The sequence below is a fragment of the Devosia sp. LjRoot16 genome, from assembly GCF_964252795.1.
In the GTDB taxonomy this organism is placed as follows: Bacteria; Pseudomonadota; Alphaproteobacteria; order Rhizobiales; family Devosiaceae; genus Devosia_A.
The window spans coordinates 280,864-336,047 of record NZ_CAXUPH020000004.1 but is presented as its reverse complement, the minus strand read 5'-3'; the positions used below and the strand labels follow the sequence as shown (position 1 = coordinate 336,047).

The 55,184-nt window shown below is 65.7% G+C and carries 57 protein-coding genes (2 of these 57 only partly in view); 35 read left to right on the top strand and 22 right to left on the bottom strand.

Annotation, left to right across the window (positions count from 1 at the left end; all coding sequences use genetic code 11):
* Window positions 1–271: the beginning of an ABC transporter substrate-binding protein gene (locus tag ACSQ23_RS19590; RefSeq protein WP_055885147.1), read on the bottom strand. 731 nt of this gene lie to the left of the window's left edge; 271 of the gene's 1,002 nt are visible here — the first part of the coding sequence; the start codon lies at window positions 269–271; its stop codon lies off the left edge, out of view.
* A gap of 229 nt (window positions 272–500) precedes the next feature.
* Here ACSQ23_RS19590 and ACSQ23_RS19585 point away from each other — a divergent pair, with 229 nt between their 5' ends.
* The 11 genes from ACSQ23_RS19585 to ACSQ23_RS19535 all read left to right on the top strand — a co-directional run bounded on the left by ACSQ23_RS19585 (window position 501) and on the right by ACSQ23_RS19535 (window position 13,326).
* Window positions 501–890, top strand: coding sequence for a RidA family protein (locus tag ACSQ23_RS19585; RefSeq protein WP_436091598.1), 390 nt, complete (start codon window positions 501–503; stop codon window positions 888–890).
* Between the two features lie 90 nt (window positions 891–980).
* Window positions 981–1,775, top strand: a complete 795-nt coding sequence (locus ACSQ23_RS19580; RefSeq protein WP_436091597.1) for a creatininase family protein — start codon at window positions 981–983, stop codon at window positions 1,773–1,775.
* Window positions 1,776–1,890: 115 nt separating this feature from the next.
* A complete protein-coding gene (locus ACSQ23_RS19575) occupies window positions 1,891–3,393 on the top strand; it encodes an aromatic amino acid lyase (RefSeq protein WP_436091596.1) in 1,503 nt (500 codons plus the stop codon).
* Between the two features lie 93 nt (window positions 3,394–3,486).
* Window positions 3,487–4,395, top strand: coding sequence for a glycine betaine ABC transporter substrate-binding protein OsmF (gene osmF / locus ACSQ23_RS19570; RefSeq protein WP_055997095.1), 909 nt, complete (start codon window positions 3,487–3,489; stop codon window positions 4,393–4,395).
* Between the two features lie 193 nt (window positions 4,396–4,588).
* A complete protein-coding gene (locus ACSQ23_RS19565; protein WP_436091595.1) occupies window positions 4,589–5,776 on the top strand; it encodes an ABC transporter permease in 1,188 nt (395 codons plus the stop codon).
* Window positions 5,769–6,707: an ABC transporter ATP-binding protein gene (locus ACSQ23_RS19560; protein WP_055885164.1), complete on the top strand. Its 939-nt coding sequence runs from the start codon at window positions 5,769–5,771 to the stop codon at window positions 6,705–6,707. Before ACSQ23_RS19565 ends, ACSQ23_RS19560 begins: the two co-directional genes overlap by 8 nt.
* Window positions 6,704–7,453 carry an ABC transporter permease gene (locus tag ACSQ23_RS19555; RefSeq protein ID WP_055885167.1) on the top strand — a complete coding sequence of 250 codons (750 nt, stop codon included), beginning with the start codon at window positions 6,704–6,706 and terminating at the stop codon, window positions 7,451–7,453. Before ACSQ23_RS19560 ends, ACSQ23_RS19555 begins: the two co-directional genes overlap by 4 nt.
* A gap of 8 nt (window positions 7,454–7,461) precedes the next feature.
* Window positions 7,462–8,805 (top strand): dihydroorotase, encoded by a 1,344-nt coding sequence (locus tag ACSQ23_RS19550; protein WP_055885170.1) that lies wholly within the window; start codon window positions 7,462–7,464, stop codon window positions 8,803–8,805.
* A 157-nt stretch (window positions 8,806–8,962) separates the two neighbouring features.
* On the top strand, window positions 8,963–10,204 hold the full coding sequence (locus ACSQ23_RS19545) for a Zn-dependent hydrolase (RefSeq protein ID WP_436091594.1): 1,242 nt from the start codon (window positions 8,963–8,965) through the stop codon (window positions 10,202–10,204).
* Between the two features lie 151 nt (window positions 10,205–10,355).
* The gene (locus ACSQ23_RS19540) at window positions 10,356–11,483 is read left to right on the top strand and encodes a DUF917 domain-containing protein (protein ID WP_436091593.1); all 1,128 of its coding nucleotides are present in this window, start codon (window positions 10,356–10,358) and stop codon (window positions 11,481–11,483) included.
* 178 nt (window positions 11,484–11,661) lie between these two features.
* Window positions 11,662–13,326, top strand: a complete 1,665-nt coding sequence (locus ACSQ23_RS19535; protein ID WP_436091592.1) for a urocanate hydratase — start codon at window positions 11,662–11,664, stop codon at window positions 13,324–13,326.
* A gap of 217 nt (window positions 13,327–13,543) precedes the next feature.
* Here the strand turns inward: ACSQ23_RS19535 and ACSQ23_RS19530 are convergent, their stop codons facing one another.
* The 6 genes from ACSQ23_RS19530 to ACSQ23_RS19505 form a co-directional block, all read right to left on the bottom strand.
* Window positions 13,544–15,388 (bottom strand): extracellular solute-binding protein, encoded by a 1,845-nt coding sequence (locus ACSQ23_RS19530; protein WP_436091591.1) that lies wholly within the window; start codon window positions 15,386–15,388, stop codon window positions 13,544–13,546.
* 67 nt (window positions 15,389–15,455) lie between these two features.
* Window positions 15,456–17,075 carry an ABC transporter ATP-binding protein gene (locus ACSQ23_RS19525; protein ID WP_436091590.1) on the bottom strand — a complete coding sequence of 540 codons (1,620 nt, stop codon included), beginning with the start codon at window positions 17,073–17,075 and terminating at the stop codon, window positions 15,456–15,458.
* A complete protein-coding gene (locus ACSQ23_RS19520) occupies window positions 17,072–18,250 on the bottom strand; it encodes an ABC transporter permease (protein ID WP_436091589.1) in 1,179 nt (392 codons plus the stop codon). Before ACSQ23_RS19520 ends, ACSQ23_RS19525 begins: the two co-directional genes overlap by 4 nt.
* Window positions 18,250–19,362: a microcin C ABC transporter permease YejB gene (locus tag ACSQ23_RS19515; RefSeq protein ID WP_436091588.1), complete on the bottom strand. Its 1,113-nt coding sequence runs from the start codon at window positions 19,360–19,362 to the stop codon at window positions 18,250–18,252. The genes ACSQ23_RS19520 and ACSQ23_RS19515 overlap by 1 nt, the downstream gene beginning before the upstream one ends.
* Window positions 19,363–19,447: 85 nt before the next feature.
* On the bottom strand, window positions 19,448–20,302 hold the full coding sequence (locus tag ACSQ23_RS19510) for a sugar phosphate isomerase/epimerase family protein (RefSeq protein WP_436091587.1): 855 nt from the start codon (window positions 20,300–20,302) through the stop codon (window positions 19,448–19,450).
* Window positions 20,302–21,159: an NAD-dependent epimerase/dehydratase family protein gene (locus ACSQ23_RS19505; RefSeq protein ID WP_055885196.1), complete on the bottom strand. Its 858-nt coding sequence runs from the start codon at window positions 21,157–21,159 to the stop codon at window positions 20,302–20,304. Before ACSQ23_RS19505 ends, ACSQ23_RS19510 begins: the two co-directional genes overlap by 1 nt.
* A gap of 316 nt (window positions 21,160–21,475) precedes the next feature.
* Between ACSQ23_RS19505 and ACSQ23_RS19500 the strand changes: the two genes are divergently transcribed.
* The 7 genes from ACSQ23_RS19500 to ACSQ23_RS19470 all read left to right on the top strand — a co-directional run bounded on the left by ACSQ23_RS19500 (window position 21,476) and on the right by ACSQ23_RS19470 (window position 26,254).
* Window positions 21,476–21,886, top strand: coding sequence for a hypothetical protein (locus ACSQ23_RS19500; protein ID WP_436091586.1), 411 nt, complete (start codon window positions 21,476–21,478; stop codon window positions 21,884–21,886).
* A gap of 335 nt (window positions 21,887–22,221) precedes the next feature.
* Window positions 22,222–22,464 carry a hypothetical protein gene (locus ACSQ23_RS19495; protein WP_436091585.1) on the top strand — a complete coding sequence of 81 codons (243 nt, stop codon included), beginning with the start codon at window positions 22,222–22,224 and terminating at the stop codon, window positions 22,462–22,464.
* A gap of 104 nt (window positions 22,465–22,568) precedes the next feature.
* Window positions 22,569–22,937: a hypothetical protein gene (locus ACSQ23_RS19490; RefSeq protein ID WP_055885205.1), complete on the top strand. Its 369-nt coding sequence runs from the start codon at window positions 22,569–22,571 to the stop codon at window positions 22,935–22,937.
* 172 nt (window positions 22,938–23,109) lie between these two features.
* The gene (locus ACSQ23_RS19485) at window positions 23,110–23,721 is read left to right on the top strand and encodes a hypothetical protein (RefSeq protein ID WP_055997129.1); all 612 of its coding nucleotides are present in this window, start codon (window positions 23,110–23,112) and stop codon (window positions 23,719–23,721) included.
* Between the two features lie 181 nt (window positions 23,722–23,902).
* Entirely contained in the window at window positions 23,903–24,244 is a 342-nt protein-coding gene (locus ACSQ23_RS19480; RefSeq protein ID WP_055885210.1) for an SH3 domain-containing protein, read from the top strand.
* 164 nt (window positions 24,245–24,408) lie between these two features.
* On the top strand, window positions 24,409–25,404 hold the full coding sequence (locus tag ACSQ23_RS19475) for an asparaginase (RefSeq protein ID WP_436091584.1): 996 nt from the start codon (window positions 24,409–24,411) through the stop codon (window positions 25,402–25,404).
* 58 nt (window positions 25,405–25,462) lie between these two features.
* The gene (locus ACSQ23_RS19470) at window positions 25,463–26,254 is read left to right on the top strand and encodes a hypothetical protein (RefSeq protein ID WP_436091583.1); all 792 of its coding nucleotides are present in this window, start codon (window positions 25,463–25,465) and stop codon (window positions 26,252–26,254) included.
* Window positions 26,255–26,376: 122 nt separating this feature from the next.
* Here ACSQ23_RS19470 and ACSQ23_RS19465 read toward each other — a convergent pair whose 3' ends face one another.
* Together ACSQ23_RS19465 and ACSQ23_RS19460 are read right to left on the bottom strand one after the other, a co-directional pair.
* A complete protein-coding gene (locus ACSQ23_RS19465; RefSeq protein WP_436091582.1) occupies window positions 26,377–27,075 on the bottom strand; it encodes a hypothetical protein in 699 nt (232 codons plus the stop codon).
* Between the two features lie 86 nt (window positions 27,076–27,161).
* Window positions 27,162–28,496, bottom strand: a complete 1,335-nt coding sequence (locus ACSQ23_RS19460) for a TIGR03808 family TAT-translocated repetitive protein (RefSeq protein WP_436091581.1) — start codon at window positions 28,494–28,496, stop codon at window positions 27,162–27,164.
* A gap of 235 nt (window positions 28,497–28,731) precedes the next feature.
* Here ACSQ23_RS19460 and ACSQ23_RS19455 point away from each other — a divergent pair, with 235 nt between their 5' ends.
* Together ACSQ23_RS19455 and ACSQ23_RS19450 are read left to right on the top strand one after the other, a co-directional pair.
* A complete protein-coding gene (locus ACSQ23_RS19455) occupies window positions 28,732–30,249 on the top strand; it encodes a helicase HerA-like domain-containing protein (RefSeq protein WP_055885223.1) in 1,518 nt (505 codons plus the stop codon).
* Window positions 30,239–30,805, top strand: a complete 567-nt coding sequence (locus tag ACSQ23_RS19450; RefSeq protein ID WP_055885226.1) for a hypothetical protein — start codon at window positions 30,239–30,241, stop codon at window positions 30,803–30,805. The genes ACSQ23_RS19455 and ACSQ23_RS19450 overlap by 11 nt, the downstream gene beginning before the upstream one ends.
* Before the next feature lie 91 nt (window positions 30,806–30,896).
* On the opposite strand, the gene ACSQ23_RS19445 is transcribed toward ACSQ23_RS19450, so the two are convergent.
* Window positions 30,897–31,208, bottom strand: coding sequence for a winged helix-turn-helix transcriptional regulator (locus ACSQ23_RS19445; protein WP_436091580.1), 312 nt, complete (start codon window positions 31,206–31,208; stop codon window positions 30,897–30,899).
* A 151-nt stretch (window positions 31,209–31,359) separates the two neighbouring features.
* Between ACSQ23_RS19445 and ACSQ23_RS19440 the strand changes: the two genes are divergently transcribed.
* Window positions 31,360–32,346 carry an NADPH:quinone reductase gene (locus tag ACSQ23_RS19440; protein WP_436091579.1) on the top strand — a complete coding sequence of 329 codons (987 nt, stop codon included), beginning with the start codon at window positions 31,360–31,362 and terminating at the stop codon, window positions 32,344–32,346.
* A gap of 62 nt (window positions 32,347–32,408) precedes the next feature.
* On the opposite strand, the gene ACSQ23_RS19435 is transcribed toward ACSQ23_RS19440, so the two are convergent.
* The 4 genes from ACSQ23_RS19435 to msrB form a co-directional block, all read right to left on the bottom strand.
* Window positions 32,409–32,915, bottom strand: a complete 507-nt coding sequence (locus tag ACSQ23_RS19435; RefSeq protein WP_156387440.1) for a response regulator — start codon at window positions 32,913–32,915, stop codon at window positions 32,409–32,411.
* A gap of 158 nt (window positions 32,916–33,073) precedes the next feature.
* Complete coding sequence (locus ACSQ23_RS19430; RefSeq protein ID WP_055885237.1) at window positions 33,074–33,682, bottom strand: superoxide dismutase; 609 nt, start codon at window positions 33,680–33,682, stop codon at window positions 33,074–33,076.
* A gap of 103 nt (window positions 33,683–33,785) precedes the next feature.
* A complete protein-coding gene (locus ACSQ23_RS19425; protein ID WP_436091578.1) occupies window positions 33,786–35,858 on the bottom strand; it encodes a S9 family peptidase in 2,073 nt (690 codons plus the stop codon).
* Window positions 35,859–36,125: 267 nt separating this feature from the next.
* Window positions 36,126–36,527, bottom strand: coding sequence for a peptide-methionine (R)-S-oxide reductase MsrB (gene msrB / locus ACSQ23_RS19420; RefSeq protein ID WP_055997155.1), 402 nt, complete (start codon window positions 36,525–36,527; stop codon window positions 36,126–36,128).
* A 168-nt stretch (window positions 36,528–36,695) separates the two neighbouring features.
* Between msrB and mbhE the strand changes: the two genes are divergently transcribed.
* The 8 genes from mbhE (at window position 36,696) to ACSQ23_RS19380 (ending at window position 43,113) form a co-directional block, all read left to right on the top strand.
* A complete protein-coding gene (gene mbhE / locus ACSQ23_RS19415; protein ID WP_436091577.1) occupies window positions 36,696–39,074 on the top strand; it encodes a hydrogen gas-evolving membrane-bound hydrogenase subunit E in 2,379 nt (792 codons plus the stop codon).
* Entirely contained in the window at window positions 39,071–39,493 is a 423-nt protein-coding gene (locus tag ACSQ23_RS19410; protein ID WP_055885252.1) for an MnhB domain-containing protein, read from the top strand. Before mbhE ends, ACSQ23_RS19410 begins: the two co-directional genes overlap by 4 nt.
* Window positions 39,493–39,870, top strand: a complete 378-nt coding sequence (locus tag ACSQ23_RS19405; protein WP_055885255.1) for a Na+/H+ antiporter subunit C — start codon at window positions 39,493–39,495, stop codon at window positions 39,868–39,870. The genes ACSQ23_RS19410 and ACSQ23_RS19405 overlap by 1 nt, the downstream gene beginning before the upstream one ends.
* Window positions 39,870–41,438: a proton-conducting transporter transmembrane domain-containing protein gene (locus ACSQ23_RS19400; RefSeq protein WP_436091576.1), complete on the top strand. Its 1,569-nt coding sequence runs from the start codon at window positions 39,870–39,872 to the stop codon at window positions 41,436–41,438. Before ACSQ23_RS19405 ends, ACSQ23_RS19400 begins: the two co-directional genes overlap by 1 nt.
* A complete protein-coding gene (locus ACSQ23_RS19395; RefSeq protein WP_055997164.1) occupies window positions 41,435–41,914 on the top strand; it encodes a Na+/H+ antiporter subunit E in 480 nt (159 codons plus the stop codon). Before ACSQ23_RS19400 ends, ACSQ23_RS19395 begins: the two co-directional genes overlap by 4 nt.
* Window positions 41,911–42,213, top strand: coding sequence for a monovalent cation/H+ antiporter complex subunit F (locus tag ACSQ23_RS19390; RefSeq protein ID WP_055997167.1), 303 nt, complete (start codon window positions 41,911–41,913; stop codon window positions 42,211–42,213). Before ACSQ23_RS19395 ends, ACSQ23_RS19390 begins: the two co-directional genes overlap by 4 nt.
* Window positions 42,210–42,536 (top strand): monovalent cation/H(+) antiporter subunit G, encoded by a 327-nt coding sequence (mnhG, locus tag ACSQ23_RS19385; protein WP_055885267.1) that lies wholly within the window; start codon window positions 42,210–42,212, stop codon window positions 42,534–42,536. The genes ACSQ23_RS19390 and mnhG overlap by 4 nt, the downstream gene beginning before the upstream one ends.
* Before the next feature lie 154 nt (window positions 42,537–42,690).
* Window positions 42,691–43,113 (top strand): MucR family transcriptional regulator, encoded by a 423-nt coding sequence (locus tag ACSQ23_RS19380; RefSeq protein ID WP_055885270.1) that lies wholly within the window; start codon window positions 42,691–42,693, stop codon window positions 43,111–43,113.
* Between the two features lie 102 nt (window positions 43,114–43,215).
* Here ACSQ23_RS19380 and ACSQ23_RS19375 read toward each other — a convergent pair whose 3' ends face one another.
* From ACSQ23_RS19375 to ACSQ23_RS19365, 3 genes are all read right to left on the bottom strand, one after another.
* Window positions 43,216–43,710, bottom strand: coding sequence for a hypothetical protein (locus tag ACSQ23_RS19375; RefSeq protein WP_055997170.1), 495 nt, complete (start codon window positions 43,708–43,710; stop codon window positions 43,216–43,218).
* A 98-nt stretch (window positions 43,711–43,808) separates the two neighbouring features.
* The gene (locus ACSQ23_RS19370) at window positions 43,809–44,465 is read right to left on the bottom strand and encodes a glutathione S-transferase family protein (RefSeq protein ID WP_436091575.1); all 657 of its coding nucleotides are present in this window, start codon (window positions 44,463–44,465) and stop codon (window positions 43,809–43,811) included.
* 98 nt (window positions 44,466–44,563) lie between these two features.
* Entirely contained in the window at window positions 44,564–45,238 is a 675-nt protein-coding gene (locus tag ACSQ23_RS19365; RefSeq protein WP_436091574.1) for a class I SAM-dependent methyltransferase, read from the bottom strand.
* A 134-nt stretch (window positions 45,239–45,372) separates the two neighbouring features.
* Here ACSQ23_RS19365 and ACSQ23_RS19360 point away from each other — a divergent pair, with 134 nt between their 5' ends.
* On the top strand, window positions 45,373–45,816 hold the full coding sequence (locus tag ACSQ23_RS19360) for an Rrf2 family transcriptional regulator (protein ID WP_055997181.1): 444 nt from the start codon (window positions 45,373–45,375) through the stop codon (window positions 45,814–45,816).
* 2 nt (window positions 45,817–45,818) lie between these two features.
* Here ACSQ23_RS19360 and ACSQ23_RS19355 read toward each other — a convergent pair whose 3' ends face one another.
* The 4 genes from ACSQ23_RS19355 to ACSQ23_RS19340 form a co-directional block, all read right to left on the bottom strand.
* Window positions 45,819–46,769, bottom strand: a complete 951-nt coding sequence (locus ACSQ23_RS19355) for a GNAT family N-acetyltransferase (protein ID WP_436091573.1) — start codon at window positions 46,767–46,769, stop codon at window positions 45,819–45,821.
* A 6-nt stretch (window positions 46,770–46,775) separates the two neighbouring features.
* Entirely contained in the window at window positions 46,776–47,195 is a 420-nt protein-coding gene (locus ACSQ23_RS19350) for a SufE family protein (protein WP_055997191.1), read from the bottom strand.
* A 36-nt stretch (window positions 47,196–47,231) separates the two neighbouring features.
* Window positions 47,232–48,131 (bottom strand): alpha/beta hydrolase, encoded by a 900-nt coding sequence (locus ACSQ23_RS19345; RefSeq protein ID WP_436091572.1) that lies wholly within the window; start codon window positions 48,129–48,131, stop codon window positions 47,232–47,234.
* 132 nt (window positions 48,132–48,263) lie between these two features.
* Window positions 48,264–48,560, bottom strand: a complete 297-nt coding sequence (locus tag ACSQ23_RS19340) for a hypothetical protein (RefSeq protein WP_436091571.1) — start codon at window positions 48,558–48,560, stop codon at window positions 48,264–48,266.
* Window positions 48,561–48,982: 422 nt separating this feature from the next.
* On the opposite strand from ACSQ23_RS19340, the gene ACSQ23_RS19335 reads away from it, so the two are divergent.
* Genes ACSQ23_RS19335 through ACSQ23_RS19320 form a run of 4 tightly spaced genes read left to right on the top strand, consistent with a single transcriptional unit; the run spans window position 48,983 to window position 53,170 of the window.
* Window positions 48,983–50,779, top strand: coding sequence for a PAS domain-containing sensor histidine kinase (locus ACSQ23_RS19335; protein WP_436091570.1), 1,797 nt, complete (start codon window positions 48,983–48,985; stop codon window positions 50,777–50,779).
* The gene (locus ACSQ23_RS19330) at window positions 50,776–52,179 is read left to right on the top strand and encodes a peptidoglycan-binding domain-containing protein (protein WP_162247924.1); all 1,404 of its coding nucleotides are present in this window, start codon (window positions 50,776–50,778) and stop codon (window positions 52,177–52,179) included. Before ACSQ23_RS19335 ends, ACSQ23_RS19330 begins: the two co-directional genes overlap by 4 nt.
* 53 nt (window positions 52,180–52,232) lie before the next feature.
* Window positions 52,233–52,805, top strand: a complete 573-nt coding sequence (locus ACSQ23_RS19325; protein WP_436091569.1) for a shikimate kinase — start codon at window positions 52,233–52,235, stop codon at window positions 52,803–52,805.
* Window positions 52,806–52,837: 32 nt separating this feature from the next.
* Window positions 52,838–53,170 (top strand): DUF1491 family protein, encoded by a 333-nt coding sequence (locus ACSQ23_RS19320; RefSeq protein ID WP_055885299.1) that lies wholly within the window; start codon window positions 52,838–52,840, stop codon window positions 53,168–53,170.
* A gap of 150 nt (window positions 53,171–53,320) precedes the next feature.
* On the opposite strand, the gene ACSQ23_RS19315 is transcribed toward ACSQ23_RS19320, so the two are convergent.
* Window positions 53,321–54,463 (bottom strand): DUF2336 domain-containing protein, encoded by a 1,143-nt coding sequence (locus ACSQ23_RS19315; protein WP_055885303.1) that lies wholly within the window; start codon window positions 54,461–54,463, stop codon window positions 53,321–53,323.
* A gap of 494 nt (window positions 54,464–54,957) precedes the next feature.
* Here ACSQ23_RS19315 and ACSQ23_RS19310 point away from each other — a divergent pair, with 494 nt between their 5' ends.
* Window positions 54,958–55,184, top strand: the 5' portion of a protein-coding gene (locus tag ACSQ23_RS19310; protein ID WP_436091568.1) for a hypothetical protein. 565 nt of this gene lie beyond the right edge of the window; only the first 227 of its 792 coding nucleotides appear in the window; it begins with the start codon at window positions 54,958–54,960; its stop codon lies beyond the right edge, outside the window.

Below are 55,184 nucleotides of genomic sequence, written 5' to 3'. Positions count from 1 at the left end.
TGATCGCGGTGGTGGTGCCGCCCATGTAGAACTGGATCTGCCCGGCCACCAGCTGCGGGCGCATCGGCGCCTGCGGGCCGCCCTGCGCGATGGTGACATCGAGGCCGTATTTGGCATAGGTGCCATCAGCCACGGCCTGGTAGTAGCCGCCGTGCTCCGCCTGGGCTAGCCAGTTGGTGCCGAAGGTTACCTTGTCCTGCGCCATGGCGCCGCCCATGCCCAATGCTAGCGTTACCACGCCAGCGGAAATGAGCTTGGTGAAGTCGATCATCGTTAGTCTCCCTGTTAAGGTATCCGCCGGGGCTTGTCCCCCGCCCGGCCGTTAGGCAAACTTCCGTGCCCGAGGGCACACGAACCATTCATTCCGCGCCGGATTGCAAAAGAAAAGCCCAAAATTGCGCCATTCAGCGAAGTGCCGCTGGAATAGGCAATACGGTTCAGAATGGGGCTTACATTCGCTGTCGTTTGACGCTTAGCTGAGCATACACATCGGGGGTCCTGTGCATAAGCCGCTTTCGCCTTCATCGATTCACCCCGCGTTCTCACAATACAGCCTCGGCATCGAGGTCAGTTCGCGCTCGCGCTACGTGTTCTGCTCCGGCCAGATCGGCATCAGGGCCGACGGAACGATTCCCCCCGATTGCGCCGGGCAGGCCCGCGTCTGCTTCGACAACATCGCCGCCGTGCTGGCCGAGGCTGGCATGGGATTCGGCGACGTGGTGAAGCTCAATGCCTTCGTCACCGGCCGCGAACATCTCGCCGAATACATGAAGGTGCGCAACGAGCTGTTCCCCGAACCGTTTCCGGCTTCGACGCTGATGATCGTCAGTGGCTTCGCCCGACCCGAGTTCGTCGTCGAGATCGAGGCGATCGCCGCGATTCCCAGCTGACTTCGAGGGCATTTTCGCCGTTTCCTTCAAACGGCGAAAAATGCTCCAAGTACTTGATTTGTCGCCCCCTTCGCGCTGCAAGAGACCTAAATGAGCTACCGCAAAATCTGGTGGAACGACTTTTCCGCCTTCGAATTCCATGGCATCGACCCCAACAAGACCATCGCGGTGTTCCCCACTGCCGCCATCGAGCAGCATGGGCCGCATCTGCCGGTGGGGACCGACACCATCATCAACCAGGGGCACCTCGACCTGCTGGTTGAGCGCGCGCCGGCCGACCTCGACATCCGTATCCTGCCGGTGCAGGCGATCGGCAAATCCAACGAGCACATCTGGCAGACCGGGACGCTGAGCCACACCGCGACCAACCTGATCGATGCCTGGACGCAGATCGGGCTCGAGATCGCCCGTGCCGGCGTCAAGAAGGTGGTGTTCGTCAACTCGCATGGCGGCAACGTTTCGATCCTCGACATCGTGGCGCGCGAGCTGCGGGTGCGTGCCGGCATGCTGGCGGTGAAGACCGGCTGGAGCCAGTACTGGCCCAAGGACATCTATTCCGACATCGAGAACCGCCACGGCATCCACGGTGGCGACAGCGAAACCTCGGTGGTGATGCACCTCAGGCCCGAGCTGGTGAATCGCGACAAGCTGCAGGATTACCCCTCGGTCGCGGCGCGCGACGAGCAGGCCTACAAATACATGCGGCCCACGGGAGCAACGAGCTACGCCTGGATCGCCAGCGATATCAACCCGCTCGGCGCGGCCGGCGACGCGCATCTGGCGACGGCGGACAAGGGGCGGATCACCGTGGAAACCGCGGTCGGCAGCTTCATCGAGCTGCTGCGCGAGGTGGAGCGCTACCCGCTGCCGGGGGGCCACGACTAGAGGCGTGGCTGCCCACGCCCTCGGTCGAGTTGCGCTCCCTCGGGCAACCCGCTAATCCCAGCCTATGCAGCAGTTTCACTCTCCCACCACTACGCTCACCCTCGACGGCAAGCCCATGAGTTTTGCGAGTCTGGCGCGGGTCGGCGCACGAGCGGTCTCTCTCGCAGCCGATGCCGCCGCGATGGCGCGGGTCGATGTCGCCCGCAAGGTGGTCGAGGACAAGATCGCGCGCGGCGAGGCGGTGTATGGCGCCAATACCGGCGTCGGCGCCATGAAGGATGTCGAGTGGTCGCCCGAGGAGATCGAGACCTTCAACCTCGGGCTGGTGCGGGCGCATCATTTCGGCACCGGCGCGCCGTTCCCCAGTTCCGTGGTGCGGAGCGCCATGGCGATCCGCGTCAACACCGCGCTGACCGGCCGCGTCGGTTGCTCGCGTGCGCTGGTCGATGCCTATCTGGCGCTGCTCGATAAGGACGTGGTGCCGGTGGTGCGGCGTACCGGTTCGATCGGCACTGCCGATATCGGGTTGATGGGCCAGATCGGCGCCGTGCTGACCGGTGTCGGCGAGGCGGTGTACCAGAACCGCCGCATGTCGGCTGAAGCGGCGCTGGCCGAGGCAGGGCTCCAACCCTGCCGCATGGCGCCACGCGATAGTCTCGCGTCGATCAGCGTCAATGCTGTGGGCTTTGCCGCCGCCGCTGAGGCGGTGCGCTCGGCCGCTTCGGCGATGCGCATGCTGCTCGCCACCGGCCTCACCACAGCCGGGGCGCTCGGCGCGTCGCGCGATCCGTGGAAGGCAGTGGCGCATGTAGGGACCGAGCGGGAGGCCGAGATCGGCGCCTGGCTCTACCACAACGCCATGGGCTGGGACTGGCCCAATGCCACCCATGTGCAGGATCCGCTGTCGCTGCGCATGATGGCGCAGGTGTTCGGCTCGGGCTTCGATACGCTGCTGGTCGCCGGCCGCACTGTGCTTGCTGCCACGGGCCGCACCGATGACAACCCGGTGGTGGTCGACGGGCAGGTGCTGACCTCTGGCGGCTCGCTGCCGCTCGACGTGACCATCTACTTGCAGACGGCGCAACTGGCGCTGGCCCACGCGGCGCGGAACTCGTTCAACCGCTGCGTGCTGCTGTCGAACGGCGCCCGGCGCGATCTGCCGATCAACCTGGTGCCGCGCGGTGCCATCGCCACCGGCTTCGGCCCGATCATCAAGCTGGCGGGCGAACTGTTCGCGCGCGCCCTGTCGATGGCGATGCCGGTCTCGGCGCAATCGCTGGTCGTCGCGGCGGGGCTCGAGGACGAGGTGTCGTTCCTGCCGCTGGTGGTTGAGCGTTTCGAGCGCCAGGTGCGGGCGCTGAAGCGTCTCGCGGCGCTCGAGGGGCTGCTTGCGGCACAGGCTATGGATATTCACGGCGACCGTCCGAGCGGTGTGCCGGCGATGATCTACGAGAAGGTCAGGCAGCACGCCGCCTTCTACGTGGTGGACCGGCCACTTTCTGCGGAAGTCGAAATCATCGAAAGCGATCTGGGTTCGGAACAGAGCATGGCGGAACTGATTTCCCACGCGCCCATTCCTGCACTGGACGAGTTTTTCGCGCTGGGCCCGGTCGCGTAGCATGCCGGAGTATGACTTTTCCTTGGCGCCCGTATAGGTTTGGCGCCAATTCCGGCTCAGGGACTGCACGGCCGGAACAATAAGGAGACCATCATGCTTTCGAAGAAACTGCTCGGCGCTGCTGTCGCGCTGGCCTTCACGGTGACCGCTGCGAATGCCCAGGTCGTCGTGTCGTCGAAGATCGATACCGAAGGTGGCTTGCTCGGCAACATCATCAGCCAGGTGCTGCAGGCCAATGGCGTCGCTGTGACCGAGAAGATCCAGCTCGGCGGCACGCCCGTCGTGCGCCAGGCGATCACCGCCGGCGAGATCGACATCTATCCAGAATATACCGGCAACGCCGCGTTCTTCTTCGAGAAGGCCGACGACCCGCTGTGGAACGACGCCGCCAAGGCCTATGCCGAGGCGAAGAAACTCGACTACGACGCCAACAAGATCGTCTGGCTGTCGCCCGCTCCTGCCAACAACACCTGGGCCGTGGCCGTCCGCAAGGATGTCGCCGACGCCAATAAGCTCGCGACCTTCAGTGAGCTCGGCGCCTATATCGCCGGCGGCGGCAACATCAAGCTGGCCGCCTCGGCCGAGTTCGTCTCGTCCCCGGCCGCTTTGCCGAAGTTCCAGGAAGTCTACGGCTTCACTCTGAAGCCCGACCAGCTGGTGACCCTCTCCGGTGGCGACACTGCGGCGACTATCGCTGCCGCCGCGCAGCAGACCAACGGCGTCAACGCCGCCATGGTCTACGGCACCGACGGCGGCATCGCTCCCTCGGGTCTGGTGGTGATGACCGACGACAAGGGCGTGCAGCCGGTCTACGAGCCGGCGCCGATCATCCGCGAGGCCGTGCTGCAGGCCAATCCGCAGATCGAAGAGCTGCTGAAGCCAGTATTCGCCAAGCTCGACCTGGCGACGCTGCAGACGCTCAACGGCCGCATCCAGGTCGGTGGCGAAGCCGCCAAGGACGTCGCCATCGACTGGCTGAAGACCAACGGCTTCCTGAAGTAAGCTGCCGCACGGTCAGTGCATTTTGGGGGTGGGCAGGACGACTGCCCACCCCTAGTGTTTTCGGCATGACGCGCATCGGCAATGACCACCGCCTGTCATCCCTGCGAAACCAGGGACCCATCGCCCAGCCCGCGCTGGCTGCGAGTTGGGTCGCTGCTTTCGCAGGGATGACATCGAGTATGGAGCGAGACCGGTGACCGACGCTGCGATCGCCGCACCGACACGAAGCTTCGCCGTCGATAAGCTCGGCGTGCTGATCGCCGCACTTGCTGCCATCGCTGCGTTCCTGCCCTTCGCCGCGTTCCGCGCCAACCGTATCGTGCTCGGGGAAGCCAAGGGCCTCTTCGCCGCGCTTCCGGGTTGGGAAGCGGCCGTTCTCGCCATTGTGCTGGCTGCCGGCATCGGCATCGCGCTGTTCCGGACGCCGACGCTGTGGCGGCTGGCCACCAGCCTCGTGGTGCTGGCGCTGCTGTTCGTCGCCATCGGCCACGCCGGCAGCTTCCTCACGCCGCCGGGTGACAAGATCGCCCGCGTCTCGCCCGGCGCCGGCCTCTGGCTCTTGATCTTTGCCTTCGCGCTGCTGGCGGCCGACGCCATCGCGCGGCTGAAGCTGAAGCCGTGGACGCGCATCGGCGTGCTGGCGGCGGTGGCCCTGTTCTTCGCCGTGCTGCTCGGCTCGGGCACGCTGAACGATCTCTCGATCCTCCGCGAATATGCCAATCGCGGCGATACCTTCTGGCGCGAGGCGCAAACGCATCTGGCATTGGCGCTGGGTTCGCTCGCCGCGGCAACGGTGGCCGGCATTCCGATCGGCATCCTCTGCCATCGCAGCGACGCCTGGCGCGCGCCGGTGCTCAATGTGCTGAACGCCATCCAGACCATCCCATCGATCGCGCTGTTTGGCCTCTTGATCGCGCCGCTCGCCTGGGTGGCAGCGAACATCCCGGGCGCTTCGGCCGTCGGCATCTCTGGCATCGGCGCGGCGCCGGCCATGGTGGCGCTGTTCGCCTATTCGCTGCTGCCGGTGGTCGCCAACACTGTGGTCGGCCTCGATGGCGTGCCGCCCGCCGCCAATGACGCGGCCAAGGGCATGGGCATGACCGACTGGCAGCGGCTGGTGACCGTCGAGTTTCCGCTGGCCTTTCCGGTGATCCTCACCGGCATCCGCATCGTGCTGGTGCAGAATATCGGCCTCGCCACCATTGCCGCGCTGATCGGTGGCGGCGGTTTTGGCGTCTTCGTGTTCCAGGGCGTCGGGCAGACGGCGATGGACCTGGTGCTGCTCGGCGCCGTACCCACCGTGGCGCTCGCCTTCGCCGCGGCTGTCGTGCTGGACGCAATTGTCGAAATGGTCTCACCCAAGGATACGCGCCGTGATTGAGATCGAAGCCCTCACCAAGGACTATCTCGAGCTGACCGTGGTCGACCACGTCGGCCTCACCGTCGCCGACGGCGAGATCGCGGTGATCGTCGGCACCTCCGGGTCAGGCAAGACCACGCTGTTGCGGATGATCAACCGATTGATCGAGCCGACCTCGGGCACGGTGAAGATCGATGGCCAGGATACCCGGGATGTGCCGGCCTTCGAGCTCAGGCGCCGCATCGGCTACGCCATCCAGGGGCACGGGCTGTTCCCGCACCGCACCGTCGGGCAGAACATTGCCACGGTCCCGACCCTGCTCGGCTGGGACAAGGGCAAGATCGCGGCGCGGGTCGATGAACTGCTGGAACTGTTTCAGCTGCCGGCGGCGGAGTTTCGCGACCGTATGCCGAGCGAACTGTCCGGCGGCCAGCAGCAGCGCGTCGGTGTGGCGCGGGCCCTCGCCGCCGAGCCAAAACTGCTGCTGATGGACGAGCCGTTCGGCGCGCTCGACCCGATCATCCGCGCCAAGGCGCAATCGGACCTGCTCGCCATCCAGAAGCGCTTCGGCACCACCATCGTCTTGGTGACGCACGACATGGAGGAGGCGATCCATCTCGGTTCGCGCATCGCCGTGATGGATAAGGGTAAGCTGCTGCAATACGCGCCGCCGGACGAGATCATCGCCCGGCCGGCAACGCCGTTCGTTGCCGAACTGATCGGCACCGGCGAGCGGCCGTTCCGGCTGCTGTCGCTGGGCAAGGTCCGCGACCTGGTCGAGCCCGGCCCGGCACAGGGCGAGCCGATCTCCGCCGACGCCTCACTGCGCGACGCCTATGCCGAGTGCCTGTGGACCGGCCGCGAGATGCTGCCGGTGGTCGATGCCGATGGCGCCAGCATCGGCCGCATCCGTCGCGACGACATCGCCCACAAGGCCGAGCGCCCGCAATGAAGCCGGGGCTGATCATCCGGCTGGTGGTTCTGGCGCTGCTGGTGGCGTTCATCGTCGCGCCGGAGAGCTTCGCCTGGGTGTTCCAGCCGCTGACCAAGAACGGCCAGCCGGCGATCTACGTGCAGAACTCGCTGCTCAACCTCACCGTAAGCCACCTGACCATCGTCGCCATCGCCACCATCGCCTCGACGTTGCTGGCGGTGGGTCTCGCCATTCTCGTCACCCGGCCATTCGGCGCCGAATTTCTGCCGTTGAGCCGCTCGCTCGCCAATATCGGCCAGACCTTTCCGCCGGTGGCGGTGCTGGCACTGGCCGTGCCGGTACTGGGCTTCGGCACCGCGCCGACGCTGGTGGCGCTGTTCCTCTACGGCCTGCTGCCGATCTTCGAGAACGCCCTCACCGGCCTCACCACCTTGCCGCCCGCCGTGACCGAAGCGGCCCGCGGCGTCGGGATGACCGACCGGCAGCGGCTGCTGGGCGTGGAACTGCCGCTGGCAACGCCGGTGATCCTCGCCGGCATCCGGCTCTCGGTAGTGATCTCGGTGGCGACGGCCACTATCGGCTCGACCGTCGCGGCCTCGACGCTGGGCGAGGTGATCATCGCCGGGCTGCTCAGCAATAACCTCGCCTTCATCGCCCAGGGCGGGCTGGTGGTCGGCGTGATGGCGGTTCTGATCTATGATGCGCTTTCGGCGCTCGAGCGGGCACTGATGGCCCGCACCGGCCAGCGCCGGCAGCACGCGTAGGAGCCAACATGTCCGATTTCGATCTCGTCCTCGCCGGCACGGTGGTGCTGCCATCCATGGTGGTCGAGGATGGCTATGTGGCGGTGCGCGACGGCAAGGTGGTGCATGTCGGCGAGGGGACGCCGCCGCACGCGCATGAGCGGCATTTGCTCGGCAAAGCGCTGATCCTGCCCGGCGCCATCGACGCGCAAACCCACTCCTTGAGCCAGAGAGGTCAGGAAGATTTCATCTGGTCGACCCGCTCGGCCGCGGCCGGCGGGGTGACCACCATTGTCGACATGCCCTATGACGAGGGCAATCTCGTCTGCTCCGCCGAGGCGGTGCGGATCAAGGTGGCGCATGCCGAGCCGCAGGCCCGGGTGGATTTCGCGCTCTATGGCACCATCAACCCGGAGGATGGTGCGAGCCGCATCGCCGAGCAGGCGGCAGCCGGCGTTGCGGCGTTCAAGTTCTCGACCTTCGGCACTGACCCGGTGCGCTTCCCGCGCATCTCGCCGCCGCTCCTCGCCGAGGCCTTCGCCGAGGTGGCGAAGACCGGGCTGACGGCGGGCGTCCACAACGAGGACGACGAGAGCGTCCGCGCCGCCATGGCCAAGGTGAAGGCCTCGGGCATCACCGACTGGCGGGCGCATGGTATGAGCCGGCCGCCGCTGACCGAATTGCTGGCGACACTGCAGATTTACGAGACCGGGGCGCAAACTGGGTGCGACGCCCATGTGGTGCACTGCTCGCTGAGCCGCGGCTACGACATCGCCGCCGACTATCGGGCGCACGGCTTCGGCGCCACCATCGAGTGCTGCATCCACTACCTGACCCTCGACGAGGAAAACGACGTCCGCCGGCTGGGCGGCAAGGCCAAGATCAACCCGCCGATCCGCCCGCGCGCCGAGGTCGAGGCGCTGTGGCGCCAGGTGGCGGCCGGCAATGTGACGCTGGTCTCGACCGATCACGTCAGCTGGTCGGAAGATCGGAAGACCAACCCGGACATGCTGGCCAATTCGTCCGGCGTACCGGGGCTCGAGGCCATGGTGCCGCTGTTCGTCAAGGGTGCCCTGGAGCGTGGCGTGTCGCTGACCTGGGCGGCCAAACTGATGGCGGCCAATCCGGCCAGGCACTTCCGGCTGGGCCAGAAGGGCGCGCTGGAGGCCGGCAAGGACGCCGACATCACCGTGCTGGTGGATCGCCCGATGGTCTACGACGCGGCAAGATCCGGGCACAATGTGGTGGGGTGGTCGCCGTACAACGGCATTGAGCTGCCGTGGACGGTGGCCGGCACCTGGCTGCGCGGGCAGCAGGTGTTTGACGGAACCACGGTGGCCGAGCCGGGGGCAGGGCGGTGGGTGCGGCCGTGAGGACGCTGACTGAGAGAGACGGCCCCCTCCCGGCCTCCCCCATGAAGGGGGAGGTGAAGAGCCGAGGCTGTGGCTTGATCGTGCCCAACACTCGATGCGGCACCTCCCCCTTCATGGGGGAGGATGGGAGGGGGCCGTCTCTATCGGTGTGCCACCAATGACCCGCAATCTCCCGACCCAGGAAGCCCGCATCGCCGAGGATATCGCGACCCTCGCCGAGATCACCGAGCCCGGCCGCCCTTACACCCGCCGCGCCTTCACTCCGATGTTCCTCCGCGGCCGCGAGTGGCTCGTCCGGCGCTTCGAAGCCGCCGGGCTGGAGACGCGGATCGACGCCTCCGGCAACCTGATCGGGCGGCGGCGCGGTCGCGCCGGCAGGGGCACCATCATGCTCGGTTCGCACTCCGACACCGTGCCCGATGGCGGTCGGTTCGACGGTATCGCCGGAGTATCGGCAGCGCTGGAAGTAGCGCGGGCGCTGGGCGATCAAGGCGTACAGCTGCAGCATGACCTGGAGATCGTCGATTTCCTCGCCGAGGAGGTGTCGATCTTCGGCGTCTCCTGCGTCGGTAGCCGCGGCATGGCGGGTGTACGGCCGGATAGTTGGCTGGATCGCGAGGTCGACCAGTTCACCCTGCGCGAGGGGATCGCCGAGGTCGGCGGCAATCCCGGAAAAATCGAGAAGCGCGAGGATATCGCCGCCTTCCTCGAACTGCATATCGAGCAGGGGCCGGTGCTGGAAGATGGCCACCTCGATATCGGCGTGGTCACGGCGATCGCTGGGATCACCCGGATCGAACTGGTGGTGAACGGTCGGGCCGACCATGCCGGCACCACCCCGATGGGCTCGCGCCAGGATGCGCTGACCACCGCGGCACGGCTGGTGCTGGGGATCGAAGAACTGGGCACGCTGCTCAGCAGGGGCAAGTTCCATTTCGCTGCGACCGTCGGTGAGTTCTCGATCGAACCCGGGGCAGCGAACGTCGTGCCGTCACGAGCCCGGCTGCTGATCGATGCGCGAGCCGAGCGCCGCGAGGATATGGAGCGGTTCATCGCCGAACTCACCGTACTCGTTAACGCCACGGCCGCCGCGACTGGGGTGGCGATAGAGCCGCCATTGACCATTTCCGACAATTTGCCAACGCCTTGCGATCCGTTCGTGCTTGATACGCTGGACGCGGCAGCCGTGGCCGTGGGCGCGCGCCATCGCCGTATGGCATCGGGCGCCGGGCACGACACGGCCTGGATGGCGCGGGTGACCAAGGCAGCGATGATCTTCATCCCCTGCCTCGGTGGCCGCAGCCACACGCCGGAAGAATATGCCGAAACGGCCGACGTGGCGCTGGGCGCCGCCGTGCTGCTGGAGGCGGTGAAGCGCCTTGACCGCGACTTGAAGTAAGGCCCTCTCACCCGGCCCTGCGGGCCGACCTCTCCCCCCGGGGAGAAGTGACGTTGGGGCCAGGTGGTGCCTCCGAACACCTCTCCCTTTGGGGGAGAGGTCGCCGCGAAGCGGCGGGTGAGGGGGCCTTTGGGTGTGATGGAGTAGCAAGTTGGGTCGCGTACTGACCGAGAAGGATGTGGAAGCCGCGGTGAAGGGCGGCTCCGTCTATGCCGCCGGCGGCGGGGGCTGGGCTGATCATGGCCGCATGCTTGGGCTTGCGGCGGTGAGCGTCGGCAAGCCCGAGCTGGTCGATATCGAAGAGCTGGAGCCGCGCGACTGGGTGGCGACTGCGGCCGCGATTGGCGCACCGGCCTCGACCACACCATGGGAGATGCGCGGCGTCGATTACGTCAAGGCCGTGAAGCTGCTCGAGAAGGCGCTGGGCGACAAGGTCCGCGGCCTGATGATCGGGCAGAACGGCAAAAGTTCGACGCTCAATGCCTGGCTGCCGAGCGCCATCCTCGGCACCAAGGTGGTCGACGCGGTGGGCGATATCCGCGCCCACCCGACCGGCGACATGGGTTCGATCGGCATGGCCGGCAGCCCCAAGAAGATGATCCAGACCGCCGTGGGCGGCAATCGCGCCGAGAACCGCTACATCGAGCTGGTGGTGAAGGGCGCGACAGCAAAGATCTCGCCGATCCTCCGCACCGCGGCCGACATGTCGGGTGGCTTCATCGCCTCCTGCCGCAACCCGCTGCGCGCCAAATATGTGCAGCGCAACGCAGCGCTCGGCGGCATCTCACTGGCGCTGAGCCTTGGCGAAGCGATCATCGCGGCCGAGAAAAAGGGCGGCTCTGCGATAATCGACGCCATCGTCAAGGCGACCGGCGGCACTATCCTGGTGAAGGGCGCGGTGACGAAGAAGGATCTCGTCTACACCAAGGAAGCCTTCGATATCGGCCGGTTCGTCTTGGGCGAAGGCGACAAGGCCGTCACCATCCACACCATGAACGAATACATGGCGATCGACGATGCCGGCGGCAACCGGCTCGCCACCTTCCCTGACGTGATCGCCACGCTCGATGCGGCCGGCCAGCCGCTGAGCGCCGGGCAACTGCGCGAAGGCATGTTCGTCTTCGTGCTGCACGTGCCGAAGAAGGTGATCCCGCTGTCATCGTCAGTGATCGACCCGGCGGTCTATCCGCCGGTCGAAAAGGCGATGGGGATCGAACTGGCCAAATACGCGCTTGATGGGGTGAAGCGGAAGAAGAAGGCTCGGAAGGGCTGGGCTTAGCCTCCGGTTCTGAGCACGTTGCCCCACCCTCATCCGGGCGTTGCCCACCTTCTCCCATCAAGGGAGAAGGCCCGACTGAGGTGCTGGTGGCGGACCCTTCTCCCCTTGTGGGAGAAGGTGCCCGAAGGGCGGATGAGGGGTGGCCCCCCGAGCGGTAGCCACGATAAGCTCGCCCACCATGCCAAAACCCAATCCCCGCCATCCGAATTTCCCCATTCCCTCCGGTCCGGTCCTGCGCGCCAAAGGCTGGCGGCAGGAGGCGTTGCTGCGGCTGCTCGAGAACGTGCTGGCCGTCGGTGAGGACCCCGAAAAGCTGATCGTCTATGCGGCGCTCGGCAAGGCGGCGCGGAACTGGGCGGCGCATCGGCAGATTGTCGAGGCGTTGACCACAATGGACGAGGACCAGACTCTGGTCATCCAGTCGGGCAAGCCGATCGGGCTGCTGAAGACCCATGCGCAGGCGCCATTGGTGATCATGGCGAACTGCAACATCGTCGGGCAATGGGCCAAGGCCGAGGTGTTCTACGAGCTCGAGAAAAAGGGCTTGATCGCCTGGGGCGGACTGACCGCCGGGGCGTGGCAGTATATCGGCAGCCAGGGCGTCATCCAGGGCACCTACGAGATCTTCATGCGCATCGCCGAGAAGCGCTTCGGCGGCTCGCTCGCCGGGCGCTTCATCCTCACCGCCGGGATGGGCGGCATGGGCGGGGCGCAGCCCTTGGCCGGGCGCATGGCGGGCGCGGCGATCCTCGACGTCGATGTCGACCCGGTGCGCGCAGAACGCCGCAAGGAGATCGGCTATCTCCAGGAGATCGCGCCGAACCTTGATGCGGCGCTCGAAATGATCGCCGCGGCAGTGCGCGACAAGCGGGCGCTGTCGGTGGGGCTAGTCGCCAATGCGGCCGAGGTCTATCCGGAAATCCTCCGGCGCGGCATCATCCCCGACATCGTCACCGACCAGACCAGCGCGCACGATCTCGTCTACGGCTACGTCCCCAAGGGCATGAGCCTAGACGAAGTGCGGCGGCTGCGGGTCGACGGGCAGGGACAGTTGATGGCGGCGAGCCGCGCTTCGATCGCCGACCATGTGCGGGCCATGCTGGGGTTCCAGGCGGCCGGCTCGGAAGTGTTCGACAATGGCAACCTGATCCGCACCCAGGCCAAGCAGGCCGGCGTCGAGAACGCCTTCGATATCCCGATCTTCACCGAGGCCTATCTGAGACCGCTATTCGCCCGCGCCATCGGCCCGTTCCGCTGGATGGCGCTGAGCGGGGAAGCCTCGGATATCGCGCGCATCGACGATCTGGTGCTGGAGATGTTCCCGGACAACAAGATCGTCACCAACTGGATCCGGCTGGCCCGGCAATACGTGCCGTTCGAAGGACTGCCCGCGCGCATCGCCTGGCTGGGGCATGGCGAGCGAACCGCACTGGCCCTGGCGGTGAACGCGCTGGTGCGGAGCGGCGAGCTGAAAGCGCCAGTGGCGTTCTCGCGTGACCATCTCGATGCGGGAGCGATGGCCCACCCCAACATCATGACCGAGAACATGAAGGACGGCTCCGACGCCATCGCCGACTGGCCGCTGCTCGATGCCATGCTGCTCACCGCCTCGATGGCCGACCTCGTAGTGATCCACTCGGGCGGCGGCGGGTATGCCGGCTACATGACGTCTGCCGGCGTGACGCTGGTGGCGGATGGGACCGAGGCAGGCGACGAGAGGCTGTCGCACGCGCTGACCAATGACACCTCGCTCGGCGTGATGCGCTATGCCGATGCGGGGTATGAGGACGCGGTAGATGAGGCGGAGAAGAAGGCGATCGGGTGGTTTGATCTGCGGGGGTGAAATCGTGGCTCCGCGCACCCCTTCGAGCTACGCTAGCTCGCTTCGCTCTCAAGCTCCGCTTGCCTCCCCCGTCGAGGGGGAGGTGCGGCATCGAGTTTGGTTCTGGCTGCTGCGCAAACCCATCAGTCGTCACCCTCCCCCTTGCGGGGAGGGATCAAGGGTGGGGGGTGAGGAGCCGGCGAACCAGCAGCTCGTCGCAACGTAGCGGCAGAAAACGCTAGTTCTTCGCCGCCCCGGTCTTCGCCGCCTTGGCCTCGTCGTACCACCACACCGTCGGGAAGCCGATCGAGAATTCCGGCAGGGTTTCGGGGTGGCTGAAGCGGTCCCAGCGGGCGATGCGGGATTTGCGCAGCGTATAGGTGGGCACGGTGTAGTGGTGCGCCAGCAGCACGCGGTCGAGCGCCCGGGTGGCGGCGATCAGCGTTTCGCGGTCATCAGCGAAGACGATCTTGTCGATCAGTGCGTCGACGCCCTTGTCGGAAATGCCGCCATAGTTGCGGCTGTCGTTCTGCGCCGCCGAGGCCGAGCCCCAGAAATCGCGCTGCTCGTTGCCGGGTGAGAGCGACTGCACCCAGCCGGTGTAGATCATGTCGTAATCGCGGTTCTGGGCCCGCTCGATATATTGCGGCGAATCCACCGAGCGGATGGTGGCGTTGATGCCAAGCCGCTTGAGGTTGGTCTGGAAGGCGGCGGCGATCGGCTCGATGGTCGGGCCGTTGAGCAGGATTTCGAACGTCACCGGCTGCCCGTTGGGATCGACCAGCTGATTGCCATTGAGGGTGTAGCCCGCCTTGGTCAGGATCTCGTTGGCGGTGCGCAGGCTCTGCCGGAGCTTGGTCGTGTCGCCGTTAACCGGGTTTTTGTACTCGGTGGTGAACACCGAAGCGGGGACGAGGTCCTTGACCGAGTTGAGGATCTCCAGCTCCTCCCCCTGCGGCAGGCCGGAAGACGCGAACTCGGTGCCGTAAAAGAACGAGTTGATGCGGTCGTACTGACCGAAGAAGCGCAGCTTGTCGAGCTCCTCGAAATCGAAGGCGTAGAGCATCGCTTCGCGCAGCGCTTCGTTCTGGAACAGTGGTTTCCTGAGGTTCGGGACGAACCCGACCAGGATGCCCGAGCCGCGATAGGCGTTCTCGAACAGCTCCTTGATCACCTTGCCCTCGGTGACCGCCGGGAAGGTGTAGTCATTCTGCCAGCGCAGGGCGAGGTTCTCGTCCCACCAGTCGAAGGCATCGCCTTTGAAGCCTTCGAACTCGGCGGTGGTATCGCGGAAATACTCGTACTTGATCTGGCCGAAATTGTTCTGGCCGATGTTGAAAGGCTCCTTCAGACCCCAATAATTGGGGTCGCGCTCATAGGTGATCGAGGTGCCGGCCGAAAAACTCGCCAGCTTGTATGGCCCCGAGCCCAGCGGCGGCTCGAGGGTGGAGCGGCCGATATCGCGCGGTTTGCCGTCAGGGCCGGTGCCCTCCCACCAGTGCTGCGGCAACACGATCAGCTGGCCCATGATGTTGGGCAGCTCGCGGTTGCCGGTCTGATCGAAGCTGAAGGTGACTTCTCCGGGCGCACTGACCTCGGCCTTGGTAACGTTGGCGTAGTAGTTGGCCTGGCTGGGGTTGAGTTCCTTGACCTTGTTGAAGGTCCAGACCACGTCCTCGGCCTTGACCGGTTCACCATCAGCCCACTTGGCGCGCGGGTTCATCCGGAAGGTGACCGAGGAGAAGTCGTCGGGGTAGCTGAAGGCCTCGGCGAGGTTGCCGTACTGGGTGGAGTTCTCGTCGAGCGACGGCGTGGTCAGCGTCTCGAACACGAGGCCAATGCCGTCGGCGGGTTCGCCCTGCGGCAGGATCGGGTTGAAGGTGTCGAAGCCGCCCATCGAACTCAGCCGCACCACGCCGCCCACCGGCGCATCCGGGTTCACGTAGTCGAATTTCTCGAAGCCCGCAGGGTATTTCGGCTCGCCGATCAGCGAGCCGCCATGGTGCCAGACCTTCTCCTGGGCGATCGCTGGGCTGAACGCCAGGAGCGCGGCGAGGGTGAGGGCGACGAACTTCATGCGCATGTGGGCCTCCATTCGGGGGAGAACGTGTTGTCGGAGCTTAGCGTCAGGGGCGATTGCGTCAAAACTTTCACTGCGCCACCTCGGGCACCGCTTCGACGGCGAAGGCGGCGGCCATCAGGGCGCGGGTATAGTCGGACTGCGGCGCGGCGAAGATTTCGGCGGCCGGCCCGTGTTCGACCACCTTGCCGTTGCGCATCACCATCAGCTGGTTGGCGAGCGCCCGGACAACGCGTAGGTCATGCGAGATGAACAGATAGGTGAGGCCATGGCGCCGCTGCAGATCGCGCAGCAGGTCGACCACCTGCGCCTGCACGCTCATGTCGAGCGCCGAGGTTGGCTCGTCGAGCACTACGAACTTGGGTTCGAGCACCATGGCGCGGGCGATGGCGATACGCTGGCGCTGGCCGCCGGAGAACTCGTGGGGGTAGCGGAAGCGCGCCTCGGGATCGAGCCCGACCTCGGTCAGCGCCCGGACGACGCGGGAGTCGCGCTCGTCCGGGGTGAGCCGCGGCGCATGCACGGCGAGGCCCTCGGCGATGATCTCGGCGATCGACATGCGCGGGCTGAGTGAGCCGAACGGATCCTGGAAGACGATCTGCAGATCCTTGCGCAGCGGTCGCATAGCGCCCCAGGAGAGCCGCTCGATAGGGCGCCCGAGGTAAACGATGCGGCCTTCCGAGCCGATGAGGCGGAGCAGGGCGCGCCCAAGCGTGGTCTTGCCCGAGCCGGATTCGCCGACGACCCCAAGCGTCTCGCCGCGGCGGATCGAGATATCGACGTCGTCGACCGCCTTGATGTGGCCGACGGTGCGACGGAAGAAGCCGCGCTTGATCGGGAACCAGACTCGGAGCTTTTCAGCGGCAACGATCGGTTCGGCCTCCGAGGTGGCGGGCGGGTCACCCTTCGGCTCGGCGGCGAGCAGCTTTTTGGTGTAGGCGTGCTGTGGGGCGGCGAACACTGTTTCGGTTGCGCCGGATTCGACGATCCTGCCCTCGGTCATCACATGGGTGATCTCGGCCATCTTCCGCACGATGTGCAGGTCGTGGGTGATGAACAGGATCGCCATGCCGCGCTTTTTCTGCAGCGACATCAGCAGTTCGAGAATCTGCGCCTGGATGGTGACGTCGAGCGCGGTCGTCGGTTCGTCCGCGATCAATAGTTGCGGCTCGTTGGCGAGCGCCATGGCGATCATCACCCGCTGGCGTTGCCCGCCCGACAACTGATGCGGGAAATCGTCGAGCCGGGAGGCGGGATCGGGGATACCAACCTCGCTCAAGAGCTCGATGGTGCGGGCTCGGGCCGCGGCCCGCCGCATGCCGCGATGCAGGATCAGCGCCTCGCTCACCTGCCGCTCGACCGTGTGCAGCGGGTTGAGCGAACTCATCGGCTCCTGGAAGATCATCGAGATGGCGTTGCCGCGTACCCCGCGGATGGTTCGATCATCGGTGTGCAGCAGATCCTGCCCGTTGAACAGGATGCGCCCCTTGGAATGTGACGCCGCCGGGTAGGGGAGGAGCTTCAGCACCGAGAGCGCGGTGACGGATTTGCCCGAGCCGCTCTCGCCCACCAACGCTACGGTCTGGCCGGGCTGGATGTCGAAGGAGACACCACGGACGGCGGGGACCTGCCCGTGCTCGGTGGCGAACTCGACATGCAGGTCATCGACCTGGAGCAGGGCGGTGCTCACGAGCGCGTCCCCGCAAAGGTCTTGCGCGGATCGAACGCGTCCCGCACCCCCTCGCCGATAAAGACCAGCAGGGTAAGGATCACCGACACGGTGAAGAAGCCGGTGATGCCAAGCCACCAGGCCGAGAGGTTGTCCTTGCCCTGAGCCAGCAGCTCGCCCAGCGAAGGCGAGCCGACCGGCAGGCCGAAACCGAGGAAATCCAGCGCCGTCAGCGTCGTCACCGAGCCCGCGAGGATGAACGGCATGAAGGTGAGCGTCGCCACCATGGCGTTGGGCAACAGGTGCCCGACCATGATCTTGAAGTTGGAGACGCCCAGCGCCCGGGCAGCCGCGACATACTCGAAGTTGCGGGCGCGCAGGAACTCGGCCCGCACGATACCGACCAATGCCGTCCACGAGAACAGCAGGAGGATGCCGAGCAGCACCCAGAAACTGGGTGCGATGATGCTGGAGATGATCAGCAGCAGGTAGAGTGAGGGCACCGAACCCCAGATCTCGATGATCCGCTGCGCGATCAGATCGACCCAACCGCCGAGATAGCCCTGCAGCGCCCCCGCGCCAATACCGATGATCGAGGAAAGGATGGTGAGGATGAGGCCGAACAGCACCGAGATGCGGAAGCCGTAGATCAGCCGCGCGAGCACGTCGCGACCCTGGTCGTCGGTACCGAGCCAGTGGAAATTGCCGATATTGCAGGACGGGTCGGCGATGCCGGCCGGGTAGCCGGCGCAGCGCTCTTCGGCGGTCTGCAGCCAGGAGGGCTTTGATGGCGCCGCGCCGCTGAGCGATTCATCGACCGTGCCGTAGGAGTAGCGGATCGGTGGCCAGAGCATCCAGCCATTGGCATTGATCTCGTCGGCGATGAACGGATCGCGATAGACCGTTTCGGCGAGGAAACCACCGAACTTGCTCTCGGGGTAGGTGACCACCACCGGGAACAGCGTCTCGCCCTTGTAGCTCACCACCAGCGGTCGATCGTTGGCGATCATCTCGGCGAACATGGTGAGGATGAACAGGACGAGAAAGATCCATAGCGACCAGACGCCGCGCCGGTTGGCGTTGAACACCTTGAGACGGCGCTGGTTGATCGGGGAGAGCAGCGGCGCCGAACGGGCCTGGTCGGCAGGGGCAAAGGCGAGAAAGGGTGAGCGGAGGCCCGTGAGGGTAGCGTGCATCAGACTTCCCGGCTCTCGAAATCGATGCGCGGATCGATCCACATGTACATGAGGTCAGAGACGAGCCCGATGATCAGGCCGAGCAGCGAGAACACGTAAAGCGTCGCGAACACCACCGAATAGTCGCGGTTGAGCACCGACTGGAAGCCGAGCAGGCCGAGGCCATCGAGCGAGAAGATCGTTTCGATCAGGAGCGAACCGCCGAAGAAGGCCGAGATGAACGCCGCCGGAAAGCTGGCGATGACCAGCAGCATGGCGTTGCGGAACACATGCCGGTACAGCACCTGCCGGTCGTTCAAACCCTTGGCGCGGGCCGTGGTGACATACTGCTTGCGGATTTCCTCGAGGAACGAGTTCTTGGTCAGGAGGGTCACGGTGGCGAAACCACCCACCGCCATGGCGATGATCGGCAGTGTGATGTGCCACAGGTAATCCAGGACCTGACCGTACCAGGGCAGGCTCGCGAAGTTTTCCGACACCAGCCCACGCAGCGGGAAGATGTTCCAGAAACTGCCACCGGCAAACAGCACGATGAGCAGCACGGCGATGAGGAAACCCGGAAGCGCGTAGCCGACGATGACGATCGACGAGGTCCAGATATCGAAGCGGGAACCGTCGCGCAGCGCTTTGGCAATGCCGAGCGGGATCGATACGCCGTAGCCGAGCAGCGTCATCCACAGCCCCAGCGTGATCGAGACCGGCAGCTTCTCCTTGATCAGGTCGATCACCGAGATATCGCGGAAATAGCTGTTGCCGAAATCGAAGCGCAGGTAGTTCCACATCATCGAAAAGAAGCGCTCGACCGGCGGCTTGTCGAAGCCGAACTGCTTCTCGATGCGCTCGAGGATTTCGGGGCGAAGCCCGCGCGCGCCGCGATAGGTGGAGTTGACGTCGGCGCTGTCCTTGGCTTGTCCAGTCTGCTGGCCGGCGAAATCGCCCTGCTGGCTGCCGGTGATGCGTTCGGTAGCGCTGATGTTCTGCCCCGACATCTGCGCGATGACCTGCTCGACCGGCCCGCCTGGCGCAAACTGTACGATGATGAATGAAACAATCATGATGCCGAGCAGCGTCGGGATCATCAGCAGCAGGCGTCTCAGGATGTAGGCGCCCAATGGCGGCTCCAGTCGTCTGGGATCAGTTCAAGCTAGCAACGCAGCACTGTGGGCCGGATTGCGGCAAATCACCAAGGAGTGAATGTCACGGGCGCACCGCGAATTCGATACCGGCGGCATCGCCGACCGCGAAGAGGCGGTCGCGCGCCACCGCATACTCCTCGCCCTTGAGGTGCTCGAGCATCAGCGGCACTTCGCGCGGCAGGCGGTTCAGTTCGCCCAGATAGGTGCGATAGTCGAGCACGCCCTCGCCGATCTGCACCTCGTCGAGGTGCAACGCCGCCTGGTGATGGAGCTTGATGTCCTTGGCATGGCACGACACCACCCACTGGCCAAGCTTACTGAAGCACTCGCGGATCAGCGTGCCGTTATCGAAATAGACCCGCGGCGTCATGATGAGGTTCACCGGGTCGAAATGCGCGCCGAACATCGGGCGGTCGATGGCGCGGATCAGCTCGACATAGCTGTCGACGCTGTCCGGCAGGGAATACTGCATCATCTCGAGCGCAAATTTTGCGCGGGTCGGCTTCACGGTATCAAGCAGGTAGCGCACGGTTTCGACCGAGGCGTCGAAGGCCTCGGGGCTCATGTTCTCGGCCGCTGGGGCATAGTCGGTGCCAGCCTGAAACGAGCCGATATAGCTGACAGCGCACCCGGCCCCCACAGCGTCGGCGATGGCGAGACGCTCGACCGCGTAGGCGAGGTTGGCCTTGCGCACCGCTTCATCGGGCGAGACGAGGTTACGCCAGATGCCGATCTCGGCCAGCACCACGTTCTCGGCGGCAAACGCCTGCTCGATCGCGACAAGGCGGTCGCGATCGTCGAGCCTCACCTCCGGCACATAGGCGGCGCCATAGCCGAAATCGCGATGCGCCCGGGCGAAGGCGTCGGGATCCTCGCTGCCGATGGGCAAGCCGTGCCCGCCGAGCCGGATGGCCATCAGACGTGGTTCCGCCAGCTATGCTGCGGGTTGTAGTCGAGGAGGCGCCGGGCCTTGTCGATCGACAGCAGCGTGCCGTTCTGGCTGAGTTCGCGCTTGTGCGGCACCTTGGGGAACACTTCGGCCATCAGCGACATGTTGGAACGGCTCATCACCGTATCCTGGTTGGCGATGATGAAGGCCTCGAACCCCTTGAACTCGGCCTCGATGCCGCGGCGTACCGCCTGCGCCCCATCGCGCGCGTCGATATAGCCCCAGAGGTTCCATTTCCTCAGCTTGGGGTCGGCGTCGAAGGCAGGGAACGCCTTGTAGTCTTCGACATCCATGACGTTGGAAAAGCGCAGGCCGACGATCTTCAGCTCCGGATCCCAGCGGCAGAACTGCGCCGCCATCGTCTCGTCGAGGAGCTTGCCGAGCGAATAGGCGGTTTCGGGACGGGGGAAATACTCCTCGTCGATCGGAACGTAAGGCGGCGGCGTTTCGAAGGGCAGCCCAAGCACGGTTTCGCTCGAGGCGAAGACAACGTTCTTGACCCCGGCAAGCCGGCAGGCCTCGAACACGTTGTAGCTGGTGGGCACATTGTTCGCGACGGTGCGGCTATTGGCGAACAGACCTGGCGCCGGGATCGCGGCGAGATGCACCACGGCATCGAACGGGCCGTGGCGTTCATCGACGCCGCCAAGGATCGCCTGCGCCACCTGGCCGAAATCGGTGAGGTCGATGCGGACGGTCGGGCAGATCGGGTCTTTCGGCAGCGTCTGGTCAATATTGAGGACGGAATAGCCGTTGGTCACCAGGTCCTTGAGCACCGCTCGTCCCAGCTTGCCGCTGCCGCCCGTCACCAGAACCTTGGCCATTTCCCGTCCTCCCGAAACTGATTTGCCCGAAAGCCTAGAGCGCTTTCAGGAAAAGTTGCAGACTTTTCCGGTTCGAAAGCACGACAAAAGTGACCAGGAGCGTTTTTGGCGTTTCATTGAAACGGCGAAACGCTCCGACACGGGTTGGGGCCATTCTGTCACGAGGCTGAACGCACTCGTCAGTGCCGGTTCAAAGCCGATGGCGCAGTCTCCTGTCCAGCGTCAGGAGGCGGATCGGTTCATCGCGATCCCCTCGATTGGAAAAGGACTACGACGTGCGGGCCAACCCCCCGCCGCCCCACCCCAGGAGACTGAAATGACCAAGCTCGCACTTGCCGCGACATTCGCGGTTGCCATGCTGACTTCGTTCTCTGCTATTCCTGCTAATGCCCAACGGGGGCCATGCACCGCCGGCCCCCAGTGTCCCAGCCATGGGGGCGGTAGCGACCCCTATTGCGGCGACCAGCTCGGCGTGTTGAAGCGCGTGATGCCCGCCGAAGTGCTCGGCGTCGACCGCCACTACCGTGTCTGGGTCACCGAGTTCTGCACCTCCGAGACGTTGATGCGCTCCGACGGCAACGCCGCCTACCTCCGCACCGCCATCGCCAAGAACGATGTACTCACCGACGTGCTGACCGAGCGCGGCTTCCACGCCGACGACGTCTACGCGGTCAAGATGATGGGCGACGACACCATCAACCTCTACGTCCACGATTTCGGACGCTGATCCAACTCGGCTCTGATGATGCGGTACGGGTTGGCCCGTTCCTGTCGCCAATCTGAACGGCGTCATCAGAGCCGGTTCAACGTGATGAGCCCAACTCCTGGCCATCGTACGAGCAGCAATGCCTCGCACCCCGCGGCGCTAGCCGCATTGACCAAGGAGATAAAATGCCCAGGCTCGCTCTCGCCGCGACCTTCGCCATCGCGATGCTCACTTCGTTCTCAAGCGCACCGACGCAGGCCTAGGTTCAGCTGGACACCCCATGCGGCCAGGCCAGCTGTCCTCAGGGCGGCTCCACCACCACCTCTTGCGGCAATCAGCTCGGTGCGCTGAAGCGCGTGCTGCCCGCCGAGGTGCTCGGCGTCGACAGCCATTATCGTGTCTGGGTCACCGAGTTCTGCACCTCCGCGACATTGATGCGCTCCGACGGCAATGCCGCCTATCTCCGCACCGCCATCGCCAAGAACGACGTGCTCACCGACGTGCTGGCCGAGCGCGGTTTCCATGCCGACGACGTCTACGCCGTCAAGATGATGGGCGACGACACCATCAACCTTTACGTCCACAATTTCGGACGCTGATCCAACACCTTGGTGCTAAACTGACGCCGGATCGGCCGCGAGGCCGACCGGCGTTTGTGCATTCGCGGCCCCCGGCGCCGCAGCCAACCACAGGAGACCGCCAGATGAAGAAGCTCATGCTGGGCGCTGTTACTGCCGTCGCGCTCGGCGCGTCGATGATTCCGCCCGCGCTCGCCACCGCCCTTCCGATCGAGAAGGATGACGATGTCTGCGATGACTACCTTGGCGTGCTGAAGCGCGTCACGCCGGACGACATCGCAGGCGTGACGGAGCGACAGCGAGTCTGGGTCACTGAATACTGCCCCGGCCGCTCAGTTCTGAGGACCGAGGGCAATGCCGCCTCGGTGCGGTCGGCCATCGGCGACAACGAAGCGCTGGCCGCTGCGTTGCGCCAGAAGGGCTTTTCCGCCAGTGACGTGTTCGCCGTCAAGATGATGGGCGACGACACCGTCAATCTCTACGTTCATCGCTAGACGAGTGCAGGTATTCGGCGCCCCCGTCGGGCGCTGTTTCTATGAATGATCTCTGAATGCCCGGATCAGCGGCGGTTCAAACGCCCCGCACTATTTCCGCCGCCAACGAAGCGCTGAGCGCGACGAACGGCGGCAGGGGTGCCGCCGGGCAATCAAACTGTTGAGAGAGATCATGAAAAACCTGAAACTCATTCTGCTGGCCCTGGTGGCCACCTTCGGCCTTGCGGTCATCACTACGCTTCCCGCCCAGGCTATGAACTGCGGCGCCGGCATCGCCTGTGGCGGTGGTGGCGGTGGCGGCGGTGGTGGTGACGACACCTCCGACGGCGGCGAGCCGTTCGATCCGTTCTGCCATGTCGTCGACTGCGACGAACCGGAGATCGCCGAAGAAGGCTGTATGAAGAACTGCGACCAGCCGGACATTCCGAAGATCGCCGAGGAAGGCTGCATGAAGAACTGCCAGCCCGGCAAGCCGGGCGACGATCCGGAGATCCCGGGTAACGTGGCTGGCCTGGTGCGTTGCGATGCCCAGATCGGCGACCTCGCCAAAGTGACCGCCAAGCAGATCGGTAGCGTCAAGGGCCGCGATGCGGTGGATGTGGTGCCGGTTTGCGTCGACAAGAACCTGGTCGAGCAGCAGCTCGGCGTCGACAGCCTGCGCAGCGCCATCGCCCAGAACGACAAGATGGACAAGGCCTTGGACCAGGGCGGCTATGCTGCTGACGACGTGGTTGGCGTGATCGTCGGTCGCAGCTCGGCGGTGCTCTACGTCCACGCTCTCTGAGCGACAACCAACGACTGATTGAAGGGCGGGTACCGAGAAGGTTCCCGCCCTTTCCTTATTGCTGCCGCGACATTGCCCTGCCGATGAATGCTGTCTGAATGACGGGCTCACTAGGGGTTCAATCGGGGAAGGGCATGGTCGGGACAACAGAACGAAACCCGGCCCCCGAAAGGATGCCACGATGAACAGATCCCATGAGAAGCTGCTGGTCGCGACCCTCGCCGGTCTGATCATTGCCAGCGCCGCCGTTTTCGCCATCCAGCCCGCCATGGCCGCCGGCTATGACGTCGAGAGCCCCGCCCACATCGTCGGTGTGAAAAAGTGGGATACGCTCAATGTCCGCAAGTGGCCCGCCTCCTATTCGCAGAAGATCGGCGAGTTCGAGCCCAAGAGCTCGGTCTGGGTCGAGCGCTGCATCATCTCCCCCCAGGGCGGGGCCGACTGGTGCCTCGTCGAACAGCAGGACACCAAGGGCTGGGTGAACGCCAAGTTCCTGAAGCTGGCCTACGACTGGGACATCTGATCCCCAAGTCTCCTGCCGCGTTGCTCCAAACGGCGTGGCAGGTTCCTGTGACGACCCGACTACCCCATGCACACGTGCCTTTGACTGACCTCCGAAACATTGACTTCACGGCCCGGACGCGTTCCCTAGGAACCTCCGGGCCTTTTTCTTTGAAGAGCTGAGTTTTGGACGCCAATCCCATCCTTATCGAGCAGACCCGCGGCAACTTCGTCGAGAACCGGCATCGCGGCGCCTTTGTGATCTCCGACGCCGAGGGCAATATCATCGCTGCCGCCGGCGACACTTCGCGACCGGTGTTTCCGCGCTCGGCCATCAAGTCGATGCAGGCGCTGGCCATGGTGACCTCGGGCGCCATCGACCGCTTCGGCTTGAGCGACGAGGAACTGGCGCTGGCCTGCGCTTCGCACCACGGCGAGGATGTGCATGTCGAGGGCGTGACGCATTTTCTCGATCACATCGGCCTTGCCGCCGGCGATCTCGAGTGCGGCGCGCACCAACCGAGCAACGGCAAGGCGCGCGAGGCGCTGCGGGCGCACGGGCTGGAGGCGAGCCAGTTGCACAATAACTGCTCGGGCAAGCATTCCGGCATGCTGAGCGTCGCGCGGGCGCTTGGCGTCGACACGCACGACTACGTGACGCGCGGTCATCCGGTGCAGGTGGCGGTGCGCAAGGCCGTCGAGACGGTGATCGGCGAGCCGCTGAGTGAGGACCGGTGCGGCACCGACGGCTGCTCGATCCCCACCTGGGCCGCGCCGCTCTCGGCCTTTGCCCGTGGTTTCGCCAGGATGGCGACGGGAATCGGGCTGCCGGAGGAGATCGGCAGCGCGGCGACGCGCATCTTCGACGCCGCGACCGCTCACCCTTTGCTGGTCGCCGGCACCGGCCATCTCGATACCCTGGTGATGGAGGCCTTTGGCGGCCGCGTCATGCAGAAGGGCGGCGCCGAGGGCGTGCAATGCGGCGCCATCCGCGACAAGGGCTGGGGCTACGCGCTGAAGATCGACGACGGCAACATGCTGGCGAGCCAGACGCTGGTCGCCAACCTGCTGCTGCGCTTCGCCGACCCCGACGCCGGCCAGCGCGCCGTACTGGAAAAGTTCGCCCGCCAGCTGGTGCGCAATGTCCGCGGCTTGGAGGTCGGCGAGATGCGGGCGGCCTGACCAAGGACGCGCTGCCCGGCGACGTCCAATATCCACAACAGCAGCTCCGGAGACCCGCATGCGCCGTGCCGTCGTCACTATCGTTGCCTCGACCCTGCTCTGCGGAGCGGCGCTTGCTGGACCTGCCTATGCCCCGCCGAAGGTCTCGCCGGCGAAGACCGTCGAGGTCCCGGCCGACCTGCGCGCGGCAGCGACCGAACTGCTGAAGGCGGTGGCCGCCAAGGATGTCGACGGTATCGGGAAATGGCTGGCGCCGAAGATGTCGATCGTCACGGGTACCCTCGATCTCTCGATTCCGCGCGGCACCAGGCTCGAGGGGCCGTGGGAGAGCGCCAAGTCGCAGGTCGCCGGCCTCGGCAACAGCACTGGTGGCGACTGGGACCTGCCGCCAAACGTCGATATCGGCGTGTTCCTGACCAAGATGGAGCTGGATTTCATCGGCCAGTCGCTGACCGACGGACAGCCCTGGGGCACTGACGCCGCGGTGAGGGGTGCGATCTGCACCTATGGGCTCGGAACGGTCGACCCGGCCGCGGTGAAGCGCGCGGCCAAGGCGCTGGACACGAGTGGCGACAACTTCGTCGGCGTGAAGCGCGAGATCGAGCTGTTCGAGACGATGGAAGACAGCAGCAAGTCCGTAGGCAAGCTGGTCCCCGGCCTGCTCTATGCCACCGACTACGACGCCGAGACCTCGACCGAATGGACCGCCTTCCACCTGCCGGAAGGCGGCGTCGGTTTCGGCAAAACCACCGGCGACGACTTCGACCGTCCCTATGCGTCAGGGCTGTGCTTCAAGCAGCAGGCGTCTGGCGCGTGGGCGGTGGTGGCGCAGGCCTCGACGGGGCTTTAGCGCTTCAGAGGTGAAGCTTGCTGCCGGCGTCCGTGAGGATGCCATTGGGATAGGGCGGGTAGCGATGGACGCGGGAGTTCGCGCGCAGGTCAAATTGTCTCGCTGCGTCTCCGCGCAATTGATCAGTTAGGTGCGATCAACCAACCGTCGGCCCTTGAAACGACCGTGGACGGTGTTTTGGCGCCGAACACGCCCGCCTTTAGCCCAGGAAATCCGAGCTCACGTGCCCCGGAGACCATTGCTTCAGTCACTACCGACGGCTGGAATGGGTACGGAATCGTGTACCACAGGTCGTTGAGCAGGTGGTCGCCGGCGTCGCCGAATGTGGTGCGACTGCCCTTCGATGGCCACACGGGCCACCCATCGACGGCAGCATCGGCGATACTTCGGATAAGCTGACGGGGGATGAGCCGGATGCTGTACTCAACGCCCCTATGCTCACGCTGCTCCGATTTTGCCTCATACTTCTCGGGGACACCATCCCTGGGAAAGCCATAGCGGCAACCGCTCCCCGGCTCCTCCAAGCCAAGATGTTCCTGCCAAGTGAGTTCGACGACCAACTCATCGCTCACGTAGAGCAAGCGGACACCAGTCACTCGGTACTCGGCGTGAACCTGACGGGGCTCGAAACCCACGACGAAGAAGAAGGCGTTACCGTCTTGCCTAGCTAGATGCGGCCTATCCTTCAGCCAGTTCTGCCACGCGCCATGTGGACGAAGATATCCCTCACTATCCGTAACGAAATGATCTGCGATGGCGCCCGTCGCTGTGTTGCTACGGAAAACCCGATCAAGCGGACGGTCGACAAAGCACCATTTCATCTTGTCAGTCTGACTGTGGAAATCTAAAGCCCAAGTCAATGCGGGCGCGGCAACTTGCTGGCGAGATGCCGCCGAGGCGCTCCTGTTTAGGACCGCGTCACCGAGTTGTCCGCCAGCGTCACGTGCGGGTACTTCGCGGCGTCTTTCACCAGGTCCTCGACCACCACCGTGTCCCACTCGAGACCCACGATGGCGTGGTCGAGCGGAGCGTTGACGATGTTGCCGGTGATGGTGACGGGGCCCGGGGAGGGGTTCTGTACGACGCTGACGCCGATGCCGGTGCTGGTGGCGTAGAGCACGTTGTCGGCGATGATCACGTCGCGCAGGAACGTGCCGCGGCCGGCGAGGATGCCGATGCCGGGGACGTTGTCGATGCTGTTGCCCGAAATGCTGGTTTCGGCCTCGGCATAGATGCCGAAGGGCCTCGTGTCCGGATTGACCTCGGAGCGCGAGCGGATGTTGCGCACGATATTGCCCGAGCAGACGGCGAGCCGCCCGCCCGAATCGAGGTTGGTGATCGAGATGCCGGCGGCGGCGCCATCGACGATGTTGTTGGAGATCACCGAACCGGAGAAGGCGAACTCCGAAAAGATCGCCACTTCGCCCGAGTTGCGGCAGACATTGCCGGTGACAGCGACATTGCTCGTCGAATTGAGCCGCACCGCAGTGAACATGCAGTCGGCGATCTGGTTGTTGGCGACGATCACGTCGTTGCAGCGGAAAACGTTGATGCCATTGCCGTTCTGGCCGTTGCCGCCATTGGTGGAGCCGATGCCGGCGATGGTGTTGCCGGTGATGACCGAGCCATCGTGGCGCGGCTTGCTGCCCCAGATCAGGAAGCCGCCATTGCCACATTTGCTGACGCGGTTGGAAACGATGTTGAGGCCGCGGCCATCGACCGAGAAGATCGCAGCGAGGGCATGGCCGGTGAAATCGCAATCCTCGATATCCGCCCCGGCATCGCGCACCGCGAGGCCGTTGGCGGCGCCGCCGATGAAGCTGCAATTGCTCAGGGTGACGTGGTCGCTGGCCTCGATTTCGACCAGTCCGCGATCGGCGCCGCTCGGCCCGCCATTGCCGCGGGTGAAGGTGAGGCCCGAGAAACTGACATGGGCGCTGCCGGCGACGCGGAACACCGGCGCATCGCCGGCCGCAGCAAGGATGGTGCCGCCGGGAATGCCTGTAATCACGACGTTGCTCGGCACCTGCAGGTTCTGCACGTAGTAGCTGCCCGAACCGAGGAACAGCGGACGGCCCTCCTCGCCGGCGCGCAGCAGCGCTTCCTGCATCGGGCCGCTCTGATCATCGAGGCTGCCCGGCACCAGGTTCAGGGTCGTCGAATCGAGCGACTGCGCCCGAACGCCGCCAGCCAGCGGCAGGGCGATGAGGCCCGCAAGAATGTGACGGCGGTTCATACGCATGAGGGGAGTGTAAGGGGGTAGGGGGGCGTTTGGGAATTGGCGATTCCGGCGCCGTCCCCAAGCTATGTGGGATTGAATCCAACCGTACCGACACTCATCGGGGCCGGGTTTCTACCCGGTGATGGGGGCCGTGCGAGCGGTCCCGCATCAAGCCGGCAGCGGCCGCTTTCATTTGGCAGCCCATCCCCCCGCCGCTATAGAGTCCACAACTGGCTATCGAATCCTGTGAGGCGTCATGCTCCTTCCCGACAAGATCTATCTCGGCCAAAGCACCCGGCCGGAATACCTGGCGCTGAAATACGGCAACCGGCACGGGCTGGTGACCGGCGCCACCGGTACCGGCAAGACGGTGACGCTGCAGTCGATCGCCGAGGGATTTTCGGCCGCCGGCGTCCCGGTGTTTGCCGCCGATATCAAGGGTGACCTGTCGGGCATCGCCAATATGGGCAAGATGCTCGACTGGCAGGTGAAGCGCGCCGAAGAGATCGGTTTCACCGATTATGCGGCGAGCAAGTTCCCGGTGATCTTCTGGGATCTGTTCGGCCGGCAGGGCCATCCGGTGCGGACCACCATCTCCGAGATGGGCCCGCTGCTGCTGAGCCGCATCCTCGACCTCAATGACACCCAGGAAGGCGTGCTGAACATCGCCTTCAAATATGCCGACGATAACGGGCTGCTGCTGCTCGACCTGAAGGACCTGCGTGCGCTGCTGGTGGAAATCGCCAACAACGCCAAGGATATCTCGGTGCAGTACGGCAATGTCGCCTCGGCCACGGTGGGCGCCGTGCAGCGCTCGCTGCTGGTGCTGGAGCAGCAGGGCGGCGACCAGTTCTTCGGCGAGCGGGCGCTCGACATCCGCGACCTGATGCGCACCACCACCGACGGCAAGGGCTATGTTTCGATCCTCGCCGCCGACGAGCTGATGCGCGCGCCGCGGCTCTACGCGACGTTCCTGCTCTGGCTGATGTCGGAGCTGTTCGAAGTGCTGCCGGAAGTCGGCGACCCGGAAAAACCCAAGCTGGTGTTCTTCTTTGACGAGGCCCACCTGCTGTTCGACGACGCGCCCAAGGCGCTGGTCGATAAGGTGGAGCAGGTGGTCAAGCTGGTGCGCTCCAAGGGCGTCGGCGTCTATTTCGTCACCCAGAACCCGGCCGACATTCCGGACGCCGTGCTGGCGCAGCTTTCCAACCGCGTGCAGCACGCGCTCAGGGCCTATACGCCCAAGGAGCAGAAGGCGGTGCGGATGGCGGCAGAGTCGTTCCGCCCTAACCCCGACTTCTCGACCGCCGAAGTGATCACCCAGATGGGTACCGGCGAGGCGCTGGTCTCGGTGCTGGAAGATAAGGGCGTACCCTCGATCGTCGGGCGCACGCTGATCCGGCCGCCCTCAGGGCAGGTCGGGCCGCTGCTGCCGGAGGAACGGCGCACGGTGATCGCCAACTCGCCGGTGGCTGGCGTCTACGACGCGGTGGTCGATCGCGAGTCGGCCTTCGAGGTGCTGACCAAAAAGACCCAGGAGCGCCAGGCGAGCGAGGCGGAGGCCAAGCAGGCCGAGCTCGACGCCAAGCAGGCGCAGGCCGACGCCAAGGCCGCGGCGGCGCAGGAGCGCGCCGAGCGCGCTGCCCAGCCGCGCCGTTCGACCCGGCAGACGCCGACCGAAGCCGCCATCACCTCGTTCAGCCGCACCATGGCGAACGGGCTCGGCAAGGCACTGCTGCGCGGCATCCTCGGTGGCCTCACCCGTGGCCGCTAACGTCGCGCAGAACCACCCGGCGCTTGCGGTCTTCGCCTCCGACAAAGGGCCGGGCGATGCCGAGCGCAGCTCGATCATGTCGCAGGCCGGCACGCTCCTGGCACGGCATGGGGCGCGGATCATCTGCCTCGCCGACGAGACGCTGGACAATATCCCGTTGATCACCAGCGCCCGCGCGGCCGGCGGCGAAGTGCTGATCGTCGCCGATGCGGCGTTCCAGGCGCCCGCCGCGCTGGCCGAAGTGCCGGTGGAGCGGATCGACGACCCAGAGGCGCGGGTGAAGCGGGTTGGCGAACTGGCGCAGGGTTTTGTCGGACTGCCGGGCTCGCTTGCTTCGGCAGCTGCGCTCTATCGCACCTGGGTGCGAGCCGGCGCCGGCGCCGGCGGCAAGCCCGTGGTGCTGCTCAACCACCACCGCGCCTTCGAGGCGATGCGCGGCATGGCGACGGACATCCTCAGCCACTCGGTGAGCCATGCCGACCGCGTCGTGGTGTTCACCGACAATGTCGATGATCTCTGGAACAAGGTGGCCTGGGCGCTGAACGTGACGGCCTAGGGCAAGCACGCTCTCGAACCACGCTTGATGTCATCCCCTGTCTCAGGGGCAGCCTGTCTAGCGCGTTAGACGGACTGCCGCGAGCGCGCGCTTAGGGGCAGACATGGAGGTCTTCGCGCTCCTCGTCCGAGCTGAAGCCCATCCCCCAACTCCGCATGCTGAGCAGTACCGGCTCGAGCGAGCGGCCCAGTTCCGTCAGCTCATATTCGACGCGCGGGGGCACTTCCGGATAAACGATGCGATTGATCACCCCGTCACGCTCCAGTTCGCGCAATTGCAGCGTCACCATGCGCGCCGTCGCATTGGGCACCATCCGGCACAGCGCATTGAAGCGCAGTTTGCCGTCGAGCAGGTGAAACAGGATCACCGGTTTCCACAGGCCCCCGATTACCGAAAGGGTCACTTCTACCGCACAACCGGTGCGGCCAGCCCTGCGGCGTGGGCGGGTCAGGATAGGGGTGCTATCATTCATGATAGTACATGTTGCCTTTGTACGTACTGTTCTCAGATGCATTGAAGACCTAGCTAGGCTGGGAAACAAGAGGAACGTGCGAATGAAAGCTGCCTGGTTTTCCACCAAGGGCCCCGCCCGCGACGTATTGCAGGTCGGCGAGTTGCCCACGCCACAACCCGCGCCCGGCGAAGTGCTGATCCGCGTCCGCGCCTCGGGCGTCAATCCGTCCGACACCAAGGGTCGCAGCGGCAGCGGCGCCCCGGCCTTCCCCAAGGTCGTGCCCAATCAGGATGGCGCGGGTGAGATCGTCGCCGTGGGTTCCCCCGAACTCGACAGCCGGATCGGTGAGCGCGTCTGGTTTTACGAATCCCAGCTTGGCCGCTGGAACGGCTCAGCCGCCGAATACACCACGCTCCCCGCCTGGAAGGCTGTCCACCTGCCCGATGGCGTCAGCTTCGAGGAAGGCGCCTGCCTTGGCATTCCCGCCATGACGGCCTATCGCTGTGTCTTCGTCGATGGTCCGGTCACCGGTAAAACCGTCTTCGTCTCCGGCGGTGCCGGCGCGGTCGGCCGCTACGCCATCCAGTTCGCCAAGCTCGGTGGTGCCCGCGTCATCGCCTCGGTCGGCAACGACGAGGCCGCCGCATCAGCCACTGCGGCCGGTGCCGATCTGGTCCTCAACCGCCATACTGATGATCTGCCCGCCCGGGTTGCTGCCTTCACGGGCGACAGCAAGGGCAGGGGTGTCGACCGCTTCGTCGAAGTCGCCTTTGGCGCCAATCTCGACCTGATCGGCAAGACCCTGGCGCCCAACGGCGTCGTCGCCACCTATGCCAGCGATGCCGTGCCTCAGCCCACCCTGCCGTTCTGGCCGATGATCTTTCTCGACGCGACCATCCGGTTCGTGCTGGTCTATGTGATGACTGCCGAGGCCCACCGCGAAGCCGCCGCCGGCATCAACGCCGCGCTTGAGGCCAATCAACTCACCCACCAGATCGGCCGCGTGCTGACCCTCGACGACATCGTCGTCGCCCACGAAGCCGTCGAACGCGGCGAACTCGGCAAGACGATTATTACGCTGGGCTGAGCCAACAGCCTGATTGGTCCACTTGGGAGGGAGGGCGGATGAGGGGGCGCGGAGCCCGGCTGTCAGTGCGTCGGCAGCGGACGCTCCCGCGTCCAGAGCGGAATGACGTTGCCGTACTGCGAGAAATCCGGTCGACGGGAAGTCGTGGCGCGGACCGGCCGGTAGCCGGCGAGGCTGGCGGCACGGCGGGCGATGCGCGACTGCACCCGTTCGAGCAGGTATTTCGGCGACATCGGCTTGACGATCACCTCATCGATGCCCGAGGCGATGCAGAGGTCCTTGGTTTCGGGCGACACCATGCTGGCGAGCGCGATCACCTGGTAGTCGTGATGCGGGATGCTCTGGTCGGCGCGCAGGTCACGGCTGACCCGGTCGGCACGGGCCGATGCGCTGTCGAAATCGGTGACGACCACATCGACCGGCGCGAGCCGCATATAGGTGACCAGCGCCAGCTCGGATTCGAACGGGCGGACCCGGAAGCTCGGCACCGAAGCCAGCACCATGCTGAGGATGGAGCTCAGCGCCGGATTGGCGACAAGCACGGCTATGGTGCGGACTGGTTCGGCCAAGGTCTCGCGACGCTCCCAATGGTTAAGCAATTGTTACCATTGTGGCGCGGCGGGCGGAAGCGGCAGGAAATGCGGATCTGGCGATTTTCGCGAGAACCGTTCGGGCAAAATGAAAAGGGCCCGCCGAAGCGGGCCCTGAACGCGATTTCGAGTGAAGCTTAGCGGGCTTCTTCGAACAGGAACTCGACATGTTCCCAGTTCACCAGGTTGTCGAACCAGGCTTCGAGGTATTTCGGGCGCGCGTTGCGGTAGTCGATGTAATAGGAGTGCTCCCAGACGTCGACGCCGAGCAGCGGCTTGGCATTGCCATGCACCAGCGGCGACTCGCCATTGGCGGTCTTGGTGACCTGGAGCTTGCCATCCTTCAGCGACAACCAGGCCCAGCCCGAACCGAACTGCGTGGTGCCGGCATTGATGAAATCGGCGCGGAACTTGTCGAAGCCACCGAGATCGGATTCGATCGCCTTGAGCAGCGCTGCCGGGACCTTCCCGGCGCCGCCGCCGCCATTCGGCTTCATCCAGTTCCAGAAATGCACGTGGTTGTAGTGCTGGCCCAGGTTGTTGAAGAGCGCCGGGTCCTTGCCAAACACTTCCTTCACCGCGTCCTCGAGCTCGAGCACTTCGAGACCCTTGCCCTCGGCGAGCTTGTTGCCGTTGGTGACGTAAGCCTGGTGGTGCTTGTCGTGGTGGAACTCGAGCGTCTCTTTGCTCATGTACGGGCCGAGCGCGTCATAGGCGTAGGGCAGGGGGGGGAGTTCGTATGCCATTCTGGATGCCTCCTTGGGGGACAGTCTCTATGATTGTTGGCCGCTGGGCTGGCTCCGATATAGGCCCTTTGGCATTGCTCAACAATTCCCGCTTTGGGTGGAATTATGCCAATCCGACGCAACTGAGCGCAAAGGCGTAGCTCAGGCCGGTCTCCTTGAGCTGGTCGAAGCGGCCGGAAGCGCCGCCATGGCCGGCGCCCATGTGAGTCTTGAGGTAGAGCGGATTGCCGTCGGTCTTGGTGGCGCGGAGTTTGGCCACCCACTTGGCCGGCTCCCAATAGGTGACGCGCGGATCGGTGAGCCCGGCCAGCGCAAAGATCGGCGGATAGTCGATGGCCGCCACCTGCTCGTAGGGGGCATAGCCGGCGATGCGGTCATAGGCCGCCTTGTCGGTGATCGGGTTCCCCCATTCGGGCCATTCCGGCGGGGTGAGCGGCAGCGTTTCATCGAGCATGGTGTTGAGCACGTCGACGAACGGCACCTCGGCGATGACCCCGGCCCACAGCTCGGGGCGCATATTGGTGACGGCGCCCATCAACAGGCCGCCGGCCGAGCCGCCCTCGGCGACAATGCGCTGCTTCGACGTATAGCCCAGTTCGATCAGCGTTTCGGCGGCAGCGACGAAATCGGTAAAGGTGTTGGTCTTCTGCTCGCGGCGGCCGTTTTTGTACCAGGCATAGCCCTTGTCCATGCCGCCGCGGATATGTGCCGTGGCGTGGACGAAGCCGCGATCGACCAGCGACAGCTTCGATACCGAGAAGCCGGCCGGCAGCGCCATGCCATAGGCGCCATAGCCGTAGAGCAGGGCCGGCGCCTGGCCGTCGAGCTGCAGGCCCTTGCGGTAGAGCAGCGTCACCGGCACCCGCTCGCCATCCTTGGCCGTGGCGAAGATGCGCTTTGTCTCGTAGTCATCAGGGTTATGCCCGGAAGGGACCACCTGCTCCTTGAGCAGGGTTCGCTCGCGCGTCACCAGATCGAGGTCGTAAGTCCGCGATGGCGTGGTGGGCGAGGAATAGCTGAAGCGGATGGTTTTGGTGTCGAACTCGAAACCGGCCGACATGCCGAGCGCATAGGCCTCCTCGTCGAACTTCACCGTCCACTCTTCGCCATCGTCGAGATTGCGCACCACGATGCGCGGCAGCCCCTCGGAGCGCTCGAGCCGGATGAGGTGGTGGCTGAGCAGGATGATGTCGAGGATCAAGACGCCTGGGCGATGTGGCACCAGATCGATCCAGTTTTCGGCCGCCGGATTGTCGGCGGCGACGGTGACGATCTTGAAGTCCTCGGCGCCGTCGGCATTGGTGAGGATGTAGAACACCCCGTCGCGGTCCTCGACATCGTATTCGCGATCGGTGAGGCGCGGCGAGACCAGCTTCGGCGCGCCGCCGGTGCGGGTGTCGATCAGCCAGAACTCGGATGTCTGGTGGTCGTGCGCGTCGATGACGATGTAATTGCGCGACAGCGTCTCGTCGACGCCGACGAAGAAGCCCGGGTCCTTTTCCTCGTAGACGATCTCGTCATCGGCCTGCGGCGTGCCGAGCACATGCCGGCGGACCCGGAACGGCCGGTGGTTGTCGTCATATTCGGAATAATAGATGGCGCTGGAATCGGCCGACCACACACCGCCGCCCGCGACATCCTCGATCACTTCGCCGGTATCCTGGCCGGTGGCGAGGTCGCGAATGTGCAGCGTGTAGAACTCCGAGCCTTGCCGGTCGGCGCTCCAGGCGAGCAGCCGGTGCGACGGATCGTGGTCGCCGCCGCCAAAGCCGAAATAGTCGTCGCCGGCCTCGACATTGCAGTCGAGCAGCAGCTCTTCATCGCCGCCGTCGCGCGGCGTGCGCACGAGGATCGGGTACTGCTTTCCCTCTTCCATGCGTGAGTTGTAGGCCCAGGGGCCGTCAGCCGACGGGATGCCGCTCTCGTCCTCTTTGATGCGGCCACGGATCTCTCGATAGATCTTGTCGGTGAGCGCCTCGTGCGCCGTCTCGAAGGCCTCGGCGAAATAGGCGTTCTCCGCCTCGACATAGCGGCGGATGTCGGCCGGCAGGGTGGACGGGTCCTGCATCACCTCCTGCCAGTTATCGGCCCGCAGCCAGTGATAGGGATCCTGCCGCGTGATGCCGTGATTGGTCGTGGCATGCTGGCGGCGTTCGGCGACGGGTGGGGTGGGCATGGGAGGATTCTCGGGAGGGGGTGTTGCCGCGAGGTAGGCGCGACGGTGAGCGATTGTAAAGGACGGGATGCTGCCGCGCCGCCTTCTCCCCTTGTGGGAGAAGGTGCCCGAAGGGCGGATGAGGGGTTCTCTCCGCGTACTTGTGTCGCTCGTCGCTTTCGCTCCGATCGCGCTACACTTCGTTGCGCGGACCCCTCATCCGGCGCTGCGCGCCACCTTCTCCCACAAGGGGAGAAGGCAAGAGCGCGTGGGGCCGCTCTGGGTGCGCTAAGCCTTCGGCTCGAACTGCAGGCTCGTGCCGTTCATGCAGAAGCGCTCGCCCGTCGGGTTGGGGCCGTCGGGGAAGATGTGGCCGAGATGGGCGCCGCAATTGGCGCAGTGGGCCTCGACCCGGACCATGCCGTGCGAGCGGTCGACGGTCTGGGCGACCGAGCCCTCGATCGCCTTGAAGAAGCTCGGCCAGCCCGAGCCGGATTCGTACTTGGTGTCGGCGGTGAACAGCTCGGCGCCGCACGAGGCGCAGTGGTAAATGCCGTCGCGCTTTTCGGTGTTGTAGATGTGGGACCAGGGCCGCTCGGTGCCGTGTTCGCGCGCGACGCGGTAGAGCTCGGGGCTGAGCGTGGCGCGCCACTCTTCGTCGGACTTCTGAACCTTGAAGGTTTCGCTCATCGGGGAATCTCCGTTACGGCGCCAGATATGGCGATTGCGGCGCCTGATCGCAAATCCCCCAGCTCTCACAAAGCTGTGGTGCAGTCGTGCGGGCCGACCGGTTTGCCTTGCCGGGGCGGGGGGAGGGGCTAAGCTGCCGCAAGCGAATCCCACAGGGGGCGGACCCGGGTGGAGGCCACACCGGCAATAGCGATTGCACTCGTCGTGCTGCTGCCCTTCGTGGCGGCAGCGCTGGCGCCGCTCGTCCATCGGCTGGTCGGTGACCTTGCCGGCTGGGTGGTGGCGCTGGTGCCGGTGGCGGGGTTCATCGCGCTATGGGGGTTGCTCGGCCGGGTGTCCGACGGCGAGATCATCACCATCGCCTGGCCATGGGCGCCGTCCTGGGGGCTCGAGCTGAGCTTTCTCGTCGACGGTCTGAGCCTCACCTTTGCCCTGACCATTGCCGGCATCGGGGCGTTCATCCTGCTTTATTCGGGCGCCTACCTGAAGGGGCACAAGCAGGGCCGGTTCCTCGGCTTCCTCCTGGCCTTCATGGGGGCGATGCAGGGGCTGGTGCTGGCCGACAACCTCGTCGCGCTCTACCTGTTCTGGGAGCTGACCTCGGTCGCCTCCTTCCTCTTGATCGGCTTCGATCACACCCGGCAGGCGGCGCGGCGCGCTGCGATCCAGGCGCTGCTGGTGACTGGGCTCGGCGGGCTGGCGCTGCTGGCGGCGGGGGTGGCGATCTATGCCATCACCGGCGGCTGGGAGCTGAGCGCCGCAGGCCAGCTCAAGGATAACGTAGCCTATCCGCTGCTGGTCGGGCTGGTGCTGCTCGCCGCCTTCACCAAATCGGCGCAACTGCCGTTCCATTTCTGGCTGCCCAACGCCATGGAGGCGCCGACACCGGTTTCGGCCTACCTCCACTCGGCGACCATGGTGCAGGGCGGCGTGTACCTCGTGGCGCGGATGACCCCGCATCTGGGCGGCGAGGCGATCTGGAACCTGACGCTGATGGCGTTCGGCGGCGCCACGCTGCTCTGGGGCGCGATCGCGGCGCTGCGGCAGACCGACCTCAAGCAGATGCTGGCGCAGACGACGCTCGCCTCACTCGGCTTGCTGATGCTGCTGCTGGGCGCGGGCACCGAGCTCGCGGTGACTGCGGCGGTGCTCTATTTCATCGCCCACGCCCTCTACAAGGCCGGGCTGTTCCTCGTCGCCGGGGCGATCGACCACGGGACCGGCACCCGCGACATCACCATGCTCGGCGGTTTGCGCGATCCGATGACGCTGAGCTTCATCGGCACCATCATGGCCTCGGCCGCGATGTTCGGGCTGCCGCCATTGATCGGCTTCTTCGCCAAGGAAGAAATGTATGCGGCGCTAGCGATCGGACAGTTTGAGTCGCTGCTGGCGCTTGCTGCGCTCGTGCTGGGCAACGCGCTGCTCGGCGCCATCGGGCTGGCGCTGCTGATCAAGCCCTTCATGGGGCAATTGCTGCCGACGCCGATCGAGCCACACGAGGCGCCGGTGGCGATGCTGGCGGGACCGCTAGTCATGGGCGTCCTGGGAATTTTCCTCGGCTTCGTGCCGACACTGGCTGGGCAACTGGCGGTCGCACCGGCGACCTCGGCGATCCTCGGTGTCCCCGTCGAGACGCACCTCAAGTTCGGCGTCGACCTCTTGGGGCCGGCGTTCTGGCTTTCGGTCGCCACCTGGGTGCTGGCCATCGGGCTATTCCTCAGGCTCGATCTGGCACGGTCGCTGTTGCGGCGCACCGCAACGGCGATCGGCTGGAGCTTCGATATCGGCTTCGACTGGGTGTATTTCGGCATCGTGCGTGTCGCCGGGGCAGTGACGCGGCTGCTGCACCACGGGCGGCTGGAACTCTACCTGTTTTTGGTGTTCGTCCTGCTGGTGGTCGCGGCGATCGGGCCGCTCTGGCTGCTGGACGGGCTGCCGCGCGGGCCGCAGACGCTCGATCTCCGGTTCTATGAATGGGGGCTGGTCGGGCTCGCGGTGCTCGGCGTCGTGACCGTCGTCTATGCGCGCAGCCGCCTCTTCGCCATCCTGGCGCTCGGGGTGCAGGGCCTGGCGGTGGCGCTGCTCTACCTGGTGTTCGGCGCGCCGGACCTGAGCTTCACCCAGTTCATGGTCGAAATCCTCAGTGTGGTGATCCTGGCGCTGGTGATGACCCGGCTCGATCTCGATACCGCCGACCGGCGGCCGCTCGAGGATTGGGCCCGTGACGGCGGCGTGGCGCTGCTCGGCGGCGTCGCCGTGACCATGCTGCTCTGGGCGGTGATCGAGGGGCCGTTCGATTTGAGGCTCTCGACCTTTTTCAACGCGCATAGCGTGCCGATCGCGCATGGGCACAATGTCGTCAATGTCATCCTCGTCGACTTCCGCGGGCTGGATACGCTGGGTGAAATCTCCGTGGTGATGACTGCGGGCATCGCCATCCTGGCTTTGATCCGCGGCGCCAGGCGGCAGAAGCCTGTCGAGGTCGCACCGGTCGAGCTCGCGCCGCAGCCGAAGCGCCGCGCGGCGCGGAAGGCGGCGGCATGAACTCGCTGATCTTCCGCACCATCGCACCGCTGCTGGTTGCCGTGATGCTGGTGTTCTCGGTGTTCGTGCTGCTGCGCGGCCACAACGAGCCGGGCGGCGGCTTCATCGGCGGGCTGATCGCTGCATCGGCGCTGACCATCTATGGCATGGCGATGGGTGCCGGTGCGGCGCGCACCGCGTTGCAGCTGCATCCGCTCGCCTATGCCGGGTTCGGCGTGGCGCTCGCGGCACTGGCGGGAGCGCTGTCGATCGTGTTCGACGTGCCGTTCCTCACCGGGCTCTGGACCATCTTCGAGTTCGACGAGGTGGAGGTGGCGATCTCCACCCCGATGGTGTTCGATATCGGCGTCTACTTTGTCGTCTTCGGCACCATCGCCGCAGTGGCGCTGGCGCTCGAGGACGAGGAGGGGGGCGCCTGATGGACCACGTCATCGCCGCGCTCTCCGGTGTCTTCCTCGCCGCCGCGATCTACCTCCTCTTGTCGCGCGCCCTGATCCGCATGCTGCTCGGGCTGGTGTTGCTGGGCAACGCGGTGAACCTCCTGATCCTCGTCGCCGGGCGGCTGGGGCGGATCGTTCCGCCGATTGCGCTCGAGGGGGCCAAGGCGCCACTGGCAGGGGCCGCGAACCCGCTGCCGCAGGCGCTGATCCTCACCGCCATCGTTATCGGCTTTGCGATGTTCGCGTTCCTCCTGGTGCTGGCCTACCGCGCCTACCAGTCGCTCGAGGCCGACGACACCGACCGGATGCGCGTCACCGAGCCGCGCGGCGGCCCGAAACCGCCGATGAGCTACTGATGAGCGGCGCGATGCAGGATTTCGCCACGCATCCGACCGACTGGCTGGTGATTCTGCCGGTGGTGCTGGCGCTGCTCGGCGGCGCCGTGCTGCTGATGCTGCGCGAGGCGCAGTTCTGGCTGGCGCTCAGCATCGTCGCGGTGATCTTCGTCTCGGACATCGCATTGGCGCTCAGGGTGAGCGAGACCGGGCCGGTGGCGATGACCATGGGGCGCTGGCTGCCGCCCTTCGGCATCAGCTTCGTCGCCGATCTGACCAGTGCGGTGTTCGCGCTGGCGGCAGCCGGGGTGACATTGCTGCTGCTGGTTTACCTGCGGATGGACATGCCCGACCGGGCACGGCGCGATGGGGTCTACCCGCTGATCCTCCTGCTGCTTGCTGGTGTCAGCGGCTCGTTCCTCACCGGCGACCTGTTCAACCTCTATGTCTGGTTCGAGGTGATGCTGATCTCGAGCTTCGGGCTGATGGTCCTGGGCGGACGCAACATCCAGCTCGACGGCACGGTGAAATACGGCTTCCTCAATTTCCTCGCCACCAGCTTCTTCCTCGCCGCGCTCGGGCTGCTCTATGGCACGCTGGGGACACTCAACATGGCCGACATCGTTGGCCGTGCCGGGGCAGCCAACCCGGCGGTGCTGGCCTCGATCGCGGCGCTGCTGTTGCTGGCCTTCGGCATGAAGGCGGCGGCGTTTCCGGTGAATGCCTGGTTGCCCGCCAGCTACCACGCACCGCCGCCGGCAATCTCGGCGCTGATGGCGGGACTGCTGACCAAGGTGGGCGTCTACGCCCTGCTGCGCGCCCTGGTGATGCTGCTGCCGGCAAGCCGCGAGGTGCTCGAGCCGGTGCTGGCGCTGGTGGCGATCAGTACGCTGATCCTCGGACCACTCGGGGCGATCGCCGAGACCAATCTCCGGCGGGCGCTCGGCTTCCTGGTGATCGGCGGCATCGGCGCCACCATTGCCGGGGCGGCGCTTGGCAATGCGGCAGGGCTGGCGGGCTCGGCGACTTATGTGCTGCACGCCATGCTGACCATCACCGCGCTCTATCTCGTTGCCGGGCTGCTCGAGGCGATGACCGGCGAGACCGATACGCGTCGAATGGGCGGCATCTATGCGGCGGCCTCGCTGCCCTCGCTGCTGTTCTTCGTCTTGATGCTGGCGGTGGCGGGCGTCCCGCCATTCCTCGGCTTCTGGCCGAAACTGCTGCTGGTGCAGGGCGGCATCGAGGGCTGGGGCTTTGGCCGCGATGGCTGGGGCCTGGCACTGTGGCTCGCGATGCTCGGCAACGCGCTCCTGACCCTGATCGCCGTCAGCCGGCTCTGGGCCCACATCTTCTGGCGCGCCGGGCATGAGGCGGCAACGACCGAGGCCCCGAACCCCGACCTGAAGCCGCTCAGCCCTCAGGTGCGCTGGCTCGGGCTTGGCTCGGCCGGTGTGCTGACGCTCGTCGTGCTGCTGCTTGGGCTGTGGCCGGAGCCGCTGCTTGGCTTCGGCAAGGAGGCTGCGGCCGGGCTGCTTCGGCCGGCCAACTACGTCGTCGCCACCGGCCTCGAGGGAGCCGCGCCATGAGTCTGGTCCTGCTTACCATCGTCCTGGCGCTGGGCTGGGCGGCGGCTACCGGCAGTTTCACGCTGCCCAACCTGCTGCTCGGCGCGGTGGTCGGCGCCGCCTGCCTGTTCGTCGTGCGCCGATACGTGTCACGCCCGAACCTGCTGCCGCGGGCGCTGCGCATAGTGGCGCTCGCGTGGCTGTTCATCACCGAACTGGTGGCGAGCGCGCTGCGGGTGGCGCGGCTGGTGCTGCGGCCCGATCTCAACGCGCATATCCGGCCGGCGATCATCGCGTTTCCACTGAGCGTGACCAGCGACGCCGAGATCACGCTGCTGGCCAACCTGATCACGCTGACGCCGGGAACGCTCAGCGTCGATGTGTCGGAGGATCGGCGCTTGCTCTACATCCACGCTATCCACGTCACCGATCGCGCGGCATTCATCAAACAGATCGCCGCCGGGTTCGAGGCGAAGGTCGCGGGGGCGTTCCGATGAGCGGCGCGGCCGTATTGCAGCTGGCGAGCCAGATCGCGCTCGGGCTGTTGCTGGTCGGCATGCTGCTGGCGGTGATTCGCCTGATCCGCGGCCCCAATCTCGGGGACCGTATCCTGGCGCTCGATATGATCGGCGTGCTCGCTGTGGGCTTTATCGGCGGCGTCGCCGTGCTGACCGGGTTCTCACTCTATATCGACATTGCCATCGCGCTGGCTCTCGTCAGCTTCCTCGCGACCGTGGCGCTGGCCCGTTATCTGATGAGCCGGGCGGCGCGCCGCAGCAGGGAGGCCGAGCAATGATCCTCGAGCTCACACAATACCTTGCCGCCTTGCTGGTGCTTGCCGGCGCGTTGTTCAGCCTGATCGCGGCGATCGGAGTATTGCGACTGCCCGACCTCTACACGCGGCTGCATGCAGCGTCGAAGGCAGGTGCAATTGGAGCCGGTTTGATCCTGCTTGCGGTCGCAGTGGCATCGTTCGACGGCGCCGTGGTGCTGCGTGCTTTGCTGGGGATAGTGTTCCTGCTGCTCTCTACACCAATTGCCGCCCACTTGCTGGCGCGTGCGGCATATCGCTGCGGCGAGGCGCCGACCGCTGCGACGACTGTGGACGATTTGAAGTGAAACACTTTGGCAACTGCACATTATTGCCGCAAATCAAAGGTTATACACATAGACGACAGTTGCTATTGCATTCGCAGTGCAGCGGTTCTATTGAACCAGTCCAGGGCAAGGCTGCCACCTCTTCGCCCTGACATACCGCAGAAAAGGACCCGAAATGACCGATATCATCAGCGGCAATGCCGCGGCTGACAACGATCTCATCGATCTGAGCGCTGACATCGTCTCCGCTTATGTTAGCCACAATGCTCTCAGCGTTACCGACCTGCCCAAGCTGATTGCTGACGTGCATGCTGCCCTCCGGAATCTCCAGTCTCCCGTCGCGGCCGAGCCGGCCGAGGAATTGAAGCCGGCCGTCCCGGTTCGCAAGTCCGTCGCCCCGGACTTCATCATCTGTCTCGAGGACGGCAAGAAGTTCAAGTCGCTGAAGCGGCACCTGCGTACCCACTACAATCTCTCGCCGGAAGAGTACCGCGAGAAGTGGGGCCTGCCGGCCGACTACCCGATGGTTGCTCCGAACTACTCGGCGACCCGCTCGCGCCTCGCCAAGGACAATGGCCTGGGCCGCAAGGCCGCCTGATCGACTCCGATCGATCGACTATCTCGTGGCCGCTCCGCAAGGGGCGGCCACACTGCTTTGTGGACCTGCTTGTGCCAGGATGCCTGCGGGGGGCGGTATAGCTCAGCCGCAGCGGTCGAGCACGCGCTTGATGGCGGCCGAAGAGCCTTTGGCACCAAACGTGTTGCTGTCGAACACTTCGAGCCCGCCCTGCGACTTGCTGCGGACATAGGCGATGCGGATCGTCGCCTTGGCCCCCTGGGCGATGCGCGCCCACTGCCGGGCCACTGGACCACGGACGATCATCGAGGTGCCGTCGCTGTGGATGAGCGGGATCTCCTGCGCAAAGCTGCTGCCGCCGGCAGCCGAAACGCCGGCACCCTCGGCGGGATCCGGGGTGATGGCCAGGTTCATCGAGCTGGCGCCGGCGACCTGCCGATGCGGCGAGCGCACCCAAAAGCCCATCGCCAGGTCGCCGCCGCGGCAGGCGAACTGGAACTGTGCGCTGCCATTGTCGAGATAGGCGATCGGCACGCTGCCATCCTCGTAGGTCCATTCTGCCGCACCGGCCGTCGTCGCCAGAGCCAACACGAGAAAAGCCGAAATCACCCTGAGCATGCACATCCCCGTCAAAGACGGCGGACCGTAGTCGCAGAGCGGCGCCGCTCGCAAGCGATGCCGCGATCAAGGTGTGGAGAGCGGTATCGAACGCGCCGCTACGCCGCCGCCATCTGGCTGTCGCTGAACACCGCATGCTGTGCCGCGTAGGCGCGCTGGAAAGCGGGGCGTGCCTTGCCGCGGGCGACGTAGGCGGTAAGGTTCGGATGCTCGGCCAGCAGGTCCGAGCCCTCGAGCCGGCGCAGTACGCCGACCATCACCAGGTCGCCGGCGCTGAATGCGCCATCGAGCCAGTCAGCATCGCCGAGCCGCCGCGACAGGTCGCTCAGCCGGTCCCGGATGCGCTCGTCGACAGTCGCCAAGTGCTCCCCGTACCAGGGCTTGTCACCTTCGAGATACTCCGCCGCTTCGCGATCGACGATCGGCGGCTCGATGGTGGCGAGCGCGGCGAACATCCAGGTGATGGCGCGGGCCCGCGCCGCGGGGTCATTCGGCAGCAGGCCCTGATGCTGCGCTGCGATGTGGAAGACGATGGCGCCGGACTCGAACAGGGTGACCTCACCATCCTCGTAAGTCGGGATCTGCCCGAACGGCTGCAGCGCACGGTGTGCGGGCTGCTTCATCTCGGCGAATGAAACGAGGCGCACGTCATAGGGCTGGCCAACCTCTTCGAGCGCCCAGCGCACGCGCATGTCGCGCGCCTGTCCCTGGCCGCCATCGGGCGAGGTCGCAAAGGCTGTAATGGTCGGGATCATCGGTCAGCTCCGGTGTTTGCTTCGGCTGGCCAATCCAGCCTTCACTTTTAGTCGAAGCTCCGGAGCGGGATTCGACACGGTTGATGAGTTTTTTGTTTCTATGCGGCGTAGGCGATCCAGCCCCGGAAACTGAGGCCGGCAAAGAACAGGCTGACGTCGTCGAAGCCGGCCTCGCGCAGCATCCCTTCGTCCTCCTCGGGCGAGAGGATGGTCAGCCGGGTGCCGATGGCCTCCCGTGCGGCTTCGAGATGCGCGGGATCGATGCCACGCGGCGCGCCATAGGCCGCATGCCGGGCGATCCATTGCGAGCGCTCCGGCTCGGACTGCGGGAAGCTGATGTGCACCAACGCCAGCGGCGCGCCGGGCTTCAGCCGCCGATGCAGTTGCCGGAGCGTCGCACGCCGTTCGTCGATCGGGATGAAGTGGAAGGTGAGCAGGCTCGTCGCCGCGTCGAACGGACCGGACGGCGCCGCGTCGATCAGCCCCCGGTGCAGCAGCACGCGCGCCCCGTACGGGACGATCGTCTCCTCGGCCAGCGCCAGCATGTCGGGCGATGGGTCGACCCCATCGAACAGCCAGCCCGGCTGGGCTTCGGCCAGCGCCCTGAGTTCGAGGCCGCCGCCCGCGCCATGCACCAGGACTCTGCCAGTGGCGGGAACGTGCTCGGCCAGCAGCATCTCCACCATGCGGTGCAGGCTCGCGAAGCCGGGGACCTGACGCGGCGGGCCGTCCAGATAACCGCGGTGGCGAAGGGGAGTATATGCGCCGCTCATGGTGGCTCCTGATGCGCTCGGCGAGCGTGGACATCGTCTCGCAATATCATGTATCATTTGTTGATACGAAAGATTGAAGCGACGGTCAACCCACTCCGGTTGACAGGGGCGAGTGCAGGTTTCAGGACAGCTGGATGAACAAGGACACGCGACTTTCCGGGGTTTTGCACGTGCTGCTGCATTTGGGGCAGGTGAGCGTTCCGCTGACCTCGGAGGTGCTGGCCACGACCATGGGGACCAACCCCGCCATTTTTCGGCGCACCATGGCCGGGCTGCGCGAAGCCGGGCATGTGCATTCCGGCAAGGGCCATGGTGGCGGCTGGCTGCTGGCGCGGCCGCTGCGCGAGATCACCCTGCTCGACGTCTACCTGGCCCTCGGCCGTCCGACGCTGTTCGCCTTCGGCAACCGCAGCGATAACCCCGGGTGCAAGGTCGAGCAGGCGGTGAACGATGCGCTGGGGGATACGATGGCCGAGGCGGAGGCGTTGTTCGTCGAGCGTTTCGGCGCCATCACCCTCGATCAGTTGATGCCGTCGCGCGCTTCGGCGCTGGCCGTGCACCAGCACGCGCACGACTAGGCTCAACCCGCGTCGGTCAGTACCAGGTGTTCTTCAACGATGCGGAAGCCGGCGCGGGCGAAGGCCTTCGCCATGGGCACGTTGGCAAAGTCGGTGTCGGCGCCAATGGACTCGCCGGGGGCGGCTTCGCTGAGGCGCCACGTCATCTCGGCGAGCAGGTCGTCGACATAGCCGCGGCCGCGCTGCGCCGGGACCACGCCAATGTAGCCGATGGTCGGTTGGCTGTAGTTGCGCGCCGGGACGATCAGGCCGACGAGCTCGCCGGATTTCGTGTGGGCCAGCTGCCACCAGTCGCGCGGCGAGGGGAACCAGTGGAGATCGGCGAGCTGCAGTTCTGCTGCGCGCTCGATGCCGTGGACGGCAACGGCATGACGGTCGTGGGCGTCGAGCGTGCCGACCAGCAATTGCTTGAGCACGGCCAGAGCCTGCGCGTCATCGGCGGGGCGAAACTCCAGCCGCTCGCTGCGCGATGGCAGGCCGTCGCGCTCGGCCGACCAGCGATAGGTGAAGCGCTCGACGAACGGCGTCATCCCGGCGTTCTGCGCGGTCGTGAGGCGAGCCTCACCGGCAGACCGCAACGCCGAGTCGTCGCGCCAGCCGGGCGGCATGAACAGGTGGTAGTCCGGGCGTTTGCCCTCAGCGTTGCGGATCGTCTGGTGGGCGGCGCGCAGCAGCGCAGTGCCCAGCTCAACCTGCTGCGGGCCGGGCTCTGCCTCGAGCCAGTCGAGCGACACCGGACGCTTGTCCTCACGTCCAGCCCAGAAGCAGGCCCGGGCGACGACGACGCCATCGCGAAGCGCCACCCAGGTGTGTTCGGGCCGGTACTGGTTCGAGGCGAGCAGGGCCTCATAGTCGCGCGCCGTCTCCCACATGCCGGGCTGGCGCGCGAATGGGTAGGAGAGAAAGAGCTCGGTCTCGCCGGGCCGTAGCGGGCGAATGATGAGCTCTGGCATCGTGACTTAGGCCGCCGTCAGCGACCGCGCTTCGCTGCGCATCCGGTTGACCATGGCGACGAGGCCGTTGGAGCGCTGCGTGGTGAGGTGCTCGCGCAGCCCGAGTTCGTCGAAGATGGCGATGGCGTCGGTTTCGGCGATCTCGCGGGCGGGGCGGCCGGAATAGAGCGCAATCAGCACGGCGACGAGGCCGCGCACGATCATCGCATCGGATTCGCCGCGGTATTCGAGGTGAGCGCCATTGTGGTTGGAGACCAGCCAGACCTGCGAGGTGCAGCCATGCACCTTGTTCTCAGCGTTCTTCTCGCTCTCGGCGAGCGGCGGCAGCGCCTGCCCAAGCTCGATGATGTAGCGGTAGCGGTCTTCCCAGTCGTCAAGGAAGCTGAGGTTTTCGGCGATCTCGGCAAAGGCGGCAGGATGAGTCATGTCCGATAGATAGGCGATTAGCGGCCGAGATTGAAGCTATGCCGCGGCAAAGAAGTCCGCGAGCGCAGCAGCGGTGGCGGCCGGATGCTCCTCGGGAAAGAAGTGGCCGCCGGGTACCGCCCGGCCTGCCACCTGGTCGGCCCAGCGGCGCCAGATGCCGAGCGGTCCGCCATCGGGCTCGTACCACTCGGCGAGGGCGCCCGATTGGCTCCACAGCGCCAGCAGTGGCGCGCCGATGCGGCGGCCTGCCTGCCGGTCGGCGCGGTCGTGTTCACGGTCGATGCCGGCGGCGGCGCGGTACTCCTCTGCGATCGCGTGGATGTGGTCGGGCGCGCTGAGCGCGGCGATGTAGGCATCGCGGCTGTCGGCGCCGAAACTTGACGGCGGGCTGCCCCAGCCGGAGAGGGCAGCGTCGATGATTGCGGCGGGATCAGCGGCAATGAGGCGTTCGGGGAGTGGCGCCGGCTGGGCGAGCAGCGACCAGGGCCAGAAGACCAGGGCAAAGCGGGCGTCCGCGGTCTCCCAGGTATCGAGCGTCGGGACAATATCGAGGACGGCCAGCCGTTCGATACGGTCGGGATGGTCGAGCGTCATGCGGTAGGCGACGCGGCCGCCGCGGTCGTGTCCGGCGACAGAGAAGGACTGGTAGCCGATGTCGCTCATCGCACTGACCAGCGCGGCCGCCATGGTTCGCTTGCTGTACGGCGCATGGGCTCGGTCGGTCGGCGGGCAGCCGCTCTGGCCATAGCCGGGAAGGTCGGGGCAGATCAGGGTGAAGCGAGCAACTAGCCGCGGAGCGATATCGCGCCACATCAGATGCGTCTCAGGGAAGCCGTGCAGCAGCAGCACCGGCGGACCGGCGCCGAGACGACGCGCGAAGATATCGAATGGAGCGGCGCCGAGGCGGAGCGTCTCGGCCTCTGCGAACAAAGCCATGGCGGCAGAACTCTCAAGCGCCGCCTATGGTTTCCCGCCAACAAAGAGAGAGCCGCAGTGCGGGGCAGCGCACTGCGGCTCGGCCAGGGATCGCTGCTGGAGTAGCGTCGGGGAAGTGGCGCAACCCCTGGCTCAACCCATCCGATCCGGTCGCGGTCGGGGGAGCGGGACCGGGGTGTTCGACGTCATTTGCATGGGTGTGTCGACGGACGGGAGCTTGCTGCCAGCGAGTACCGTGAGCGCGGCCTTGCCGCCGGCGCATTCGAGGGTGCTGCAATCGCTGGCGAGAACCTGAGAAACGATCACCTGCTGGCCCGCCTTGAGGGCCTCAGCCGAGGCATCGCTGGCGGTCTTGCCCAGGTCGAAGTCCTTCGGCGCGATGATGAGGAACATCACCGTCAGCCAGAATGCAGACCTCAACACGAACATCGTCGCCTCTTCCCGTACCGGCAGTCCACCTGCCTTTGTGTGCCGAGAAGGCTAGGCGGGGCGGCTTAAGTCCGGTTTCGAGATTTCGATAAAATTGTAGGCAAATGCCACGGATCGAGTCGGTTGGGTCAGTGGCCGCGAACTCGCCCCATCTCCGATGACATCGAGCTTGGGAGATTCGACAGGTGGTCAAGGCGAAATGCACAGCCCGTTGGAACCCCGCGGTCGGCGCAACGAACTGTTTACGCTAACCCCAGAAAGCCCCTGCGCAACGCCATGGATCGGGTGCGCAACCGCCTCGCGGGCTCTTCCCCTTAAACCCGCATTAGGCGTTCGGGTGGAAGCTCCGGACAACAAGAAAATGGGCGGCGGGGCGGTTGGTTAGAGTTATGCGTAGCCTCTGGACATGGTTGAGCGATGCGATGCGTCGCGCTTGGCGCACCGAGCCGGTGCGGGGCGCGGGTGGGCGTCCTGAAGCCTTGCGCCGACAGGCCATTGCCACCAATGCCAGGCTCATCCTGATCCTCAGCCTGATCGGCATGCCGGCGGCGCTCTATGCGCTGACCCAATCCATGCTGCTCCCCTTTGTCCTCGCGACCATCGGTGTCGCAGCAGGCGTCCTCAGCATCGCGCTCTGCCAGCGCGGCCAGTATGAGCGCGCCGCCGCGGGGCAGGTCTACGCCACGTTGCTCGGCGGCGCACTGCTGACCGTCGCCGATCCCGTGCTCGCCGATTTCGGTCTCGCCGTGGCGGTGCTCGGCCCGGTGCATGCCTCGCTCCTGACCCGCACACCGGTCAAGAAGCGCGCCTGGGCCATCCTCGTCGCCGTGGTGGCGCTGGGGGTGCTGGCGAGTTTCAGCATCTTTGTCTGGCCGGAGCCGTTCCACAGCAGCACGAGGCTGATCGGCGGCCTGGTGTTCACCATCACGGCCGTGATGGTCGCCTACTCAGCCAACCGCCTGAACACCGTGTTCGAGGTCTACGAGAAGGCGCAGATCAACGCTTACCGGCACCTGATCGAGCATGTGCAGGATGCGGTGATGCGCTTTGCCAGCGACGGCACGGTGCTGTTCACCTCGCGCTCGGCGGAAAAGCTGTTCGGCTGCCGCCGCTTCGAGCTCAGCGGCAACGGACTGGTCGAGCGCATCCATGTGATGGATCGGCCGACCTACCTCACCGCCTTTGCCGAGGCCAACCAGGACGGTCGCACGCGCCGCCTCGAGATTCGCATGCGCCGCGATGAGCCGGGCCCGTCGGCCGCCGCGCCGCGCTATGTCTGGGTCGAGGCTTCGCTTTCCCCGGTCGTCGATGCTGATATGCCCAGGACCCGCAACGAGGTCGTCGTGCTGCTGCGCGACGTCACTGAGCGGCATGACTACATGAACGAGCTGCAGCGGGCACGCAAGCTTGCCGAGGAAGCCTCGAGCGCCAAGTCGCGCTTCCTCGCCACCATCGGGCACGAGCTGCGCACCCCGCTCAACGCCATTGTCGGCTTTTCCGAGATGATGACCTCGGGCGTCGTCGGCGAACTCAGCCCGCAGCACAAGGAATATGCCACGCTGATCCAGCAGAGTGGTCATCACCTGATCGACGTGGTGAAGATGCTGCTCGATATGAGCCGGCTGGAAGCGGGCAAGTTTGAACTGACCACCGAGGCGATCGCACCCGAATCGCTGGTCGAACCCTGCCTGAAGATGGTCGACGCCATGGCGCGCGACAAATCGGTGCGGCTGATGACCGATATTCCGCGCAGCCTGCCGATGCTGATCGCCGACGAGCGCGCCTGCCGCCAGATTCTGATCAACCTGTTGTCCAACGCGGTGAAATTCTCCAACGAGCACTCGGTGGTGACTCTCGCCATGAAGCGGCAGGGCCGCCATCTCGCCATCTCGGTGGCCGACCATGGCATCGGCATGGGCGAGGAATCGGTGAGCCGAATCGGCGAGCCCTTCTTCCAGGCACAGGATGGCCTCGCGCGCCGCTACGAGGGCACGGGCCTGGGTCTTTCGATCGTCAAGGGACTGGTCGAGCTGCATGAGGGAACCCTGCATGCCAGCTCGTCTCCGGGAGAGGGGACAGTGATGACTGTTCTGCTGCCGATAAACGGTCCGGAAACCAAGGTGGAGGAAACTGCTGCCGTTACCCCGCTTCATCGGGACCCGGTCCAGCAGCAAATGCCCACCACATGGCACGACGACGAAAGAAAAAGAGCCCTATGACGGCAGCAACTCTTGCGCACCTGCCTTTGCAGGTCGGCAGCGTCGCTATGGCCCACGCGGGTCGCGCGGCGCTCTGGGTCATTGCGCGCTACATGCGCTCCCCCCTCACCAATTCCGCTATCGCCGCTCTGGTGGTGACGTCGGCCATGGCCGGCTCGAACGCGCTCTATGGCCAGCGCCATGAGCATCCGTCCCCGCTGTTCGATGCGGGGATCGAATCGGCCGCGCGGATCGCCGACGTCGAACTGGTGATTCCCAAAACCCGGCCCAAGAGCTTCGTGCTGAGCGCGCCCGCCAAGGTGCAGCGCCAGGTGGTCGCGGCTGCCGCCCCGCTCGACACGCAGGGCGGACCGATCGGCAACAAGGAAGTGTTCGAAGTGCAGCGCAAGCTTGAGCGGCTGCAGCTCTTCACCGGCACGGTCGATGGCTATTACGGCCCGCAGACCGCCCGGGCGCTGAAGAAGTTCGAGGAGCAGCGCGGGCTGAAGCCGACCGGCGAGCTGACGCGCGACATCATCGAGCTGGTGCTGGCCGCGCCGCTGTCGACGCCTGCGCCGCAGCCGGTGGCCCCGGCGCCTGCGCCTGCAGTCGAGCAGAAGCCCGCGGCGGCGGTGACCCTGCCCAAGGTCGAGATCGCACCAGTCGCAGCCGAGCTGCCCAAGGCTGAACAGCTCAGGGCGGAGCAGCCCAAGCCTGAACAACAGAGGACCGACGCGGTGAAGCCGCAGTCGCTGGCGGTGATGGAGCAGCCCAAGCCGCTCGTTGCCGATATTGAGACCGGCTCGATCGCGCCGGCAAAGCAGGCGACCGGCAGCACGCTTTTGGGCCGGCCCGTGCCGAAATCACCTGAGGCAGCGCTCGAGATGGCTGCCGAAACCGCCGGCGACGCCATCAGCACCATCGTCAACGGCGTGCAGTCGATGAGCATGACGACGGCGCCCAAGGTGCTGCCCAGAAAGCCAGTGGCGCAGCAGCAGTTCGCCGCGGAGTCGAACACGCTGAGCACTGCCGAGGCGGCCCCCACCGTGGCCCTCGTGCCCAAGGCAGCGGCGGCGCGAACCGAACTCGCTGCCCTGCCGGACAAGCCGCAGGTCGGCGTGCCCTTGAAGATCGAAGAACCCGCGCCGCCGGCGCCGGGCGAGACGATCGCAGTGCTCGACACCGAAGCGACGCCCGAACAGCTAATGGCGCCGTTCTCGGTGACCGACCCGGTGATCGTCGCCAAGGTGCAGCGCGGGCTGGGGAGCCTCGGGTTCCTCCATGGCCCGGCCGATGGCGTTGCCGGCGAGGCGACCGCCAAGGCGATCCGCAACTTCGAGGTCTACTTCAACTACAAGGTGACCGGCCGGATCTCCCCCGAGCTGCTCGACCTCTTGGTCGACAACGGCGCGGCGATCTAGCACCCCATTGCGCCAGCCGGCCGCTCGCGGTCGGATGGCGTATGGATGGAGGGGTGATTCACACCGAGATCAGGCGACGCTGGCGACCGGGCGAGCGGCTCATGCTGCTCGGGCCAGGGGGCGTCGGCAAGTCGACGCTGGGTCGGGCGCTGGCTGCAACCCTCGGTTGGCCGCTGATCGATCTCGATCTCGAGTTCTGCGAACGGATCGAGGTGATCGGCCCGTTCATCGCCGCGCAGGGCTATGAGCGCTACCGGGCCGAAAATCTCGCGCTGGCCGAGCGGCTGGCGCGCGAGGCAACCCCATTGACCGTCTTCGTCGCATCGTCGGGTTTCCTCGTGGCGGCGCCGGGCACCGAGGATCGCCGCCGTGCCGACCGGCTGGTGGCCACCGGTTATGGCGTCACGCTCCTGCCTTCGCTAGAGGTCAACCTCGCGACCTCGGTCGTGGTGGAGCGGCAGCTGACGCGCGGGTTTGGCTTTGAGCGGCAGAGCGAGGACAGGAAGTTCCGCCAGCGTTTCGCGATCTACCGCGAGACCGGAGACATGCTGATCGCGGCCACGGCCTCGCCGGAACGGATCGCGGCGGCGGTCATCGACGGCTTGGGCCTCACGGCTGCAGCCTAGCCAGGCGCCCGGTTTTCCGGCACAGGTGGCGGATGTTTCGCACTGACCTCTGGGTTTCGGCGTTCGTGCGCCGGCATAACGATATCGGCCACCTCTGCGTGGTGTCGCGCCGCGGCGATCCGATCGCCGGGCAGATCTTCGTCGAGGTCGATCACCTCAACGGCGAGGTGTCGCTCTATACCCCGGCGCCGGCGACCAGCCTTGGCGACAACCCCGAGGACCGGGTGTTCCAGCTGCGCTTCGACCATGTCGAACCGGACAAGGTGCGCGAGCGGATCGAGAGGGAACACGATTTCGACCCCGACCTGTGGGTGGTGTCGCTCGAGCTGCGGAAGGGTGAATTGGGGCTGGAGGTGGCGGGGTAGGGTGCAGTGTCGTCCCTGGGCTATCCCGGAGGCACGGTGTCATCCCCGCGGAAGCGGGGATCTCCGTTTGGGAGCAATCGCAAAACGGAGGTTCCCGCTTTCGCGGGAATGACCCGGTGCGAGTGGCTGCGGCAACTCCGCCGACAGGACTTAGCTCGCTCGCGCCCCGATCCGGGCCAGCGCCTCGATCGCCTGGTCGACCACCGGGTTGCGCTCGCGGGTCTGCGGCGGCGGGATGCGGCGGCGTTCGATCTCGAACGGCTTGTATTCCGGCTTGGTCATGTCGAGCAGGTTCACCTCGCCGCGCCAGGCGCTCATCAGGAACGCCGTGGCGTCGACGCTGACCGTTTCGAACAGCTTTGAAAACTGCGCCAGCGCCTTGGACCGATCCTCGTCGTGCGAGGTGGCGTGGATCAGCACCTTGAGCCCGTCCTGCGCATCGCAGCCGAAGGCGCGCAGCACCACGAACAGCGCCGCCCCGGAGGTGTCGTGGGCGATCTGCCCGCAACGGACCTCGTCGAGCCCGGTGATCTGATGCAGCAGCTTGGTGACTTCCGGCCGGCGGTTCTCGGAGAACAGCTTCATCAGCGCCCGGGTGAGCTCGCCAGTGGCGACCGACAACTGCTCGAGCGTGCGCTTGATCGGCGCGGCAGGGGTCTGGCGCTGGGAAAAGGCGTTGATCACTTTCACCCGATCGGTCTCGCCCAGATCGAAGAAGGCGGGCGCCAGCAAAGCCGCGTCGAAATCCTCGCGCGCGGCAAGCGACCAGGCCACCTGGTGATCCATCTGCGCCGAGCGGGCGAGGGCGCTGAGATAGGGGCCGCGCGGCACGATCGCCGTATTGGTGGCGATGGCGCGATAGACCTTGCGGCTGTTCATCTGGAACAGCCGGCCCAGCACACCGTTGGAGAGATCTGCCCGGCGGGCCAGGGCAGCGCCGAGGGTGACGTCATTCGACGAGATCACCTTGAGCATGGTGCTCTCGGACAGCCTGGGCGCCGAAACCAGGAAATCCGGCAGGTCGTCGCCGAGGTGGCGCACCACCAGTTGCTCGAGCTCGGGAGACAAATCCTCGGAGCGGCCGAGCGTCGCCGCGGCCTTGGCGCGAGCGGCGGGGGCCGCAGCCGGGAACAGGCGCTGGGCGAGCGCCGCAAACTGTTCCATTTCGGCACCGGTCGGCCGCCCCCGGCGCGCAAAGGCATCGCATGCCGCGCACAGCAGCGTGTTCGTTCGATCGACGCCGCCCGTCTCGATGAGGAGCTGGAACGTCTCGTAAGGCTGGAAACCGATCATATTTTGCCCTGAAAGGCCCCAGGATTCGGGCCTCAACCACAGGTCTGACTATTTCAGGGAAATCGTTAGCGAACTGTTAACCTTGACGAACTCTTAATGGCTTTCATCGGGTCCCTGCGTCGTTCCCGATTTGCCGCTGGAAATGGGTCCCCGGCAAATATCGCCCGCCCGCCCGGAGGCAAGGTTGGGAAAGCTGGTTCAACTACCAAAGCGTGGACGCACGAGAACGCGCGCCCAATCGGCGGGCACGGGCGAAGTCCTGCTGTTCACCGGGGTCCGTTATGAGCGGGGCGGGGGCTCCTCTCCAATGCCGGACAAGCCGGTGGGAACAGCCTCGGGCGGCAAGCGCCGCCGTGGCTGATTGCCTGCGACAGGTCGCTCCCCTCCTCCTTGAGGGGAGGGGTTGGGGGTGGGGGTCCATCGGTGATCACCGCACCACCCCCTCCCTCAATCCCTCCCCTCAAGGGGGAGGGAAGCGAGAGCTGCTGCGAGGTATGGTTCGGGCGCTGGGGCTGGCGCTGCTGCTCTGCGCCTCGCCCGCGGGCGCGCATGAGCTCGGCGATTTCGGCCGGGTGAAACCCGGCGTGCTCAATGACAAGATCATTCCCGAAACCGACCGGCTGATGCGGCGGCTGGGCAACCAGCCGGTATCGGATTTCAACATCACCGACCAGGAACGCGAGATGCACGACCGGGTGTACCGGTTCCTCATCGCGCGCCA

Excerpts from the sequence above, each read along its gene's own strand:
- ACSQ23_RS19580 (WP_436091597.1), top strand. The coding sequence starts at position 981 with ATGAGCTACCGCAAAATCTGGTGGAACGACTTTTCCGCCTTCGAATTC.
- ACSQ23_RS19575 (WP_436091596.1), top strand. The coding sequence starts at position 1,891 with ATGAGTTTTGCGAGTCTGGCGCGGGTCGGCGCACGAGCGGTCTCTCTC.
- osmF (WP_055997095.1), top strand. The coding sequence starts at position 3,487 with ATGCTTTCGAAGAAACTGCTCGGCGCTGCTGTCGCGCTGGCCTTCACG.
- ACSQ23_RS19555 (WP_055885167.1), top strand. The coding sequence starts at position 6,704 with ATGAAGCCGGGGCTGATCATCCGGCTGGTGGTTCTGGCGCTGCTGGTG.
- ACSQ23_RS19550 (WP_055885170.1), top strand. The coding sequence starts at position 7,462 with ATGTCCGATTTCGATCTCGTCCTCGCCGGCACGGTGGTGCTGCCATCC.
- ACSQ23_RS19545 (WP_436091594.1), top strand. The coding sequence starts at position 8,963 with ATGACCCGCAATCTCCCGACCCAGGAAGCCCGCATCGCCGAGGATATC.
- ACSQ23_RS19535 (WP_436091592.1), top strand. The coding sequence starts at position 11,662 with ATGCCAAAACCCAATCCCCGCCATCCGAATTTCCCCATTCCCTCCGGT.
- ACSQ23_RS19530 (WP_436091591.1), bottom strand. The coding sequence starts at position 15,388 with ATGCGCATGAAGTTCGTCGCCCTCACCCTCGCCGCGCTCCTGGCGTTC.
- ACSQ23_RS19520 (WP_436091589.1), bottom strand. The coding sequence starts at position 18,250 with ATGCACGCTACCCTCACGGGCCTCCGCTCACCCTTTCTCGCCTTTGCC.
- ACSQ23_RS19510 (WP_436091587.1), bottom strand. The coding sequence starts at position 20,302 with ATGGCCATCCGGCTCGGCGGGCACGGCTTGCCCATCGGCAGCGAGGAT.
- ACSQ23_RS19505 (WP_055885196.1), bottom strand. The coding sequence starts at position 21,159 with ATGGCCAAGGTTCTGGTGACGGGCGGCAGCGGCAAGCTGGGACGAGCG.
- ACSQ23_RS19500 (WP_436091586.1), top strand. The coding sequence starts at position 21,476 with ATGACCAAGCTCGCACTTGCCGCGACATTCGCGGTTGCCATGCTGACT.
- ACSQ23_RS19490 (WP_055885205.1), top strand. The coding sequence starts at position 22,569 with ATGAAGAAGCTCATGCTGGGCGCTGTTACTGCCGTCGCGCTCGGCGCG.
- ACSQ23_RS19485 (WP_055997129.1), top strand. The coding sequence starts at position 23,110 with ATGAAAAACCTGAAACTCATTCTGCTGGCCCTGGTGGCCACCTTCGGC.
- ACSQ23_RS19480 (WP_055885210.1), top strand. The coding sequence starts at position 23,903 with ATGAACAGATCCCATGAGAAGCTGCTGGTCGCGACCCTCGCCGGTCTG.
- ACSQ23_RS19470 (WP_436091583.1), top strand. The coding sequence starts at position 25,463 with ATGCGCCGTGCCGTCGTCACTATCGTTGCCTCGACCCTGCTCTGCGGA.
- ACSQ23_RS19465 (WP_436091582.1), bottom strand. The coding sequence starts at position 27,075 with ATGAAATGGTGCTTTGTCGACCGTCCGCTTGATCGGGTTTTCCGTAGC.
- ACSQ23_RS19460 (WP_436091581.1), bottom strand. The coding sequence starts at position 28,496 with ATGCGTATGAACCGCCGTCACATTCTTGCGGGCCTCATCGCCCTGCCG.
- ACSQ23_RS19455 (WP_055885223.1), top strand. The coding sequence starts at position 28,732 with ATGCTCCTTCCCGACAAGATCTATCTCGGCCAAAGCACCCGGCCGGAA.
- ACSQ23_RS19440 (WP_436091579.1), top strand. The coding sequence starts at position 31,360 with ATGAAAGCTGCCTGGTTTTCCACCAAGGGCCCCGCCCGCGACGTATTG.
- ACSQ23_RS19430 (WP_055885237.1), bottom strand. The coding sequence starts at position 33,682 with ATGGCATACGAACTCCCCCCCCTGCCCTACGCCTATGACGCGCTCGGC.
- ACSQ23_RS19425 (WP_436091578.1), bottom strand. The coding sequence starts at position 35,858 with ATGCCCACCCCACCCGTCGCCGAACGCCGCCAGCATGCCACGACCAAT.
- msrB (WP_055997155.1), bottom strand. The coding sequence starts at position 36,527 with ATGAGCGAAACCTTCAAGGTTCAGAAGTCCGACGAAGAGTGGCGCGCC.
- ACSQ23_RS19410 (WP_055885252.1), top strand. The coding sequence starts at position 39,071 with ATGAACTCGCTGATCTTCCGCACCATCGCACCGCTGCTGGTTGCCGTG.
- ACSQ23_RS19405 (WP_055885255.1), top strand. The coding sequence starts at position 39,493 with ATGGACCACGTCATCGCCGCGCTCTCCGGTGTCTTCCTCGCCGCCGCG.
- ACSQ23_RS19400 (WP_436091576.1), top strand. The coding sequence starts at position 39,870 with ATGAGCGGCGCGATGCAGGATTTCGCCACGCATCCGACCGACTGGCTG.
- ACSQ23_RS19395 (WP_055997164.1), top strand. The coding sequence starts at position 41,435 with ATGAGTCTGGTCCTGCTTACCATCGTCCTGGCGCTGGGCTGGGCGGCG.
- ACSQ23_RS19390 (WP_055997167.1), top strand. The coding sequence starts at position 41,911 with ATGAGCGGCGCGGCCGTATTGCAGCTGGCGAGCCAGATCGCGCTCGGG.
- mnhG (WP_055885267.1), top strand. The coding sequence starts at position 42,210 with ATGATCCTCGAGCTCACACAATACCTTGCCGCCTTGCTGGTGCTTGCC.
- ACSQ23_RS19380 (WP_055885270.1), top strand. The coding sequence starts at position 42,691 with ATGACCGATATCATCAGCGGCAATGCCGCGGCTGACAACGATCTCATC.
- ACSQ23_RS19375 (WP_055997170.1), bottom strand. The coding sequence starts at position 43,710 with ATGCTCAGGGTGATTTCGGCTTTTCTCGTGTTGGCTCTGGCGACGACG.
- ACSQ23_RS19370 (WP_436091575.1), bottom strand. The coding sequence starts at position 44,465 with ATGATCCCGACCATTACAGCCTTTGCGACCTCGCCCGATGGCGGCCAG.
- ACSQ23_RS19365 (WP_436091574.1), bottom strand. The coding sequence starts at position 45,238 with ATGAGCGGCGCATATACTCCCCTTCGCCACCGCGGTTATCTGGACGGC.
- ACSQ23_RS19360 (WP_055997181.1), top strand. The coding sequence starts at position 45,373 with ATGAACAAGGACACGCGACTTTCCGGGGTTTTGCACGTGCTGCTGCAT.
- ACSQ23_RS19355 (WP_436091573.1), bottom strand. The coding sequence starts at position 46,769 with ATGCCAGAGCTCATCATTCGCCCGCTACGGCCCGGCGAGACCGAGCTC.
- ACSQ23_RS19350 (WP_055997191.1), bottom strand. The coding sequence starts at position 47,195 with ATGACTCATCCTGCCGCCTTTGCCGAGATCGCCGAAAACCTCAGCTTC.
- ACSQ23_RS19345 (WP_436091572.1), bottom strand. The coding sequence starts at position 48,131 with ATGGCTTTGTTCGCAGAGGCCGAGACGCTCCGCCTCGGCGCCGCTCCA.
- ACSQ23_RS19340 (WP_436091571.1), bottom strand. The coding sequence starts at position 48,560 with ATGTTCGTGTTGAGGTCTGCATTCTGGCTGACGGTGATGTTCCTCATC.
- ACSQ23_RS19335 (WP_436091570.1), top strand. The coding sequence starts at position 48,983 with ATGCGTCGCGCTTGGCGCACCGAGCCGGTGCGGGGCGCGGGTGGGCGT.
- ACSQ23_RS19330 (WP_162247924.1), top strand. The coding sequence starts at position 50,776 with ATGACGGCAGCAACTCTTGCGCACCTGCCTTTGCAGGTCGGCAGCGTC.
- ACSQ23_RS19320 (WP_055885299.1), top strand. The coding sequence starts at position 52,838 with ATGTTTCGCACTGACCTCTGGGTTTCGGCGTTCGTGCGCCGGCATAAC.
- ACSQ23_RS19315 (WP_055885303.1), bottom strand. The coding sequence starts at position 54,463 with ATGATCGGTTTCCAGCCTTACGAGACGTTCCAGCTCCTCATCGAGACG.